Annotated in this window: 38 protein-coding genes; 13 read left to right on the forward strand and 25 right to left on the reverse strand. The window is 55.9% G+C overall.

What is annotated here, in order from left to right; genetic code table 11:
- Positions 1-126: 126 nt before the first annotated feature.
- The 6 genes from H6G62_RS15310 to H6G62_RS15340 all read right to left on the reverse strand — a co-directional run bounded on the left by H6G62_RS15310 (position 127) and on the right by H6G62_RS15340 (position 7,522).
- Complete coding sequence (locus H6G62_RS15310) at positions 127-357, reverse strand: POTRA domain-containing protein (protein ID WP_190496649.1); 231 nt, start codon at positions 355-357, stop codon at positions 127-129.
- Positions 358-793: 436 nt separating this feature from the next.
- Positions 794-1,609: a DUF928 domain-containing protein gene (locus tag H6G62_RS15315; protein ID WP_190496651.1), complete on the reverse strand. Its 816-nt coding sequence runs from the start codon at positions 1,607-1,609 to the stop codon at positions 794-796.
- A 14-nt stretch (positions 1,610-1,623) separates the two neighbouring features.
- Positions 1,624-3,255, reverse strand: a complete 1,632-nt coding sequence (locus H6G62_RS15320) for a CHASE2 domain-containing protein (protein WP_190496653.1) — start codon at positions 3,253-3,255, stop codon at positions 1,624-1,626.
- A gap of 225 nt (positions 3,256-3,480) precedes the next feature.
- Complete coding sequence (locus H6G62_RS15325) at positions 3,481-4,968, reverse strand: ammonium transporter (protein ID WP_190496721.1); 1,488 nt, start codon at positions 4,966-4,968, stop codon at positions 3,481-3,483.
- Positions 4,969-5,402: 434 nt separating this feature from the next.
- Positions 5,403-5,942: a 5-(carboxyamino)imidazole ribonucleotide mutase gene (gene purE / locus H6G62_RS15335; RefSeq protein WP_190496658.1), complete on the reverse strand. Its 540-nt coding sequence runs from the start codon at positions 5,940-5,942 to the stop codon at positions 5,403-5,405.
- A 248-nt stretch (positions 5,943-6,190) separates the two neighbouring features.
- Positions 6,191-7,522 carry an AAA family ATPase gene (locus H6G62_RS15340; protein WP_190496660.1) on the reverse strand — a complete coding sequence of 444 codons (1,332 nt, stop codon included), beginning with the start codon at positions 7,520-7,522 and terminating at the stop codon, positions 6,191-6,193.
- Between the two features lie 287 nt (positions 7,523-7,809).
- Between H6G62_RS15340 and H6G62_RS15345 the strand changes: the two genes are divergently transcribed.
- On the forward strand, positions 7,810-7,947 hold the full coding sequence (locus H6G62_RS15345) for a photosystem II reaction center protein K (RefSeq protein ID WP_190496662.1): 138 nt from the start codon (positions 7,810-7,812) through the stop codon (positions 7,945-7,947).
- Between the two features lie 212 nt (positions 7,948-8,159).
- Entirely contained in the window at positions 8,160-8,720 is a 561-nt protein-coding gene (locus H6G62_RS15350; protein WP_190496664.1) for an FKBP-type peptidyl-prolyl cis-trans isomerase, read from the forward strand.
- Between the two features lie 151 nt (positions 8,721-8,871).
- Here the strand turns inward: H6G62_RS15350 and H6G62_RS15355 are convergent, their stop codons facing one another.
- Together H6G62_RS15355 and H6G62_RS15360 are read right to left on the reverse strand one after the other, a co-directional pair.
- Positions 8,872-9,363 (reverse strand): hypothetical protein, encoded by a 492-nt coding sequence (locus tag H6G62_RS15355; RefSeq protein ID WP_199325016.1) that lies wholly within the window; start codon positions 9,361-9,363, stop codon positions 8,872-8,874.
- Between the two features lie 419 nt (positions 9,364-9,782).
- Positions 9,783-10,601, reverse strand: a complete 819-nt coding sequence (locus tag H6G62_RS15360; protein ID WP_190496666.1) for an MlaE family lipid ABC transporter permease subunit — start codon at positions 10,599-10,601, stop codon at positions 9,783-9,785.
- A 321-nt stretch (positions 10,602-10,922) separates the two neighbouring features.
- Between H6G62_RS15360 and H6G62_RS15365 the strand changes: the two genes are divergently transcribed.
- A complete protein-coding gene (locus H6G62_RS15365) occupies positions 10,923-11,249 on the forward strand; it encodes a hypothetical protein (protein WP_190496668.1) in 327 nt (108 codons plus the stop codon).
- Positions 11,250-11,295: 46 nt separating this feature from the next.
- On the opposite strand, the gene H6G62_RS15370 is transcribed toward H6G62_RS15365, so the two are convergent.
- The 5 genes from H6G62_RS15370 to rimO all read right to left on the reverse strand — a co-directional run bounded on the left by H6G62_RS15370 (position 11,296) and on the right by rimO (position 17,304).
- Positions 11,296-11,586, reverse strand: a complete 291-nt coding sequence (locus H6G62_RS15370; RefSeq protein ID WP_190496669.1) for a Precorrin-3B methylase — start codon at positions 11,584-11,586, stop codon at positions 11,296-11,298.
- A 59-nt stretch (positions 11,587-11,645) separates the two neighbouring features.
- On the reverse strand, positions 11,646-13,256 hold the full coding sequence (locus H6G62_RS15375) for a serine/threonine-protein kinase (RefSeq protein WP_190496672.1): 1,611 nt from the start codon (positions 13,254-13,256) through the stop codon (positions 11,646-11,648).
- 855 nt (positions 13,257-14,111) lie between these two features.
- Positions 14,112-14,309: a hypothetical protein gene (locus H6G62_RS15385; protein ID WP_190496674.1), complete on the reverse strand. Its 198-nt coding sequence runs from the start codon at positions 14,307-14,309 to the stop codon at positions 14,112-14,114.
- Between the two features lie 141 nt (positions 14,310-14,450).
- Positions 14,451-15,881, reverse strand: coding sequence for a DEAD/DEAH box helicase (locus H6G62_RS15390; protein WP_190496676.1), 1,431 nt, complete (start codon positions 15,879-15,881; stop codon positions 14,451-14,453).
- 100 nt (positions 15,882-15,981) lie between these two features.
- A complete protein-coding gene (gene rimO, locus H6G62_RS15395; protein WP_190496678.1) occupies positions 15,982-17,304 on the reverse strand; it encodes a 30S ribosomal protein S12 methylthiotransferase RimO in 1,323 nt (440 codons plus the stop codon).
- A 291-nt stretch (positions 17,305-17,595) separates the two neighbouring features.
- On the opposite strand from rimO, the gene H6G62_RS15400 reads away from it, so the two are divergent.
- The gene (locus H6G62_RS15400; protein WP_190496680.1) at positions 17,596-18,750 is read left to right on the forward strand and encodes a geranylgeranyl reductase family protein; all 1,155 of its coding nucleotides are present in this window, start codon (positions 17,596-17,598) and stop codon (positions 18,748-18,750) included.
- Between the two features lie 33 nt (positions 18,751-18,783).
- On the opposite strand, the gene H6G62_RS15405 is transcribed toward H6G62_RS15400, so the two are convergent.
- Positions 18,784-20,646, reverse strand: a complete 1,863-nt coding sequence (locus H6G62_RS15405) for a protein phosphatase 2C domain-containing protein (protein ID WP_190496682.1) — start codon at positions 20,644-20,646, stop codon at positions 18,784-18,786.
- 223 nt (positions 20,647-20,869) lie between these two features.
- On the opposite strand from H6G62_RS15405, the gene H6G62_RS15410 reads away from it, so the two are divergent.
- Positions 20,870-21,304, forward strand: coding sequence for an NfeD family protein (locus tag H6G62_RS15410; protein WP_190496684.1), 435 nt, complete (start codon positions 20,870-20,872; stop codon positions 21,302-21,304).
- 115 nt (positions 21,305-21,419) lie between these two features.
- Complete coding sequence (locus H6G62_RS15415) at positions 21,420-22,391, forward strand: SPFH domain-containing protein (protein WP_190496686.1); 972 nt, start codon at positions 21,420-21,422, stop codon at positions 22,389-22,391.
- Positions 22,392-22,437: 46 nt separating this feature from the next.
- On the opposite strand, the gene H6G62_RS15420 is transcribed toward H6G62_RS15415, so the two are convergent.
- Positions 22,438-22,719, reverse strand: a complete 282-nt coding sequence (locus H6G62_RS15420; protein ID WP_190496727.1) for a TMEM165/GDT1 family protein — start codon at positions 22,717-22,719, stop codon at positions 22,438-22,440.
- A 125-nt stretch (positions 22,720-22,844) separates the two neighbouring features.
- Positions 22,845-23,270 (reverse strand): TMEM165/GDT1 family protein, encoded by a 426-nt coding sequence (locus H6G62_RS15425; protein ID WP_190496688.1) that lies wholly within the window; start codon positions 23,268-23,270, stop codon positions 22,845-22,847.
- A 322-nt stretch (positions 23,271-23,592) separates the two neighbouring features.
- Here H6G62_RS15425 and H6G62_RS15430 point away from each other — a divergent pair, with 322 nt between their 5' ends.
- Positions 23,593-24,003 (forward strand): hypothetical protein, encoded by a 411-nt coding sequence (locus tag H6G62_RS15430; RefSeq protein ID WP_190496691.1) that lies wholly within the window; start codon positions 23,593-23,595, stop codon positions 24,001-24,003.
- A 180-nt stretch (positions 24,004-24,183) separates the two neighbouring features.
- Here H6G62_RS15430 and H6G62_RS15435 read toward each other — a convergent pair whose 3' ends face one another.
- Positions 24,184-26,958, reverse strand: a complete 2,775-nt coding sequence (locus H6G62_RS15435) for a bifunctional acetate--CoA ligase family protein/GNAT family N-acetyltransferase (RefSeq protein WP_190496693.1) — start codon at positions 26,956-26,958, stop codon at positions 24,184-24,186.
- 270 nt (positions 26,959-27,228) lie between these two features.
- On the opposite strand from H6G62_RS15435, the gene H6G62_RS15440 reads away from it, so the two are divergent.
- Entirely contained in the window at positions 27,229-27,780 is a 552-nt protein-coding gene (locus tag H6G62_RS15440) for a J domain-containing protein (protein WP_190496694.1), read from the forward strand.
- A 21-nt stretch (positions 27,781-27,801) separates the two neighbouring features.
- Entirely contained in the window at positions 27,802-28,854 is a 1,053-nt protein-coding gene (locus tag H6G62_RS15445; RefSeq protein ID WP_190496697.1) for a hypothetical protein, read from the forward strand.
- 778 nt (positions 28,855-29,632) lie between these two features.
- Here H6G62_RS15445 and H6G62_RS15450 read toward each other — a convergent pair.
- The 3 genes from H6G62_RS15450 to H6G62_RS15460 all read right to left on the reverse strand — a co-directional run bounded on the left by H6G62_RS15450 (position 29,633) and on the right by H6G62_RS15460 (position 34,205).
- Positions 29,633-32,896: a DUF4912 domain-containing protein gene (locus tag H6G62_RS15450; RefSeq protein WP_190496699.1), complete on the reverse strand. Its 3,264-nt coding sequence runs from the start codon at positions 32,894-32,896 to the stop codon at positions 29,633-29,635.
- Between the two features lie 96 nt (positions 32,897-32,992).
- Positions 32,993-33,673, reverse strand: coding sequence for an isochorismatase family cysteine hydrolase (locus H6G62_RS15455; protein ID WP_190496700.1), 681 nt, complete (start codon positions 33,671-33,673; stop codon positions 32,993-32,995).
- Between the two features lie 169 nt (positions 33,674-33,842).
- A complete protein-coding gene (locus tag H6G62_RS15460) occupies positions 33,843-34,205 on the reverse strand; it encodes a cupin domain-containing protein (protein WP_190496702.1) in 363 nt (120 codons plus the stop codon).
- A 343-nt stretch (positions 34,206-34,548) separates the two neighbouring features.
- Between H6G62_RS15460 and H6G62_RS15465 the strand changes: the two genes are divergently transcribed.
- Together H6G62_RS15465 and H6G62_RS15470 are read left to right on the forward strand one after the other, a co-directional pair.
- Entirely contained in the window at positions 34,549-34,893 is a 345-nt protein-coding gene (locus tag H6G62_RS15465; protein WP_199325017.1) for a hypothetical protein, read from the forward strand.
- Positions 34,894-34,971: 78 nt separating this feature from the next.
- Complete coding sequence (locus tag H6G62_RS15470) at positions 34,972-35,397, forward strand: hypothetical protein (protein WP_190496704.1); 426 nt, start codon at positions 34,972-34,974, stop codon at positions 35,395-35,397.
- Here the strand turns inward: H6G62_RS15470 and H6G62_RS15475 are convergent.
- Both H6G62_RS15475 and H6G62_RS15480 read right to left on the reverse strand, forming a co-directional pair.
- Positions 35,331-36,512, reverse strand: a complete 1,182-nt coding sequence (locus tag H6G62_RS15475) for a transposase (protein ID WP_190496706.1) — start codon at positions 36,510-36,512, stop codon at positions 35,331-35,333. The two genes, H6G62_RS15470 and H6G62_RS15475, sit on opposite strands and share 67 nt — an antisense overlap.
- Positions 36,513-36,928: 416 nt before the next feature.
- On the reverse strand, positions 36,929-37,408 hold the full coding sequence (locus tag H6G62_RS15480) for a hypothetical protein (RefSeq protein WP_190496708.1): 480 nt from the start codon (positions 37,406-37,408) through the stop codon (positions 36,929-36,931).
- Positions 37,409-37,549: 141 nt separating this feature from the next.
- On the opposite strand from H6G62_RS15480, the gene H6G62_RS15485 reads away from it, so the two are divergent.
- Together H6G62_RS15485 and H6G62_RS15490 are read left to right on the forward strand one after the other, a co-directional pair.
- Entirely contained in the window at positions 37,550-37,780 is a 231-nt protein-coding gene (locus H6G62_RS15485; RefSeq protein WP_190496710.1) for a DUF433 domain-containing protein, read from the forward strand.
- The gene (locus H6G62_RS15490; protein ID WP_190496712.1) at positions 37,777-38,109 is read left to right on the forward strand and encodes a DUF5615 family PIN-like protein; all 333 of its coding nucleotides are present in this window, start codon (positions 37,777-37,779) and stop codon (positions 38,107-38,109) included. The genes H6G62_RS15485 and H6G62_RS15490 overlap by 4 nt, the downstream gene beginning before the upstream one ends.
- A gap of 12 nt (positions 38,110-38,121) precedes the next feature.
- On the opposite strand, the gene H6G62_RS15495 is transcribed toward H6G62_RS15490, so the two are convergent.
- The 3 genes from H6G62_RS15495 to H6G62_RS15505 all read right to left on the reverse strand — a co-directional run bounded on the left by H6G62_RS15495 (position 38,122) and on the right by H6G62_RS15505 (position 40,603).
- Entirely contained in the window at positions 38,122-38,844 is a 723-nt protein-coding gene (locus tag H6G62_RS15495; RefSeq protein ID WP_190496714.1) for a hypothetical protein, read from the reverse strand.
- Positions 38,844-39,380, reverse strand: a complete 537-nt coding sequence (locus tag H6G62_RS15500) for a hypothetical protein (RefSeq protein ID WP_190496716.1) — start codon at positions 39,378-39,380, stop codon at positions 38,844-38,846. Before H6G62_RS15500 ends, H6G62_RS15495 begins: the two co-directional genes overlap by 1 nt.
- Before the next feature lie 104 nt (positions 39,381-39,484).
- Complete coding sequence (locus tag H6G62_RS15505) at positions 39,485-40,603, reverse strand: hypothetical protein (protein WP_190496719.1); 1,119 nt, start codon at positions 40,601-40,603, stop codon at positions 39,485-39,487.
- Positions 40,604-40,878 lie beyond the last annotated feature (275 nt).

Consider the following 40,878-nt stretch of genomic DNA (forward strand, 5'->3'; position numbering starts at 1 on the left):
GTTCTAAGTGAAGCCATAAGGCAACGCTGATAAATTCATTTGAGTCACAACTGACACAGTGCGATGGAAGGGAAATTCCTGTCTCACTGTGTTCTTTTTTGAGACGGCAATTCCCTGAATGCTCGATTAATCGAGGTGCCCATTGGTAGTATTGCCATTTTCATCTACAAATCGTATTTCAATAGCTTCAATCACCCCTTCGACTACTTCTAACGTAACTACTCCTTGATCTGAGACGCGTGGTGCTGAAACAACGTGGGCCAAGACATAGCCGTTATTTTGGTACCACTGATTGATAGCGTCAAGACCAGCTTGAAAGTCAGCGGGATTAAAGGGTTTATTTTTTTTGATGTGCAAAAATTCGACTTACGACAGCCAAAGGTAATACTTGGTTTCCCACAATCTGAACATCTGTGAGAGTGACTTCCGGGGCTTCAATCGTTGGGGAATTGGGGACATCTTGACTCGGCAAGGGCATATCTTGGGCCAGATTTCGCCCTTCTAAGTCCTCCAAACGTACTGGATTGAGGTGGTGGTCTGAGATAAACGCCAGGGGTTGAAGACGGGGTTGGCGAAGTCGTGTTAATCCCGTTTGTAGGTGGGGTTGCATCACCCGTCGGGGGACTGACTCGACGGCTTGGGCGCATGGGGCGAGTAGGTAGCTGCTGGCCAAGAGCGAAACCATACCAAAGGGCTTGAGCCATGGCTGAAGTTGGCGGTGTTGGGGATTTTCTGGGGGCTGGGGCATGGCTGGAGATGGACAGAGAGGACAAGGTTAGCCAGGGACAGGAAATTAGTTTGGTTCTGGCAGGCTGGAGAGGTCGGGGCAGGTTTCGGTTAGGGCGGTAAGGCGGTCGGACTGGGCATAGACCTGGCACAGTAACCCATCCCACAGGAGCGAAAATCGTTGAGGGTTCGTGGTTTTAAGGGTGTTTAGGGTAGCCAGGAGATCGAACCAGTAGAGGGAGTCGGCGAGGACGGCGTAGGGGTTGGGGGCGGCGGCAAGCTGGGTGGCGAGGGCCGCAGACTCTTCGGCGGTGGCGCGTTGGATCCAGCCGTTGACGGTGGCATCGCCAGAGCGGTTGGTGGGGTTGCAGCGAATGGAGAAGACCCAGCGGTAGGTGCTTCCTGGAGAGAGGGGTGGCTCGGTTTCTGGCCAGGAAACGGCCATTAGTCCAGACTTTGGGGGGAGGATGATTTCGGTGGTGTAGAGGATGGTTTCGGCGGTGTCGATGAGGGCAAATTCCGCCCGGAGGCGACCGTTGCCTGCGTAGGGCACATAGAACCACCAGGTGGGGTGGCCTGTGAGGACGGGTTCTAGATAAGGCAAGCCTGTTTCGGCGGCGGTAGGCACTAGGGCCAGCAGTTCTTCGGTGGTGTAGAGGCAGCGATCATGATTGGCCCCGCCCCGCCCTGTGGAACCACTTCGTTGATTAGGGATGGAACGCCCCCGCAGCCGCTGCCAGGTGCGCACCCAAAAGCCTTCGGGCTGGGCACCTTGAGCATAGATCATTGGATCGGGTATGGGGTGGGGGTTGGCTAAGCTTGGAGAATTCGCAAGGCTCAGCCCTATCGCCATGGTAAAGAGTCCTAGCCATTGGTTTGTCATTACCCATGCATCCCTCAAGGTTTGATTTTGGAGTGATTAGAGCGGGTAAGCTGTAGCGTGGCCTCAGTATAAACCACAGTGCCTTGGGCCAGCACGAAGGCCACCATGGGCGGCACCATCGGTAACCAAAGAGCTACAGTGCCCATCGCCAAGCGGCTAGAAAGGTAAATGCCCAATAGTCCAGCCGCTAGCGATCCGGCGAGCCACCCAGGGCGATGTCGTCCTAGCAGACCGAACCCTCCGCCCAACAGGCTCCACAGCAAAATCCAGGCAAATTCGCCGACCCTTGTCCATACCCAAATTTGCCGCCGCTCCCCTAGGGCCAAACTGATCAGATGGTCAACCATGTGGGCATGGAGGGTAACGCCGAGTTCGTCGCCGTAGGGAGTTAAAAATCTATCGCTAATGCGGGTGTCGTCGGTAAGCCCTAGCAGCGCTACTTTGCCCTGAAACGCGGCAGGATCGAGCCGATTCTCTAGTAAATCGTAGAGGGACTTATGGGTAAAGGCGGCGCGGAGATCGTTCCCCGCTGGCTCTCGATAGTTGAGCATCAGTTCAAAGATACCAGGCTCGAGATCTTGGTAGCCACCATAGATAAAGCTGTAGGAACTTAGGCCGTTTAGGGTGGCCCGTCCCAGAAGCCAACGGTTGCGGCGAGACTCCAACACCCTAGAGAAGTCTGGCGGGGTGAAGGGGCCAAGGTCGGGGTGGTTAGCTTCCAAGTAGCCTAGGGCCATGAGGGTGCTAAAGGCTTGGGTTGAGGGGCAGGGTGGTGCGGTAACGGTATCGCCTAAACCATTGCTGACGATCTGTCGGCGCAGGACGTTTTCCCCTTCACCTTTCCTATGGATCGCAAAATTGCTAAAGCCCACGCGCTCTGGAGGAATGGCCTGGGGGTGGGGGGCTGGCACCGAATTTTCTTCGCCTGTGCGCCCCTGGTAGGGCTGAAGGTATAGGCCGTAGATCCTGCTGTGATCGGCGAGACCGGGGGCTTGAAAAATAGGCAAAACCGATGCGGACCACTGAGTCAGATCATCGGGCAGATACCAATCCACGCCGATAACACTGACACCATAGGCCTGTAGCTTTTGAATCGCAGCGGTGAGGGTGGCGTCGGATAGGGTCTCTGCCAGGTTTTTGGGTTCTTTGAGTTGCTCAGCGTCTACCACGGCCCGGTTTGCTTCTAACACAATGATGCGATCACTGCGTGGTTCCGCTGGCCTTGCGGTTAGCACATGGTCGTAGGCCATTAGCTCCAGGGGCTCGAAGGCTCCAAAAAAACGGACGACAGACACCAAGGAGGCCATGGCCAACCCACTCGCTAGGGCCAGCCCTCCTAATCGGGCTAAGAGCAGAGGTGTTTTTTGGGGTGGCAGTCGGTCAGGCGGAGGGGTGTCATCCTGGGGCGATGACAAATCGGCAACGACCGCCCATTTTTCCAGCGAAATCCTCAACGCCTCTAAACCGGGGCCAACGGGGCTATCTACCCAGGTCAGCAGTTCTGGCACTCGCTGCCCTTGGGGAGCCGTGGGAGGAGATACATTGCCCTTGGGTGGGTTGAGATCAAACAACAGCGCCTCAAATTGAGGCGGCGGCAAAGCCAAAAGAAGCTGGTAAAGGGCTGTTCGATCTAAGGGAGGAGACATACCTGTTAATGACGCACTGGGGCGACGTTGGCCATGTTGAAGGGAAGAGCGTTCGTTCAATCAATCGTTGTTCAACCAAACATCCGTAAAGCCCAATATCCGTGAAACCAATTTAAAACACGAAAGGGTTAAAGCACGAAAGGGTTAAAGCACGAAAGGGGTCAGCCGTAGCCAACCCCTCTCACCATGGAAGGTTAGGTTATCGAGAACCAAACCTCGTCAGAATTACATCATCCCGGCCATGTCAGTGGTGTCCTTGAGGAAACCGCTGTAGGCTTCCATGCCGTGTTCTCCGATGTCCAGACCCTTCATCTCCTCTTCGGGGGAGACCCGCAGACCCATGGTGGACTTCAGGACGAGCCAGAAGATACTGGACAGTACCACGGTAAAGAGGCCGACGGACAGGACGCCCACAAACTGAATGCCCAGTTGGGCAAGGCCACCGCCAAAGAACAAGCCACTGATGCCTTCGCCGCCTTGGGTGAAGTTGTTGGGGTTGGCAAACAGACCCACAGCCAAGGTTCCCCATGCGCCGCAGACGAGGTGGACGGAGGTGGCACCCACGGGGTCGTCAATTTTGATGCTGTCGAAGAAGCCCACGGCAAAGACGACCAGCACACCGCCGATCAACCCAGCCCAAAAGGCACCGCCGTAACCAAACACATAACAACCAGCGGTCACAGAGACCAGACCCGCTAGGATGCCGTTGATGGTCATGGACAGGTCAGGCTTGCCGCTCAAGCCCCAGGAGACGAAAGTTGCGGCCACACCGCCAGCCGCCGCCCCTAGGTTGGTGGTTACGGCAATATAGGGAACCGCCAAATCTGCCGCCAACTGAGAACCAGGGTTAAACCCAAACCAGCCCAGCCACAGAATCAAACAACCCAGGGTAGCAATGCTCAGGTTGTGACCCGGTAGCGCATTGACCTGCCCTTCGGCGTTATATTTGCCCATCCGGGGGCCAAGGAAAGCCGCCCCCATCAGCGCGGCCCAACCGCCCACGGAGTGAACAATGGTGGAACCCGCAAAATCGTGGAAGCCCAATTCAAGCAGCCAACCACCACCCCAGAGCCAGTGCCCGGTGATAGGATAGGCAATGGCGGTCAGCAGAATACTGAACACCAAGAAGTCCACAAATTTAATGCGCTCGGCCACGGCCCCAGACACAATGGTTGCCGCCGTACCCGCAAAGGCCACCTGGAATAGGAAGAAGGTGTCTTTGGAGAGGTTGAGACCATCCGGCCCCAGACCATACAGTTCAGGGGCACCGCCTAGGAAGAAGCTGCCCCAGCCAACGAAGGGATTACCATTGGCCCCGAACATGAGCGAGAAGCCAATGAACCAATAGCCCAGGGTTGCCAAGGCAAACACAATCAGGTTTTTAGTAAGAACGTTGACCGCATTTTTCTGGCGGGCAAATCCGGTTTCCACCATGGCAAACCCGGCGTTCATGAAAATCACCAGGAAGGCCGCGATGGTGACCCAAATGTTGTTGAGGACAACTTGCACATCCTCCGCCGTCAGTTCTTCCTGGGCATGGGCCGCAAAGCCCCAGGTGACCAGAATCGTGATGGCGAGGGGAATACAAGCTACCCAAGCCCAACTGCCAACCCGACCAAAGATCCGCTTCGCCGCTTGGTCAAAGGGCGGCACACTGGCAGTCCAGAAGGACGGCTTTGACCGCCTCCGGAACTTAGAACGATTTTTCAACATTAAATTAGACATCTTGACAGACGTTCCTTCAACACAATCAGACAGCAAACACGGCCTATCTGCCAAACAATCCAGCCAAAGCCAGACAGCGGCGTAGCAGACTTGGTAGGGGAGCCAACCATCTACGACTTAGTCAGTCCGTAGGCCAAACATGACGTAACCCAAGCAACTCCTTTGGAGCGGCCCATGCCACCCCTGAAAAGCCCACGCCTCATGGCCCAGTTGCCACAGCAACACCAGAGAGGACTGGCTTGCATCACCGCAACGTTACCGTAGCTTTACAGAACAAGATGATTCCATCAATTCTGAGGGCGTCAATCTGTATCAGGAAATACATATCACCCCAAAAGGAGGCGAAAGCATCGAGTTATTGCGCCTAGGATTGGGATTAAGACGGAATTCAGGGAAAAATTACGCCGTATTTCCGGTTAGCCCTAACGCTGGCCCATATTTTGTAGGTATCCCTGACTACCGAGGGTCTCGAGCTGGGCTTGTTTAGCCAGCACTTCGGCCTCTAACTGGCGACGATACTCGGCCACTTGATCCAGCAAATCCGGGCGATGGCAGGCCAAAATTTGCACCGCTAGCAGCCCCGCATTCTTGGCATTGCCAATGGCCACTGTCGCCACTGGGATCCCTCCCGGCATTTGCACAATGCTGTAGAGGGAATCTAGCCCCTGCATCGTGCGGCTGACCACGGGCACCCCCACCACGGGCAAGGGCGTTAGGGCGGCGACCATCCCCGGTAGGTGAGCGGCCCCTCCGGCTCCGGCAATAATCACCTTCAGCCCGCGCTCTCGCGCTGTTTGGGCGTATTTCACCATGTGCTCTGGGGTGCGGTGGGCCGACACAATCGCCACCTCGTAGGCCACCCCAAAGGCGTCACACACCTCCACCGCCGCCTGCATGGTGGGCAAATCCGAATCGCTGCCCATGATGATGCCAATTTCCGGCGTTGTCGTTGCTGTTGTCATTCGATGTACTTCCTAATGTATACAGTGTGCAGGGCTTTGGGCAAGGGCGAGACCTCCTTGCCCAAAGCCCACCCAGCCTGGGGGCACTCCTTGGCGATCATCCCGCTAAGAGTACTCCATGAAAAAACTATCCCTGTGTCATTGCCCCGTCGTCGTCAGGGGGCGTTTCTAACCGAACCGCTAACGCCTGTCGTTGCTCTGCAATGAAATGGCCTTATTAGTGCGCCCAATTAGTGCGCCCATGCCAATTATTGATGTAAGAACAATCGTTTGGCGGCGCGGGTAAAGGCAACGTAGCAGAGTTGATTGCGCTCGATGATGTTGCGGTTGGCCCCCATGGAGGGAATATCCACAAACACGTCTTGGAAGGTGGAGCCCTGGCTTTTGTGAATCGTGAGGCTGTAGGCATAGTCCACTTCGTGGAAGCGCTGGCGCAGATCCCAAAATTCCATCCAGCGTTTTTCCTTGGCCAGAACATCCAGCTTGGATTGAAATTCGCCCTGACCGGATTCGTGCAGAACGCGCAGGGTTTTGTAGTCGCCTTCCTCAGTTTCCACTTCTAAAATCCACACGGGCCATTCCCCCTCGCGCCCCCGTGCGGTGTAGATCACTTCACATTCGGCAGACGTCGAGAGTACCAGGGTCTCTTCGTTCAGACAGGGGTTGAGGGCGATCAGGCGTTCCCCGGAGACAAAACGGGGCGCGTTGGGCGGGTGCAGGGCGCGGCGAATCATACGGTTGAGATCGGCGACGCGGCGGTTGGTGTAGGCCAAGGCGCGGACTTGGTCGGGGTTGTCTTGGTAGCTGGGGCTGGTGAAGGCTCGGATCAGCAGCTTTTCCCAGGTGGGGCGGGGCAACACAAAGCAGCCCTCGGTATGGTCGGCGTTGCTGTCGGTTTGGAAGTGGGGTAAATGGGCGCGTTCCAGGTTGCGGCGCAGGTCTTCGGCAATCACACCAATGGCCCCGCCGTAGCGCACCACTTCCGTCAGTTCGCTGCGGTGCAGAATGTGGCGAAAACAGGCGGATTCCGGCTCCTTCACCGGGGGCAACTGAGCTGGGTCGCCCACAAACAAAATTTGGGTGCCGTGGTACAGGTTCGACACCGCACTCACCAGTAGTTCCCACAGTTCTTCGTTAACCATGGAGCATTCGTCCACAATCACCAGGCGATAGCGATCAAACTGGCTGCGCTGCTTTTGATCGATCTGGAACACCTGCCTGCCGTCCTCTTCGTTCACCACCGGACGCAGTCCTAGCAGCTTGCAGCAGGTCATGGCATCCACCTCCAGCCGCCACCGCGCCGCCATGGTCGCCAGCACTTTGGTTGCCTTGTTGCTAAAGGCCGTCAGCACAATAGGGCGATGATCCCCCCGCTGCCGCAAGCCCTGGATAAACGCCTGCAACAGGGTGGTTTTGCCCGTGCCTGCGTAGCCCGTCAGCAGGTACAGCCTTTCGGTGCCCGCCACAAAGTCATCCAGCGCCGCCAGTGCCCCCGCCTGATCGGGGGTGAGGTCCACCGTCCGATCCTGGGTTGATCGGCCAGAACGCTTAGGTTGGGACGTGGGTTGAGGCGGCACCATGGGCTTTGTGACGGAATACGGGCGGCAATGGAGGTTAGAACAATAAACAACACGGTACGGGATCGGCGGCCTCCCGTAGCTTGGCTACCCTCCGATTCTGTCCCTGTGGTCAGTATGCCCAGTTTCCGGACGAAATCGACCGTGGCCCTTGCCCCAGGATAGCGATCACAGCGTGATAAAATGCGTCATAATTCTGATACATTTCGATTGAAACCAGGGGCACGGGGTGTTTCCCTTCGTCAATCGGTTAGGTTCATTTGGCTGTGTAGAGAGAGGATTAACCGTTCATGGATGCTGTAATGCTGCTGGCTAAGCTACCCGAAGCCTATTCGCTGTTCGATCCCCTGGTAGATGTGCTGCCGATTATTCCCGTCTTTTTCCTGTTGCTGGCCTTTGTGTGGCAAGCGGCAGTGGGCTTCAAATAAGCTAGACCGAGCATGAAACCGGGCTTCACCTCTAGCTTTGTCTCCCAGAGCGTCAAGGATACGAGACTGAAGCCATCGTGGCTGAAAGAAGCTGTCATGACCCATGGCGGCTTTTTTTCGTATCGCCCGCTGATCTTGGGGGCAAACCAGCCCCATGACGTGTGATCCGGATATGATGATCCGGTCAATAGGCCATCCATGGGAGATCCATTGTGCGAGAGATTTTAATTAGCTTTGGAATTTTAGCAGTGTGCTGTGTGGTGCTGTTGGTGGCTAAAATCACCCCTGGCAACCAGGAGGCCATCGCCGCCAACCTAACGCCCCCCCCAGTGGCAGCAACGGCCCCTGCCGAAGCCCCCGTTCAACTTGCCCAGGCAGCGGCTGACCTCACCCCTAACGCTCCAGAATCCCCTGTAACCATGACCGATGAAACCCTAATTACCACGGAATCTGGTCTTCAATATGTTGACCTCGTGGAAGGCACCGGAGCTATGCCCCAGTCTGGCCAGCGGGTCACCGTCCACTACACGGGCACCCTGGAAGACGGTACCAAGTTCGATAGCTCCCGCGACCGGGGCCGACCCTTCACCTTCCAAATCGGCGTGGGCCAGGTGATTAAAGGCTGGGATGAAGGCGTGGCCACCATGCGCGTGGGCGGTCAACGCAAGCTGGTAATTCCATCGGAATTGGGCTATGGCTCCCGTGGAGCAGGCGGCGTCATTCCCCCCAATGCCACCCTGGTGTTTGATGTGGAACTGATCCGTATTGGTTAGGGGCTATCCAGGGCTGGGGGACATGGCTTCGCGAAGCCACCCTACCGCTTAAAAAAGCCCCCAGAAACCAAGTTTCTGGGGGCTTTATGGATAGAGAACGACGATCCGACGGATTGAGATCCTAGGGGTTCAGCCTCCTAGGGTGATTTTCTTAGAAGGTGTAGCCCAGGCCGATGGTGCCGTTCACTTGGCTGTTGCCGTAGATCGACCAGTTCACGGTGCCATTGGCCACCACTCGGTCGGTGATGCGGTAGTCTACACCGCCCGTAACCAGCGGGCCAACCGCCCCGGCCCCTTCGGTAGACACCGACACCCCACCGCCCACAAAGGGCAGCAGCCGACCGTTGTGGGTGATGGGATTGAAGTCGTAGGTGACGGGCAGCAGGAACACGGTTTCGCCGTTGGGTTCGCTGAAGTTGAGGTTAGACATCACCCCAGGGCGCACCGAGACCTGATCGGCCACGGTAATTTTGCTGTTAATGGACAACCCGAAATCACTGTTGCCCAGATCGCCAACGGCAACCCCAGCCCCCACGTAGTTAACGTCGGTGGGGCGTTCTTGGGCTTGGGCCGTGATGGGCAGGGCGACCATGGAAGCAGCGGTCAGACCTAGGGCGATAGCGGCGATAGAACGAGTTTTCATGGTAATTCTCCGAGGGCAAACTGTGTGTGTAGAAGGCCCGCCCAACCTGGCCTGAGTTCGCATCATGCGGTTGGGGCAGGGGCAGCGGTGAGGCCGATAGCGATTCCTTGTCTCACGCTGTAACCCTGTTGTAGCGCTGGGATCTGGGACGTCTTCTCACAGCCATGACACTTTCCGTAGTGGGTGATACACCACGACATTTCCTGGCTAGCCATTCGGCCTAAACCCCTTAAAAAAGCTGCATTTATGGCCCTTTTAGGCGTCTGTCTCTAAACGATGGTCGAGTCCGTAGAGGAGACCCAGGCCCGTGGTTCTCAGTCACCCGCGACAACTGGCACAGGGCACTGGCACACCTCAAGCCAGGTTTTCCCGGCCCGTCTAGGATCTCCCCAGCCAAGGCTAGTCCAACATTCGGCTGCTTAGCCAATGCCAGCGGTGGCAGAGGCTGAACCTAAAACCGCGCTCCCCGTGCCCTGGAACATCAGCCAAGACAGGAAGAAATTGCTGATAAAAATCGCCAGGAGTGCGGTGACTACGGCGGTCGTGGTGGATTGTCCTACGCCCTTGGCTCCGCCCGTGGTTGTGAGGCCCCAATTGGTGCCAATGACGGCAATTAGGATACCGAAGCAAAAGGCTTTGATTAAGGAACTCACCAAATCCCACACCGACAGAAAGTTTTTGGCCGAATCTAAAAAGACTGAGGTGGCAATCCCGTACTGGGTGGTGGCAATGATCAGCCCGCCCGTCATTCCGGTGAGGAAGGCTAGCACATTGAGCAGGGGCAACATCAGGGCACAGGCCAGGATGCGGGGAATCACCAGGTAATCAATGGGATCGGTTTTCAGCACATGGAGGGCGTCAATCTGCTCTGTGACGCGCATGGTACCAATTTCGGCGGCAAAGGCTGAACCCACCCGTCCGGCAATAATCACCGCCGTTAGCACCGGGCCAAGTTCGCGAGCGAGGGTGAGCGCCAACACGCCCCCCACAGCCGTGCCCGCGCCAAAGGTCAAAAACTCACGGGTCACCTGAATGGTAAACACCATGCCCACAAAGGCCGCCGTAATCAGGGCAATCAGCAACGACTCTGGCCCCACCGCCGCCATCTGGTCTAGAGTGTTGCGACGGTGGATGGGGCGCGAAATCAGATGCATCACCACCTGTCCCGTTAAAAACAGGGCCGCCAAAAGCCGCTGCCCCCACTGCCCCAAACTGGAACGTTCCGTCGCCTGTGCCACGCCTTTCCTCCCGTTGTGATGGGTGCTTGTGATGGATGCCTAATCGAACTGGATACCCGTGGATACCCGTCCTGGGTCCCCTTTCCAACACCATAGCTCCTCCCAGGATATCAGGCTGCCCCCACCGCCGTGAGGTTGCGAGGATGGTTACAGTTTCCTAAGGCGAGGCTGTCCCGTAGCTCACCCCTTTGCAACAATAGGCAGCGGTTTACAACGAGACGCTAACGAGCTTGAAGTTTTCTCACTGGTCTGGTTCATCTCCGGTTTGGCTGTTTAAGGTGTTAAAAGTTTCCATCCTTTCACCAACTGGGGTCTCAATCGGTGACGGCAAACCCAAAAACCATAACCGTTAGCACCAAGGGTCTTGGGCGCTACCTCCAGTCCCTCGCCATGACGGCGGTGGTCGCTGGGCTCCTCCCCGTGGTGATCGTGGGGGTGATCCTAGTCGGTCTTGGCCTTGCCCAAGCCTGTATGCCTGGGGGCAACCTAAACGCCCCATGGAGCCACCCCCTCATCGGTGTGCTGGCGGTACTCGGCAGCGGCGACCCCCGCCAGGGCCTCATCACCATGGGGGCTACTTCCAGCTTGGTAGGGATGTTGTTTGATACCTATACCTTTTATCACGGACGGCCCAGGGATCACCGTTAAGCCCCACTTCTCAAGCCCCTGCATGGCCATGGGTCTGGGGTGTAACCTAGAGGGGTTGGCGGTTGTGGCCTTTACCGGATCGGCCCTTGGCCTTGGGCGGGGTGCGGTGGGCTCCAAAATATTTCTCGCTGCGGTAGCGTAGCCACACCCGCAGGGTTTGGGGGATTTTGTCCTTTTGTTCCTTCGTCAGTTGGTGATACAGGGCGAGGGCTTTTTCGCGTTCCCCTCGACAGGCCGCGTTATTGTGGGCATCCCAATAGCTACGGGCCACCCGAATACGGCGACACACTTCTTTAACAAGGGCGTCCCCTGCCAGGGGATCAGAGGAGTTAGCCATGGTCATTGCCCGATGAATGCAGAAAGAACCCGTCGAAGAAACCGTAAATATCAGAGGAATCAGAGGATGCCGCGACGGCCATTGGGCAACACCGTAGACCAGTTGGTGCGGGCGGTGGACAGTTGTTCGTCGGTAACAAGGGCTCCGGTGAGATCGGATCCACAAAGGTTGGCTCCCCGCAGATTGGCATTGGAGAGACAAGCCTGGGTGAGGTTGGCCCCTCGCAGGTCGGCCCCCTCTAGATTGGCATAGTGGAAGTAGGCTTTGATCAGCTTGGTGTTGCGTAGGTTGGCCTTGGTGAGGCTGGCCCGCCCAAAGTTGGCATGACTTAGATCTGCCCCCTGGAAATTGGCGTTAGGCAGTTTGGACTGGTTGAAGTTAATGTCCGACAAGGCGGTACGCTGAACATCTAGGGTACTGAAGGTCTGAAGGGAGAAATCGCGCCGCCCCTTGGCATACTTTTGCTTCACTTCCTCAGAGGTCAACTGAAGACGAGCGGGCTGACGGGCGGAGGATGGCGTACCCGATTTGGGCGTGGCCGTGTGGGGAGAGGTGTGGCCCATCCCCGCCGAGGAAGCCCCCGACTGGCTGCTGCTGGCCCGTTCACGTCTGGCTCGAATGGCGGCGGCCATCCGGGCAGCGGAGGAGGCGGGTGACCGATCCTCATTGGCGGGGGAGAAGGCGGCATGGGGGCTAGTGTGGCCGTTCTGGGCGGGATTGAGATCCTTGGGCTGGCTGGGGGTGGCCATGTTTTGGGCCAAGCTGGCTAGGTAGGGCTCCAGATCGAGATCCCGCAGTACCGCCTCCGCCGATTGGTAGCGATGGCGTACGGAGATCTCCAACATTTTTTCTAGTACCTTGGCAAAGTGGTCGCTGACGTGAACTTTATCGCGCCAGAGCAATTCCCCCGTCATCGGGTCGTAGTTGAGATCCTTGGGCGCTTTGCCGGAGAGCAGATAAATGCAGGTTACCCCCAGGGCATAGATATCGCTGGCATAGACGGGGCGCATGGCCATTTGCTCTGGGGGGGCATAGCCCGGAGTGCCAATGGCGTAGGCGGTGAGGGCAGTTTGTTCAGAACTGGCGGCTTTGGCCGGGTTCACCTTATCCTTTACGGCCCCAAAGTCAATCAGCACCAGCTTTTTGTCCTGATCGCGGCGAATGATGTTGGCGGGCTTGATGTCTCGGTGAATGACGTGGTTGGAATGGACGAACTGGATCATGCCCAAAATTTCGCTGAGGAATTGCTTCACCCCAGCCTCGGTAAAGGGGCCACCCCGTTTCACCTCTTGCTGAAGGGTGGCTCCGTTGATAAATTCTTGCACCAGGAAAAATTCCTGTTCGATCTCAAAATAGTCGAGCAGGCGGGGTAGTTGGGGGTGGCTACCCAGTTTGCCAAGAATTTTGGCTTCCCGCTGAAACAAATCCCGCGCCATTTCGATGAGCTGCGCCGATTCGCTGGAGGGCAGCAGTTGTTTAATGACGCAGGGGGGCTTACCGGGCAGCATTTCATCCCGAGCTAGGAAGGTAGCCCCAAATCCGCCACGCCCCAAGGCTCGCAGTACCCGGTAACGATCCCGCAACAATAGGGCCGACCCACAGGCTTGACAGTGCGTCACGGTGGGCGGGTTCTTAGGTTGAGGGCAATCAGGATGAATACAGTAGCTCATGCGGACCCAGTGGGTGTGTCTCTCGGGGCCAGTGCGGGGGGATAGTGCCACCTTAACCCAATTATTCCCCCTTTCGGAGGGGGGTTATAGCATTCTCCCCAAGGGAAATATACTTTTATATAAAACGAGAAAGCCACTGTAAAAACTTGGTAAACCTGAACTTGATTTTATCCAATCAGGCGGCATGGCAAAGTGCCTCGGTCGAAGTATCGAAGATAGGGCGAGGGACGTAAGCGTACTCAACGTCATCTCGTGATGCCTGAAGAAGCTGGGAAGCCCATAGGTAGCGTCAGGGTTTTTAGCGCAGTATCGCAACCGTCGCGATGGACAAGGCCTGCAACGCGACCGCAGTTGATTGGGCAGGCGAAAGCGCCCGATGCCTGCGATCTCAGCCAGTTTGAGATGGACTGAAACCAGCAACCGATCACTTGTCTAGGCGATTGGCGGCACACGGGCGGGCATCGAGGGTACCCTTTCCCAGGGCATCCAAGCTTTTGGGATCAGACGGATGCGCCACATCGGGCTGACAAAAACACACCTACAACCCCTATTGACCGCCACTGCGATGAACCTTGTGTGGGTGGTGAATGGGTTAAACGATGAGCCTCATGCCAAGCCTCGGCCCTCTCGGTTTGCAGCGCTTAATCCGGCTGTCTAAGAACGCTTTCGACTTCGCCAACAGAATCAGCATCTAAGCGTAGAACGCAGGTTACCACTGCTTTCTCAAATCCCCAAAACCAACGCGCTTCAACCTATTCAGTAGCTTGAAGACAACTTTTTCCAGTCAACCAGGGGTTGTAGTCGCTTAAGCGGTCTCGCTCTTACCAAGAACAACTATATCCTCATCATCGCCGATCACTCGACACTGGCGACGCGGAAACCCATTTGGCATTCAAACTGGGCGGGTTGGCTGTGATCCAGACCCGTGACTAAGCGACCGCAGCCAAGACTGCCGTGTCGCCAACGAGGTTCGCCGTTGTGATCCGCCAGGAGACAGGTTTGGCAGACCGTGTGGGGTGAGATGATTTGGTTATCCGTCATCATGACCAGCATGGCTCAAGACCTCCCAGAGTAGGCAGCGGCGCGATCCCGTGTGCCTTAATTCTAGGATGCCCCAGGGTTTGGGTTGTGTTCTTTCATACGTAATCTAATGAAACAACGCTGACCTTGAACCCAGGGGATCACCGTCGGGGCTTAGTTGCCGGGAGATTCTACGGGCTGGTTTTGGGCACCGCGCTGACTCCGTTTTTTGGGGGCTAGGCTGGGCTTGCTCGATCCCGATGGCTTGGCGCTGGCGGCGTCTGTCTGGACATGGTGATCACTGCGCTGCCATGCGGGAACCGTGTGGTCGTAGGCCATTTGCAGGGCGGCGGCGGCGATGGTGTGGATGTCGTACTCCTCGCTGAGTTGGGACACAATGGGCAGGAAGGAGGCCAGCCGCTCACTGGTGATGGCTTCCCGCACCTGGCTGCGTAGGCGCTCCAGATTGCGGGCGGCAATCTCGGCACGAGTGGGAATCTGCATCACGGTCATGGACTGCTTGGTATGCCGTTCAATTTGGCGCAGCTTGTACTTTTCGAGGGGGGTCACGAGGGAAATAGCTACCCCGGTTTTGCCCGCTCGTCCGGTGCGGCCAATGCGGTGGACATAGCTTTCCACGGCATCGGGCAGGTCAAAGTTAATCACGTGGGTGAGGTCATCCACATGGATGCCCCGTGCGGCGATGTCGGTGGCGACCACCCAGCGCACCTGTTGTTGGCGGAACCGCAGCAGCAGTCGCTCCCGCTGGGACTGGCTGAGGTCTCCGTGGTATTCATCGACGCTGTAGCCTGCGGCCTGCAACTGGCGGGTAAGGTCGCTGGCGGTGCGACGGGTGCGCACAAAGATGATGGCGGATTCAGGATCCTGGATTTCCAAAATCGGTTGCAAGGCCCGTACCTTTGTCCAGCCGCGAGGCACCACGTAGGAAATCTGCTGAATGTGCCGAGGGGAGGCTTTGGCGGCTTGGATCGTCACCGTGACCGGGGATTGCAGGAACTTGGTGGTCAATTCCCGAATTTCGGGGGCCATGGTGGCGGAGAAGAAGGCAGTTTGGCGATTGGCGGGGGCTTTGCTGAGGATTTTTTCCACATCCTGAATGAAGCCCATGTTCAGCATTTCGTCGGCTTCATCCAGCACCAGCCAGCCCAGGTTTTTGAGGGAGAGGGTGCCCCGATTCAGCAGGTCAAGAACGCGGCCTGGGGTGCCCACCACAATCTGCGCCCCGCGACGCAGTTGCTCCTGCTGACGGTCGATGGACTGCCCACCGTAGAGGGCCAGGATTTTGGGACGGCCTTGGATGCGATAGCTGCGCATGGCTTGGCAGACCTGGAGGGCCAGTTCCCGCGTGGGGGTCAGCACCAGGGCTTGCACCGCAGGATTATTGGGATCGACCTGCTCCATCAGCGGCAGGGAGAAGGCTGCGGTTTTGCCCGTCCCGGTCTGCGCCTGACCAATCAAATCCCGACCCGATAGCAGGTGGGGAATGGCCTCCGCTTGGATGGCGGTGGGCTCGTGGTAGCCCAGGGATTCTAGATGGCTGACACGGGCAGCCGACAAACCTAGGCTGGCAAAGGAGAAGGTCATAGCGGATCCTCGAAGAGATGACACAATCGGGGGAAACGGGCGGAAACTTGGGCCGAAGGCGGCGGGCAATCCTGGGGATCAACCGTAGGGCGTGGGGACGCTAGGGCGATTCGGTCACTTGGCCGAACAGGTCGTAGGTGTCGGCGGCGGTGATGGTAACGGGGACAAGGGCGTTCAGCGGGGCCGACCCGGTGACGTAGACGACGCCATCCACCTCCGGGGCAAAGCGGCTAGAACGACCGATGGTGATGCCCGTAGCGGGGTTTTCCTGCTCGATCAGCACCTCCACGGTTTTGCCGATTTCCGCCTGGTTGTTGGCCCAGGCGATGGGCTGTTGAGCCAGCATCAGGGTTTCGCGCCGCTGTTCCCGCACCGCTTCGGGAAGTTGGTTCGGCAAACTGTAGGCGGGGGTGCCTTCTTCAGCGGAGAAGGAGAACACGCCCACATGATCAAACTGATGGCGCTCCACAAAGGCCAGCAAATGCTCGAAATGTTCCTCGGTTTCCCCAGGGAAGCCGACGATGAAGGTGGTTCTCAGCACCGCTTCCGGCAAGGCGTCCTTGATGCGGTGAATCACGTCGTCGTTCACCTGCCCTTGCCAGGGGCGATTCATGGCCCGCAGCACCTCTGGGTGGGAATGCTGGAGGGGCAAATCCAGGTAGGGCAAGACGTTGGGGGTGTCGCGGATGGCGTCGATGACCTTTGGGGTCAGGCCCGTGGGGTAGGCGTAGTGCATCCGAATCCAGGGCACATCGACTTCACCCAAGGCCCGCAGCAGTTCCGCTAGGGCGGGTTTGCCGTAGAGATCCAGTCCGTAGTTGGTGGTGATTTGGGAAATCAGCACCAACTCCTGCACCCCTTCCTCGGCCAGTTGCTTGGCTTCGGCCACGATGGACTCGATGGAGCGGGAGCGCTGGTTGCCGCGCAGGTGGGGAATGATGCAGAAGGCACAGCGGTAATCACAGCCCTCCGCCACCCGCAGGTAGGCCACGCTGGAGGCGGTGGTGCGGTAGCGGGGCACGGTTTCGTCGGCGATGTAGGTGGGTTCTGGTGTCACCAGTTTCACCCGTTCCCCGGCTTCGGCCCGCTCGATGACTTCCACAATGCGGTTGTAGTCCCCGGTACCGACCAGGGCCACGGCCTCCGGCAATTCGTCCAGCAATTCGTCCTGAAAATGCTGGGCCAGACAGCCCGTAATCACAATTTTCTTGTTCGCTTCCGCCAGTTCCACTAGCGTCCGCACGGACTCTTTGCGGGCTTCTTCAATGAAGCTACAGGTGTTGACGACTACGTAATCGGCCAATTCTTCATTGGCATCCACGCCGTAGCCCGCCTGCACCAGCAAGCCCAGCATATGTTCGGTATCAACGCGATTTTTCTCGCATCCTAAATGGTTAAAGGCAACCGTTGGCTTCAGCCCCATGCATCGATTCCTAGCAACAACAGGTACAAACGTTATCCTTCAGCATCAGGAAGAATGAACAGTACCTCCCATTGCTGCGGGCCTAGGGCGCATATTGAGAATGGGCGATGACCGCCTGGACACGATGGCCCTTCTTCGAGTCCGTCAAAGCATGACCGTGATGCTTGACAGCGAACAATCCCTAGGTTATTCACACAACTTAACATATTTCTTGATCGATGCATGAAGGCATCCAGTTTTCCCCTAGGCTGGGAGGACATAACGTGGGTATGAAGAGGGGCGAGAAGCGCGATGTACGACTGTATTGTGGTGGGGGCAGGGCCAGCGGGATCGGCAACGGCCTATCACTTGGCCAAACAGGGGCGTTCGGTGCTGATGTTAGAAGCTGCCTCCCTGCCGCGCTACAAGCCTTGCAGTGGGGCCGTTTCCCCCAGCGTGGCCGCCTATTTTGACTTCGACTTTGCCCCCGCCATCGACAGCCAGCGGCGACAGGTGCGCTACACCTACCAGCTCGACGACCCTGTGGATGCCGCCCTGGAAACCGCCGAGCCGATCTGGATGGTGCGGCGGGAGGTGTTTGACCAGTTCCTCGTCGAGCAAGCCCAAAAACAAGGGGCCGAGGTCAAGGACGGAACGCCCGTGACGGGGATCGCCCTCACCGGGGATCAGTGGCAGGTGTCTACCCCCAACGGTATGTTTAACGCCGCCTACCTGGTGGCCGCCGATGGTGCCCAGGGGCCGATGGCGGGGTGGCTGGGCTTTCCCGCCTTGCCCCTGCGGACGGCCATGATTTGGGACGTGACCACGGCGGATCCAGTGCCGGACAGTTTTCCCATGAGCTTTGAGTTTGGCCTGGTGAAGCAGGGCTGTCTGTGGAATTTCCCGAAACGTCAGGGCTATGCCATCGGGGCGGCGTCTTTTGTGGGCAAATCAGCGGTCGGCAAGGCCACCGATAAGATTCTGGCGGACTACCAAACCGCCCTAACCCACTACTGTCAAACCATCGGCGTCGATCCCGCCCAGGCCCAGGCCCATCACCATGCTCTAAAACTATGGGACGGTCAACATCCCCTCCACACCGAGCGGGCGGTGCTAGTGGGCGAGGCGGCGGCGATTGTCGATCCCCTCAGCTCCGAGGGCATTCGTCCCGGCATGATCAGCGGTGTCAAGGCGGCGGCGGCGATCCATCGGGCGCTCTCCGGCGACACCGATGCCCTGGCCCACTACACCACCGACATGCAAACCTCTTGGGGGGAGGATATGCAGTGGGCGAAGCGGATTTCGGGTCTGTTCTTCCGGGTGCCGGGGATCGGCTACCGAGTCGGCATCAAACGCCCCACCGCTACCCAGCGCTTGGGCCAAATTTTGGCCGGAGAAGTGCAGTACGCCGACATTGCCAATCGGGTGATGAAGCGCCTGGGCAGCGGGTTGATTCCGGGACGATAACGGACGGTCAGGGGCCAGGGTGGGGCTAGGCGATTAGTTGGTGGTGCCGGGATCAGCCTCGGCATCGCTGTTTGGATCGGGGCTGTCCTCGGATTCTTGTTCTGGATTGCTTTCGCTGGGGGGCACAACGGGGAGTTCGCTGGGATCTTCGGGCGTTGTTGGCTCTGGGATGGGACGGGTGAACCACCAACTGGCCACGGCGGTCAGCAAAATGGCCCCAGAGATCAGCAACACCCACAGGGGCACAGGCTTGGGCCTGGGCGATAGGGGCGCACGGGTCTCTTCCTCTTGGGTTTCGCCATAGAGGGTGGCTTCGGTGGGGGAAATGCGAGGGGTAGCGGCGGGGGAGGTATCGGTGGGGGCTTCGGCGGGGGCGGCAATGCGGTGCTGAATTAGGACAACGGCTGTGTTGTCGTGGCCATTTTTTTGGTGGGCCAGTTCCAGCCAGGAGGCCACCGCCGATTCCAGGGTGACAATGTCTTTGACGATCAGGCCAATGTAGTTGGCCCAGGCGTCTTCAATCCGGTAGTGGTCGCTGAGACCATCGGAACAGAGCAGCAAAATCCCCGTTTCGTCTAGCAAAAAACGCCGAATGTGGGGTTGAAAATAGTCGCCGCTGCGGGTACCGAGGGCTTGGGTTAGGGCTCCGGCATCACTGCGCTCTAGGGCCAGGGAGAGGGTTTGGCGTCCGGCGATCACCTCCCGTCCGGCGATGTCATCATCCACCGTCAGCAGGTGGCAATAGTCGGGGGTGATCCAGTAGGCACGACTATCGCCGATGTGAGCCAGGTAAACCTCCGTGACCCGTTGCGCCCCGGCCTCGGTGGTCACCCGTTGGGCCACCAGCACCGCCATCACCAGGGTGGTGCCCATGCGCTGTCGTCCCACCCGATTTTGGTTGTCGTTTTGAAAGCAGATTAGGTCGTTGACGATTCGCAGTACCGCTTCGATCTGCTGGATAACCAGATCGGGCGGCAAAATCTGGGTTTCCTTCTCCACCTCCGCCAAGAGGGTTTGCAGTTGTAGCCGAAGGGACTGAATCGCTAGCTGGCTGGCAATGTCGCCGCCCTCGTGGCCACCCACTCCATCGCAGACGATCCCCACCTGTAATCCCCCGTCGCTTTGGGCATCCAGGGTGAGGCCATCGGGCCAACAGGCATCTTCGTTGCGGGGCTGGGTGGGGCCAATGGCGGTAGCTCCGGCCAGGGCAAAGCGTCCCGGCCTCAGGGCACTTTGCTCTAGCAGCAGTTGGTTCAGCCGTTGCTCCAGGGTGTCATCCGCAACCTGTTCCGCCTCCATCTCTGAGATCAATGCCGCTAGGGGCTCGGACACGGAAGGGTGCAGTGGCGGCAGCCAGGATTGCCACAGGGCCGCGAGATCCGTTAAACCAAGGGCCACCTCATCGCCATAGAGTTCCAGTAACCGAATCCGCCAGCCCTCTACCCGAATGTTCTGGGGCTGGATCAGACTACGGCGCAGACCGTAAGCCTCTAGCCGCTGCCACAGTTCCCAGGTTTGCCAAATCCATTGCATTTGGCGCAGGGGATTGGCCTCAGCCAGGGCCGTTTCAAGATCCGGGAACAGAATCCCCGCCTGGGGGTGAATCGGCGCATTTTCCAACAACAGAATTGGAGCCGACAAGCCGGGTTGAAGTGCCCCATAGAGCCCTGGTACGTGCAACCGCAGGGGATGGGTGTGGAGATAGGGGAGAGCCTGATCCGGCAGCGTATCGGGGGTGTCGGGCCGTTGGTCAGGTTGGGTATCGAGCCAAAGACGCGGAGCCACCACTCGATAGCGCTGCCCCACCAATTCATCTAGGGGCAGATGATCCACACCATCGCCCACCACCCACAGGTAGGGCTGGTAGCGGGAGGAAAAGCGCTCAGCACGGTTCATAGGCTCAGGCAGGTCGGGGGCAAGGGAAGATCAGCGGCACCAGGCATGAAAGTTGCTTGGCGGGGGACGCCAGAGAGAGACAGGCGTAGCCTAATTTAGGGACATGATCTGCCAAAATCGTTACTCTCCGTTAAAAGAATGTAATTAGCGCCCCCAAGCCTTGGCCTCTAAGGATAGATTAAACCTAGATATCTCGAACATTGTGGTAGGCAACCCGGTCACCATGAACTATGCCTTGTTCTGGCTCATTTTAGGAACGGTGCTCTGCCTAATGGAGCTCTTCATTCCCACCGCCTTTGTGGAATCTACCCTAGGGGTCAGCGCCATCATCGTGTCGCTTATAGCCCTAGTCGTGCCCCAATTCAATGTTCAAGCGGCACTGTGGATGGTGCTATCCCTCGTTTTCATCTTTTTCCTCAAGCGATTTGTGCCCCAGCGGACGCCCCCGATTCTGCTGGACGCCACGGAGGCCCGCACCCTTACCGCCATTGCCCCTGGGGAAACTGGGCGGGTGCTCTACGAGGGTAACTCCTGGCAGGCTCGCTGCGATGATGAGGCGGTGGCCATTGGGGCCAATCAAGTCGTGGTGGTGGTTCGGCGTAAGGGCAACACCCTTTACGTCATGCCCGAAAGGGCCATTCAAACCTGGGAACCCTAGGCGGACTATCCCTCTATCCAACACCTAAAACCCACAATCTGTAAATCGGCGACTTATCTATCTACCCGCAATCTATCTATCTCTTCCTGTCAACACCGTAAGGAGATCGTAAGCCATGGGCGGCTTTGTCAGTTTTATCTTCATCCTGATGATGCTAGGCGGATCCATCGCCGCTAGCGGGGTGCGCATTGTGAACCAGAGTGATGAGGCTCTGGTGGAAAGCCTTGGCAAATACACCGGGAAAAAGCTCGCCCCAGGGCTCAACTTTGTGTTTCCCTTCGTGGAGCGGGTGGTGTTTAAGCAAACCATTCGAGAACGGGTGCTGGACATTCCCCCTCAGCAGTGCATCACCCGCGATAACGTCTCCATTAGCGTGGATGCGGTGGTGTATTGGCGGATTGTGGATATGGAAAAGGCCTACTACAAGGTAGAAAACCTGCAATCGGCCATGGTGAACCTGGTTTTAACCCAGGTGCGGGCCGAGATGGGGAAATTAGAACTGGATGAAACCTTTACCGCCCGCTCGGAAATTAACGAAATTTTGCTGCGCGAACTCGATATCTCCACCGACCCCTGGGGTGTCAAAGTGACCCGCGTGGAACTGCGTGACATTGTGCCCTCCAAAGCCGTTCAGGATTCCATGGAGCTACAAATGGCTGCCGAGCGCAAAAAACGAGCCGCCATCCTGACCTCCGAAGGGGAACGGGAATCCGCCGTGAACTCCGCACGGGGAAGGGCCGAGTCGGCGGTGCTGGATGCCGAAGCCCGCAAGAAAGCGGCCATTCTCGATGCTGAGGCCCAGCAAAAGTCCATCGTCCTCCGTGCCCAAGCCCTACAGCAGGAGCAGGTACTCCACGCCCAAGCCACCGCTCAAGCGATGCAAATCATTGCCAAAACCCTGGCGACGGATCCCGATGCGCGGGAGTCCCTGCAATACCTCCTCGCCCAGCAATACCTAGACATGGGCCTGAAAATCGGCAGCAGCGACAGCAGCAAGGTGATGTTTATGGATCCTAAGAGCATCCCTGCCACCCTAGAGGGAATGCGGGCCATCGTCGGCGACGGATCCACCCCACCCATGGGCTAACCGGAAAGATTCACACCCCACCGTAGGGGCGAGATGGCCTCGCGCCTTAATCGCCCCCCTCCCCAGGCCACAGTAGGCGCACCGCCAGCAGTCCAAACCCCACCGCCGCAACGGCCTTCACCAAGCGTTCTGGCAAAACTTGAGCGGTGCCTTCCCCAACCAACACCCCTAAAAAACTGGCCAGCAGCAGCGCCGCCGCCGTCCCGAAAAAGACCGCCTTCGGAGATTTAGAACTTCCCCCTAGGGCAATGGCGGCGAGCTGGCTTTTGTCTCCCAACTCGGAAATAAACACGGCGGCAAAACTGAGGGCAAGCAGATTCCAGTCCATGGGGTTGGGGTGGTAGGGGGAATGGGCAGACAACTCGGACAGGATAGGGCCATTCGCTCACCGTTGGCCGAGGTTGGCTGGGGATGGGGAGACTCTTCGCTGGATAACGCTTTAACCGGATAACGCTACAGGTGGGTAATATCCCACAACAGCCAGACCGTGATGCCCAGCAACACGGCCCCAGAGGCGGTATCGAGGGCTTGGGGCGACACCCGACGGGCCAGCCATTGCCCCAACAAAACACCGATCAAGCTGGTGGCTATCAACGCCGACCCTGCCCCCAAAAAGACAATCCAGGGTGTTTCAGACTGAGCACTCATCAACAGGGTGGTGACCTGGGTTTTATCCCCCAATTCCGCCAGAAAAATCGTGATGAAGGTGGACACAAAAACCCGCTGAAATGCCGCTCTAGTCGGTGGAACACTGGACTGTTCCGCCGAATGGGGGGTGGTTGTCGAGGGTGGAGAAGAGGACACAGCGTTTTTGGGCCATAGGGAACAGAACCCAGCTATCGACCGCCAGGGAAGCGCCTGGGGGCGTTGGGCTTTCATTATTTTTTCATTATCTGTAACGAATGACCCGACGGCAACCCAAACATCCTAGAACTAGGGCTTACCCTCCAACCTCTCCGAGGTCAGCATCGAAGGCGAGGCCAACCCCAGGGCGAAGCCATCCCCCCAGGCTCTCAGAAAGGGCAAACCTCAGAAAATCCAATCTTTTCAGCCAATCTTCTCCGCGTTGGGGCCAACAAAAGTTAACATAGGTATTAACAAAACTTTAGTCAGGTCAGATAGGGCTGAGTCGTCCTCCCCAGGCGCGTTTTCCCTAGGCTTGACCCTCACCTCACCCTAACGACGCAGGAGCTACTGAGTTATGACTGGATTTATTCGCGGTTTGTTTGGCGGCAAGGCCAAGAACCCCGGTGAGGCGGATCGTCCCGCCAAGGCCAACCCCCAACCCAGCATCGAATCCTCTGGCAGTGCCTATTTCCTCGAACCCGATGATGCTAAGAGCTTCGGCAACATCGAATACATGCGTTCCTCCAAAACCGTGCGCCGCACCTTTGCCAAAAAGCGGGGTGAAACCGAAGAAAAGGAAAGCATCCGCAAAATCTCTGCCACGGAAGCTGTGAAATTGGACGAAAGCGGCCTGCCCAAAGCAAAGTCCATCCCCACCGAGTCCACCACGTCGTCCACGAGTTCCAGCAGCTTCACCAGCCGCAATCTCAAAACCGACACCAACCTCGATATGTTCCGCAAAATGGCCAAGGACATCAAAAAGTAATCCCTGGCCAACCTAACCTCAAAACGCTGTAACAGGATGTAGCTCTCCAGCTATGTCCTGTTTTTTCTAGATGTGTTGAGCTATGGCGAGCTTCCCCCTCCGGGAAGGCGATGCCCCTATCAAACGACCACACTTCGGCCAGGGCGTCCGGCTAGCGCTGTTCTAGTTCTGCTGCACCATCTATGCCCCCAGCCTCTGAGGAGTCGTCAAATCAATTTCCGCCTCCACAAAGTCCGGCTTGCGGCGGAGGGTGAAGCCGAGTTTTTCGCAGACCCGCTGCATGGGGCGATTTTCCCGCATAATTTCGGCGGTGACGCCCTGCAAGCCTTCGTCCTGGGCGATTTTGAGCAGTTGGCGCAGTAGATCAGTGCCGATGCCCTGGCGTTGGTAGGCATCGCTGACCAGCATGGCAAATTCGGCCTGGTTGGTGCCGTGGCTTTTGCTGAGCCGACCCACCGCCAAGACTTTGTGGTCGCCGCTTCCGGGATCTTTGTAATCCACCACCAGGGCCATTTCCCGGTCGTAGTCGATGAAGCAAATGCGGGTGAGGCGTTCGTGGGCGATGCGGTGGTTGAGGGTCATCAAGTGGAAGTAGCGGAAGTAGATGCTTTCCTCGGAGAGGGTGTGGTGGAATTGCACCAGCAGCGGCTCGTCCTCCGGGCGGATGGGGCGCAGGGTGACGCGGGAACCATCCCGCAGGCTGGAGGTGGTGACGTACTGGCTGGGGTAGGGGCGAATGGCTGGCCCCGGCGGGGTTTCCCCCGGTTCGGTTAGCACTGCACGGGCATCGAGGGCCACCAGGGGATAGCGGGCATCGCCCTCAAAGACCAGCAGCGGGTTAATGTCGAGTTCCTTAATTTGCGGCTGTTCGATGGCCAACTGGCTCACCCGTACCAGGATCATCTCTAGCTCGGCCAGGTTAGCGGCTTGGCGACCGCGCACCCCCTGGAGGGCTTCATAGATGCGGGTTTGCTCCATCAGCCGACGGGCTAGGGTGGTGTTCAAGGGCGGCAGGGCCACGGCGCTATCTCGGTAGACCTCCACCAGTTGCCCCCCGGTGCCGAAGAGAATCACCGGGCCAAATTGGTCATCGACGCTGCTGCCTAGAATCAGCTCATAGCCCTTACTGAGGTTGAGCATCGGCTGTACCGTCACCCCCTTAAAGGCGGCATCTCCAAAGCGGTGGCGGATAGTGGAGGCCATTTCGGTGTAGGCGGTGGCCACTTCCTCGGCGGTTTGCAGGTTCAGGCGAACGCCCCCCACGTCGGTTTTGTGGGTGAGGGTTCTCGATAGGAGTTTGACCACCACGGGATAGCGCACGGCTTCGGCGGCGGCGACGGCTTCCTCGGCGGAAAAGGCGGGGCGGGTATCCACCACGGGAATACCGTAGACCTGGAGGATTTGCTTGGCCTCCAGTTCCGTTAGCAGGGTACGGTTTTCGGCGCGGGCGGTTTGGATGATGGTCTCCACCTGGGCCAGATCGCGCCCCTCGCCAAACTCGGATTCTGGCAGCAGGGCCGGGGTTTCGTAGATGCCGCGCAGGTTGTAGCTGTACTGCCACATGGCGTTGAACTGGCGGGCGGCGGTGTCGGGGTAGCGGTAGGTGGCAATGCTGGCCCGGTTGAGGATAGCTTCTCCCTCGGTGACTTCCGATCCGCCCATCCAACTGGCAATCAGGGGCTTGGTGGCGGTTTTGGCCAGGTTAATCAGCCGTTCCGCCGTTTGGGTGGGGGCGGTCATGGCCTGGGGGGTCAGCACCACCAGCAGCCCGTCGCTGTTGGGGTCGTCGATGGCGGCTTGGATCGCCTGGGTATAGCGGTCGGGATCGGCGTCGCCCAGAATGTCCACCGGATTACCGTGGCTCCAGTGGCCAGGGAGGACGGTATTCAGAGCCTCTAGGGTTTCATCGGATAAACTCGCTAACTGTCCCCCGGTGCCAATTAGGGCATCGGTGGCCAACACCCCCGGCCCCCCGGCGTTGGTGATGATCGTCAACCTTGGCCCTTGGGGTCTTTGGGGCTGTTTAGCGAGGACTTCCGCCAGGTCAAACAGGTCGGAAATTTGCTCCACCCGCAGCACGCCGCAACGCCGGAAGGCCGCATCCAGCACCGCATCGCTGCCCGTTAACGTCCCCGTGTGGGAGGCCGCTGCCTGGGCCGCCTGGGTCGTTCGTCCCGCTTTGATCACAATGATGGGCTTGGTCAGGGCCACCTCCCGCGCCGCCGACAAAAACGACCGGGCATTGCCGATGGACTCCATATAAATGACGATGCTGCGGGTGTTGGGGTCGTCGCCGAGGTAGTTGATCAAATCGCCCCAGTCCACATCCAGCATGGAGCCGATGGAGACAAAGGCGCTAAAGCCTACGTTTTCCTGCAAGCTCCAGTCGAGCACGGCGGTACAAAGCGCCCCCGATTGGCTAATAAACCCCACATGGCCGCGACGGGCAAAGGTGCTGGCAAAGGTGGCGTTCAGTCCCGTGAGGGGGTTCATCAACCCCAGGCAGTTGGGGCCAATCAGCCGCATTTTTTGCCCTTGCAGTTGGGCCTGAATTTTTTCCTCCAGGGCCAGTCCGGCGGGGCCAATTTCCCGAAAGCCAGAGGCTAGGACGACCACACCCTTCACCCCGGCCTCGGCACAGTCCCGCACCAAATCTGGCACCGTGGGGGCTGGGGTGGCAATAATCGCCAGGTCAATTTTGTCGGGAATCTCCTGAATACTGGGGTAGGCGCGAATGCCCAACACACTGCGCCGCCTAGGGTTGACCGGATACACAATGCCGCCAAAGGGACTGCTAATCAGGTTCCACAGCAGGGTGCGGCCCACGCTGCCCTCCCGATCCGTCGCCCCAATCACCGCCACGGTTTCCGGGTTGAAAATCGCCCCCAAGGGCTGACGATCCACCCGCAAAATGTCGTAGGCCCGATCCGCCGCCGTCTGGATTGTATCGACCATAACCAGTCATCCTTCTATAGATCAACCCCCCTCTCTGTTGTAGATCGAGAGGCCGATTTATTCTGCGGTTGCGCCTATTTTCTTAACGCCTATCGAAGCATTAGGCGCTAGTGGCTACATATAGAAAATCGTAGATCGTAAAGCTTTGCAACAAAAATTGGGTCTACCTGACTCAGATAGCGAGACTCGGCGTGCAGGTGGGTACCTTGTGCATAGTGAGTATCTCCGTTCATGCCCAGAGGTGCTCATAGCTCCTGCCATAGGTATTTTATGAGCCAGAAAAAGTCAAAGCCTCGCCGTAAACCTGCCAATATCAATCAGGTGCGAGAACGAATTCGCAAACTAGCCAAGCAGCATAACTATGACGAGCAAGTTTTGCTAGAGTTCGCTGAATTTGTCCATGGAGGTAAGTTTAAGGAACTTGAACCCACCATCAACGACTTAAAAGCAGAAGTTCTCCAAGCCTTTAGCTGTTCGAACCTCACTGAACTCAAGAAAAACAAGACATTTCAGCTAGCCATATCTGGTCGCAAATTCAACTTTAGTCAGAAAGAACCTTGGCTTATTATCTACCGTGAATGGGTAAGAGTGCCTGAAAATGAACGCAACGAAATCGGGCCGACAGTAATTAACGGCATTGATGTGCTCAAGAACTTTCGCCCTTGGCCAGTGTTTCAACTTAATCCGAAAACAGCTACTGTCGATGACATTAATGCTGCTTTTCGTCAGCTCGCCAAAACACATCATCCTGATGTTGGTGGTAACCGAGAGGTTTTTGAAGTACTTCAAAAGATGCGCGACTCTTTACTACTCCTACGCTAAAAATTTCGGACATCAATTACTATGACAGCAGCAAAGCAGAAATATATTCTTCTGTCTGACCAGGAGACAGCAAAGATTCTAAAAATCAGAATCAATAAGCTGTATGAAATTTGCAGTTTCTTTGACGATAATCAAGATGATGAATGGGATCTTATTGAGGGAGAGCATTTTGAATGGGTTAGAAAAGACGTTGGGAAGCGGAAATTCTACGAGGCGGGTGCTGTTGCAATTGCCAAATATATGTATACGATTGCAGATCAGGGATTCTTAGCGGGCTTAGTCAATGAAGTTATCGAAGCCTTCACTCACCGACGCAAAAGAATACGCCGCCATTTATTGAGAAGGAAGGTTGCCATTGAATTTGCAAGCTTAAATAATGCAAACATAACGAAGGAACTTGTCTTTCTTGCACGACCAAAGATCATCCGAATTCTAGAAACTAATGGAAAGGGTTTAAATGCTTCAATCAGAAGAATACAAGACAACGACAGATTGGAAGGTAAGCAGCAATTAAAGCCTGATGAAGATTATAAAGTCATAGACGATCTCCAGCATTGGAGTCAGCGTGGAATTGCCAAACTGGCAGAAGATATGACCATAAACCATAAGAAGCAACGCAGGTTATCTAGGCAAGCATGGACAGAAACCGCCTTTGAAGAGATTGAGGATGCTATCGAGAAACAGAGAGAATACTTAGAGTCCGCTGAAATCCGAATCAGAAAAGCAATTGATAAAGCCAAAAGGCTTGCTGACAATAGGTGCCAAGTCTCTCTGAAGAAGCGTACGCCTTCTCATCCTTTCGATCTTCATGCCCATCACCTTTTTGACAAGGCATCTCGTCCCGACTTAGCAGATGTACTGGAAAATCTCTTGGTGATGCATTCTGAGATACATCAAGGATTTCATCAGTGGCATGGTGGTGAAAGCTGTGAACCAAGAGACTTTATTGAATATCTTCTTCATGCAGAGGGATCTATATTTGAGTCAAAGAAAAATGCTAAAAACCTTGATTTTATCATTCATAAGCTAGAAAGAGTTCAGTCATTTTTTGAGGATTGTTATCATATGCCTTGAGCCCAGAAGGTCAATTCTTCTGGAAGCTCCAGAACTCTCAGGATGGAGCTTAGTGGTGCAGAAAACTTTTTTGAGTCTCATGGTGGACAGCCCAGACGGCAAAAATGGCGACTGAAACCCATTGCCTTCGTTCAAGTTGTCGAGAAATTCCAAATCCGCTGTCTCGCTGATAATCCTTTATTTACAAGGGTTTCAGGAGTTTTCTGCACCACCAAGCAGGATGGAGTTCTGGTAGGGTGGGCAGTGCCTATCACAAAGTTAGGGTTTCCCATCAAAGAAGAGCTAGGGAAACCCTAATTCTTGATTGCCTAACACACCTGAAAAATAGATTGAGTTCTGCTATCGCGCCACCTAACCTACGAGATGTCAACGTTTTTCAGCGTTGTGTCAGTCAATTAGGTGTCAGGCCGTCAGGTTTAGAGCCCCAGTTTTTTGAAAAAGCCAGGGCTCTTAGGATGGAACGTAGCCGGACTAGGTCGCTCGTTCTTATCCTTCTCTCTAGGCTTTAGCTTTAGTTTTAGTTTTAGTGAGGTGGTGGAGGCGTTGGGTATCGGCCCAAGCGATGCCTTTGAGGAAGTAGATCAAACTGGTGACGGCAGCAAGGATGAGGTAAAACACCCGAATGCCTCAGCCAGATCCGTCAAAAACCGTCGAAATTCAATGCCGCTGAGACGGGTCTAGACAGTTCGGTATTCTCCAAAGACTGTCCTTATCCGGTGGGTTGGGGGCTGTCGGAGGATTGGCCACCGGAGAGCGAATCGCCGTCCCAGCCTAACGTCTAGGGGGAGATGGCAGGCACCTCAGTGGATCGGGCGATGGTTTGCCACAGGCCCGTACTGGAGAGGTAGCCAATTTCTGCGAGATAGATGCGATCCCAGCGGGGAATGGGGAGGTACCAGTCCTGGGCGAAGTCATCGTGGCAGCGCTGTTCCTCCACTGGGGGCGGCAGGGGCGTTTGGGTGGGGTGCCCGGTCACGTCGTAGAGGCGCACCGCCAGGATATCGCTCCCCGCCTGTTTGGCCTGGAGTCGATCCCCATCGTCAATGTGCCACAGGGCATAGAATCGTGGCCCATGGGTGCGGTCTAGGGTGAGCTGGAGCCAGCTTTGGGCGGTTGATGTGCGGTTCCCCAGAACAGGGTCGAGATTCTCTGGGATCGGCATTTCCCCAAAGGCATCGGACGACCCAGCGGGAATACTGGCCATGGCCGCAAGCACTTCGGGGGGCAAGTCCTGGGGCCAGTCTTCGTCAAATTCCGCCGGAGGGACAAAGTCGCCAGAGTGGCTGGGGACGGTGGGTGACGAATCGGGTTCGGTCAGGGCGGTGGGATCTAGGGCGGTGGCCTTGGGGGTAGGCCAGCCCTGTTCGGCGTCCCAATGAGTGGCTACCGATAGGTCAATGCGGCGAATCAGGTCGTCCTCTAGGGGGGAGGCGGCGGGATCGGGACGCTGCCAGGGGGATAGGGGTTCTCCACTCGACATCCCCCGGTTCGCCACGGAACTGGCGGATGGGTCTACGGTTGCCGTGCTGGGCTCCATCCCTTGATCGGGGACTTTCTCCACAGGGGCCGGACGAATCCAGGGGGCCGTCCCCACCTCGGCGGGAATGGTCGTCCCCTGATCCAGGTTTCCCTGATCCGAGATCCAATCCACGGCGGCGGGTGGGGTGCTGTCCTCCGCTCGGCTGGGCAGTTGGGCGGCTTCGGCGGCCAGTTCCGGGGGCACGCCATAATCGCTGGGAAAGGCGTAGGCCAAATCCGTATCGGCGGAGGGCAGGCCCATTACCATCTGCTGAAGATCTGGGGGAATATCGGGGTCGTAGCCCACCTCGGCGCTGGATTGAACTGCATCATCCCCTAGGACGGATCCCCCGGCCCCCGGCCAGGTTAGATCCACATCCGTGGCTTCTAGGGTGGCGGGGTCGAGGGTGGGATAGGGCGGAAATGGCCCCATTCCCTCAATGCCCAGGGCGAGGGCACGATTGTGGCAGGTTTGGCCCTCGGCATAGCGCCCCAAACGCAAAAGCGCCTGCCCTTTACCCGCCCACGCTGGCCCTAGGCTGCTGTCAATTTCTAGGGCGCTATCAAAACAGAAGAGGGCTTCCTCATAGCGACCCAGGGCAATCAGCAAGCGGCCCTTGCCAATCCAGGCTTCCACCCCACTGCTGTCGAGGGTCAGGGCGGTGTTGTAGCTTTCCATCGCCTCCCCCGCCTGATCCATGAGACCCAGGGCATGGCCCCGCTGGGTTTGGGCCTGGGTGGCTAGGGCGTTGATGCCCCCTAGGGGTGTGCCCAGGGATCCCGCCTTGAGGCGTTCCACTTCTGTGGCCTCGATGGCGCTGTTAAAGCACAGCAAAGCGGCGTCATACTGGGCCTCCCGCAGGTGCCTACGCCCCCCCGCCAGATCAGCCCTGGCCTGTTCTAGCTTGCTGGTGGGGGGTTGGGGCACGGTTTCTCCGGGGGCCATCAGGGCAGCTTCCGGGGGCAAATGGGCTGATCGGGGCACAGCGAATGATGGGGACGGCACGGGGTCAGATGCCGCCGCAAAGGCCGCAGTAGATTCTGCGGCAACGGTTCTGGGCAGATCGCCCCCTAGTTCGCCCCAGGGCAAATTCGCCTCTGGGGGGAGGTTGGGCGACATCGACCGAGGTGGCTGATCGTCCGGTAGGGAATTTGGGGTGGATCCAACCTGTCCAGGCTCGCTGGTGGCGGACTCTGTAGGATCTGACCCAGAGGTCTGGGCGTTTGTGGTGGTTGCTACGGCCTCTGAAGCGGCCTCTGAGGTGGTGTCTGAATCTGTCTCCAGCGGTTCATCGTCGTCCTCATTCTCCGACCGACTACTGCCCAACAGAGCCCCCACCGCCCCGGCCAAAATCAACAGGGCCGGAACAGCGGCCAAAATCCACCAGGTATTCTGGGGTAGCCGTTGTAGCGGGCTGAGGTTGTCCTCTGGGCTGGAGGTAGAGTCAGCGGCGGCAGACTGAGCACGGGTCGCGACAATCACATCACCCTGGGGGCCGCGCCGTTCCACCCGGCCATCCGCCGTGCCCACCACCAGGTCGCCAGCGGGGGTAAACCCCAAGAAACGGGGGTCGCTCTCCAGGGTCACGGGTTCCGACCATTGGCTGCTGCCGTCGGCATTCCACAGGCGCAGGGTGCCATCGGCGGCAGCGGTGGCCAGGGTGCGACCATCGGGGCTATAGGCAACGGCTTGGATCGGAGCATCATGGGCCGGGAGGGTTTCTCCGCGAGGTTGCAGCGTGACCCGATCCCAAAAGCGCAGGGTGCCATCGCCGCCCGTGGTCGCCATCACCTGACCATCGGGACTGCTCACCACCTGGGTGACTCCGCCCCCGTGGGCTGAGGCAATTTGCCCCGCCCGACTACCATCGGCATTCCACAGTGCCACACTGCCGTCCTGGCTTCCGGTAATCCAGTTTTGCCCCCCGGCCATATAGTCTAGGGTTTGAATCGCAGCAGCATGAGCCGCAATGGGATTGCCCAGCGGGGTTCCCGCCGCCACAGACCACTGTTCCACCAGCCCATCGGCTCGACCGCTGATCAGGGTTTGGCCATCGGGGCTGAGGGCGAGGGCCACCAGCGGACTATCCTGGCTCACCATCGCTTCACCCAGGACATTACCCCGCCGATCCCAACGCCGCAGGGTACCATCGGCCCCAGCGGAGATCACCGTTTGGCCATCGCGGGTAATGGCCACCGCCAGCACGGCCCCCCGGTGGGCCTGGGCCACCCCGCCATTGGTCGTCTGCCCCTGATCATCCAGCCATTCCAAATCGCCCGTTGCCGTGCCGCGCACCATATATTGCCCATCTGGCGACAGGGCTAGAACGGGCCGCGCCGTAGGGGTCGTCGCCGCCGCTGGAGGATCAGCCGGAGCCTGGGCCACCGCATCGCTCCAGCCCCCCGGTAACGTCAGGGCCACCGCCACCCCCGGATACCCCCCAACCGTCAACGTCCCAGAGCCCACAGTCAAGGCTCCCATCAACGACAGGACAAACAACGACGGCTTAGGCAGCTTATCCATAGGACATCCGCAGCAGAAGGGCAGAAAGAATTCTGCTAAAGGATACCGTAGATGGCTCGTTTGGGGTCGCCTAGGCACACAAATTGACCGAGGCGGTTAACTTAGCCCCTTCAGGAGATCGGCGGATTCTGCTACGGCCCCAAACACGCCCCCCTGCATTTGGATCATTTTTAGCGCCGCTAGATAGTTACCGTAGTCGGTGGCTCCGGTGCAATCCGACAGCAGCAGGCATTCGTAGCCCCGGTCGTTGGCGTCGCGCATGGTGGTGTGAACGCAGACATCGGTGGTAATGCCCGTCAGGATCAGGTTGCGAATGCCCCTGACCTTCAGAATGAGATCCAGATCCGTGGCGTAAAACGATCCCTTCCCTGGCTTATCGATAATCATTTCGCCCGCGATGGGGGCCAGTTCGGGGATAATCTCCCAGCCCGGTTCCCCCCGCACCAAAATGCGTCCACAGGGGCCAGGGTCGCCAATACCCGCGCCAATTTGCTGGGATCGCCACCGCTTGTTATCCGGTAAATCAGACAAATCGGGTCGATGCCCCTCGCGGGTATGCAGGATGGTAAATCCCTGTTCCCGCATCACCCCCAGCACAGTTTTAATCGGCTCAATGGGGGCACGGGTAAGGGATAGATCGTAGCCCATTTTGTCCACATAACCGCCCTCCCCACAGAAATCGGTCTGCATGTCGATGATGATCAGCGCCGTGTTATCGGGGCGCAGGTCGCCATCGTAGGGATAGGGATAGGGATCAGCGGAGATATAGCACGTCATTGAGGGCAAGTCCCACCAGCAAAGCCATAGTCAGCTTAGCGGCTTGTCCGTCGTCGATTGTAGCCTCGGATACTAGATCGCCAACCCCACCCAGGCCGTTCCCCAAAGGGGCTTGGGGGATGAGGGCCAAGGGCAATGGCAACGGGATAGTTATTTTCATGGAGTATTCTTAGCTGAAAATCGTTTCATCTTCTTTGCGCCAAGCCGGATCTACCAGACAAATAAAGACAAGGGGCTCTTCGCCTACATTGCGGATAAACTGGCGGGCCTTGGGCGGAATGTAGACCGCATCCCCCGGCTCCACCCGCTGGATTTCGTCATTGATGTGCATTTCGCCAACCCCAGAGAGGAGGTAGTAGACCTCAGACGTGGTGAGGGCATGGGGAACAGATACCTGCCCCACGGGCACAATGGCGTGGGCCAAACTATAGCCCAGGGCAATCTCTTGCTTGTCGGGGTGCAGCAATTCCCGCAGGCGGGTGCCGTCTCCGGCAATAAATTCTGGACAATCCAGCAGTTTGCGAATCAGCATAGGGGGTCTCTCTTGTACCGATCCAGTATGCCAAGCCCTAGGGCCCTTTGGCACAACCCGATACACCCCAGCCCGAACCCAAAGTGACCGATCTACTTCGTCTCTCCCAAGTTCGCTGAAAGCCTTAAAGCCTTGTATATCAAGGAAATGTGCCAGTTTACCAAGCTGAATATCGTAAGTTCGAGTCTCATCACCCGCTTAGTTTTCTCACAGATGATGATCCTCATTATTCGGAGCCGAGCTGATACTGAGCAGATGCGCCAAATGCTAGAGGCTCTGGGAATTTACATTAAACTAGCGGTGGATGTTGAGCGGCGTATTATTTCCGGTGGCGGAGAGCTTTATGCGAATCAAAACACAGTATCTTCAGTCCAATCGAACGACGCAGTTTGATAGCCTAGCGCTGAATTTGACTCGGATTCAACTGTTAGCTCGCAGTGGGTCAGACGAGTTGGTAGTGCAGCATTTGGTACGGGAAAGTCAATTTTTCATTGAGTGGGCTGTTTCCACCATTGATTTGGAAGCCGATCTAGCCCTGGCGACAGAACTTGTTGATTTACAACGGTTACTGAGTCGCTGGAAACTAGGTTGGCCAGAGTTATGGGCGAGTGAAGAACAGCGTCAGGAGATGGCCAACCTAGTTTCCAGCAATGGTGTGACCGTATTCATGGATATCGTGAACTGCTGACTGGGTAGCTTAATTTTAGCGATTATTGAGCTACTGTTGTAAGCAAGGACGAATCCCACCATTGAAGATCAATCGGCCATGACGAACTGGAACATCCTGCTGGAATCGGCTACCGATGGCCAAACGACCGCCACGGTGCTTGAATTGCCCACCTTTCAGGTCACGGCTGGAGATCGTCAAACAGCCCTTGGCCAAATTCAGCAGCTACTCAAGCAGCGCTTGGCTAAGGCGGAAGTGGTGCCTATTTCTATTCCAACAACCGCAGATGATAGCAACCCTTGGTTAAGGTTTGGTGGCATTTTCAAGGATGATGAAGATTTTGCGGCAATTGTGCAGGATATTGAGCAAGAACGGAGAGAGAAAACGCTACTAAATACAACAGAAGTCGCTACTCAAAGCTATCATTCCTTAGTGGTGCAGAAAACTCCAAGGCAGTCTCAGCATGAGAACGTAACAACCCTGGAGAACTCAATGCGGCGGTCCAAGGCGTCTCGTTTGCGCTGAGAGGCGCAGGCGGGTGGTGGATTGCCCTTGGGCAGCGCCTGGAGGATGGGCAAGGGCCGTCGCTCGTAGCAAAGGCGGGCCAGTTCCCGTAGACCCAATTGCAGAAAACTCAAGCCCCGGTCGCCATGCCAATCTAGACGAGTCCGTTGGCCCGCCTTAACCAGCATCATGCCCAGCACCAGGGCAATCAGGTAGGCGCAATCCAGCAGCATAAATAGGCGGGTCAAGCCGTCGGCATCGCGTAAACCCGAGTCAAGGATATCCAAGGCGGCTGACTTGTAATCTTTGAAGTGGTGCTCTATCCCTCCAAAGCGCTGGCCGTAGAGCGCAAAGGTTTGCAGAGACACCGTTTGGCTGGACAAGACCGCCCAGGTGTCTTGCGCACCCGGCACATTAGCCGTTGCCAGGTGGGCCTCAATATCACCTAACACCCGCACCGGCCCCACCCAATAGGCTTGTTCTGGGGGCGGGAAGAGGCCCTCTACCGATTGAGTTCGACCGTCGGTGGTGGTAACCAACAGGTCTGACTTCACCCGAATCGCCCAATCCCACTTCTGTTGGTTCAACCAGCGCATCAATCCCCCGTGTTTCTCCTCCGGAGACGCTCCGCGAACAAACCCCCGGTCAGCCAGTAAGGTCACCTGTACGTCTGGGGGCAGCACCCGTTGAGCACGCTCCAAGACAGGGCGATACTGCTCAAAACCCACCATGGCACTGCCATGCTCCAAGACCACCTGAGCCAGAGTAAAGGAACGGCCACCCCAGGCCAAGCACACCTCTATCAGACAAAATTGATCCCACAGCATGCTGGTGTCCAGCGTCAGGAGCATTGCTTCTCCGGCAAAGGTCGACAGCAGGTGCCCCAGTATCGGCTCGTAGTAGCGTTCCGCTGTGATCTGAGGATTATGGAGAAAGTAGCTCAGCCGTCCCATATGGGCTCTCGCACCGCAGTTGCGATGCGAGAGGTCAGGTATCCATCGCCCGAGACAGGCCTCGCCGGACGGCAACACGGCTGCCACAATTTCAACAAACCCTTGCAGATGACGTTGGTCTTTGGGCTGTACCCATTGACTCAGTTGGTCTTGCAGTTGACGATACAAGAGGGGTGTGTCCATGAGCCTGGCCTTGAGTTGGGGAATTCAAGCCTCTCATGAAATGCCCCGCTCCATCCATCCCGTCTCATTTGAGACTCCTTACACAGCAACCCTTTCAGGACTTTTCTGCACCACTAAGGACAGACAGCTAACGACCAAGCCCACCGGACGCAGACTACCTTTGCCAGCTAGCCAACTACCTTTCGCCGTTCCGGTGCGGCGACTTGTTAGCCCTCAGCAACAGCTTTATCTCTCAATGCGTTCAAGTTCTTCACGAACTACTTTTCGTAGAGTTGCCTCAAGTGGTTGGCGAATAGCCTGAATAGGTTGACGTAGGACTTCATTAATCAAGGTTGGATAGTTTCCCTGGCACTAGCTTGTTCAAGTAGGATAATCTCTGGAAGGCTTGCTGATTAAGGATCACAGGCAATGGAAAATCAAGGATCCAAATTTAAGAGACCATTGTCTACCCCCCAAATTCCTAACTGCGCCCGTTTGGCTGGGTGAATGTAACGCTCGATCCCAAAGCAGTCATAAAGAGCGGCATGGAGCAGCGCGAGCCGCCCACGATCAAGTGTGCTTAGCGTGTGATCGGCAAAACTCGGATGAGCATTTACACCACCACAGCGACACTGACGCTCACCGTCAGACGCAATGAAGCTCCAAGAAGAACCATCGTCCACCATTGCGCCCAAATCAGTCGGATCGTAGTCGGACCGCCAATCCCACACTTGAATCAAGTCAAGAGCAGAAAAGAACTCGTCCACTTGTGCATTTGAAGCCGGAATTCGGGGTGTTACCAGATGCTCGAAATTTCCAGTCCCGTGGAACCGGATTTTGGACTTCTTGAGGCACCAGGAATACCCCGACCAAAAGGCAAGCACCTCGGTAAATGTAAGTGTGAAGGTTCGTTGCATGGCGATGTTGTTGAGGTGAACGGTGAAGCTGAACGGCGACAGGTAGCCTCTTGCCTCTGACCGACCAACTAACTACCGTTCGTTGCAGCGAGGTGTTAGCCTGCTCTAGACTTAGGTATACCTAAGCAGCCTGTCCATATTATGAGCTATCGCGACATCATTACGATTGAGCCTGATAAGCGTGGTGGCAAGCCCTGCATCCGCCGGATGCGCATTACGGTCTATGATGTTTTAGGGTGGTTAGCGGTTGGCATGTCTACCGCTGAGATCATTGATGACTTTCCAGAATTGACAGAAACCGACATTAGGGCCTGCTTGGAGTTTGCCGCTGATCGCGAACATCGTTTAGTTGCGTCGGTGAGTGCTGCTTGAAACTGCTGTTCGACCAAAACCTGAGCCGCAAGCTGGTCAATCGGTTGGCTGATATTTTTCCTGAATCCAGCCACGTTCAGTCCCACAACTTAGCTGAGAAAACAGATACTGAGATTTGGGAATTTGCTAAGCTAAATGACTTTTGTATAGTGACACAAGATGCAGATTTCCCTGAAAGAAGTCGGCTTTATGGCTCTCCACCCAAAGTTGTTTGGCTCCGGTGTGGTAATGCACCGACTAGCCAAGTTGAAGCATTATTACGGGCTGGTGAGGAAGCTATTCAAGAACTTTTAGAAAATCCAGATATAAATTGCTTAGAGCTTCATTAGAATAAGTTAGCTTTAGTCCAAAAGCTCTCCCAAAGCAGAGACTAAACTTTCGATATCGCTCTTTACTCCTTCTTTCAAAGAAGCTGTATCATCATCTGAAGTGGAAATCAAGGATTTATATTTCAAGAAAATCTCAGTTGCTATATCTATGAGGTTATCGATCTCTTGCCAGGTTAAAGCATGAGGAAAATTTGGATAGGGTTCGGTAGAAACTGCCACAAAGGTGTTGAGTATATCATCTAAAGGATTCATACTCTGGTTAAGATTAAGTTGTTGTATTGCACCTATAATTTTCTTCTCTCTGGTAAGACCATCTTTTCCTGGGTGGGCGATTACTTTATTTCGAAACAACATTAGCCTTTTGACAAGGCTTGAATGGTTTTCATCCAGCCTCACCTTATCTTGTATCAACTGCCTACAACAAGTCTCAATTTTACTGTTTTCAAGGCTCCAAAAACGATGATTTGCCTCAAAGTAATTTACCACCTTTTTTAACCCTACAGAATCACCATCTTGCTCATAAACTTTGCATAGGAGAAGAATCCCAGAATCACCAAAAGCATTTTTCGATTCTAGTAAAAAGATATTATTTGGTATTTCAGCATTTCTTTGTTGTTGAAGTCGCTCTTCTACTTTCCTCTGTACCATCAGGTAAATAGAGGCGCGAGCTAGATTTAGCTCGACGATCTCCAAATATTTTGCAAATAACTCAATTGAGGTTCTATTGTCTGTCATCAGGCGTTCCACTCCGAAAAAGTTAAGCTTCCAGTCACTTGGGAAATTTTTGAGTTTGTGAATTCTGGAGAAGAACCTGGATTGCGATTTTGTTCGAGATATTGCAGTGATAGCATTAGGACTATTGCGACAATAGCTATCACTGCAATCGCTATTGCCACGGGCTGAAAATTTGGCTTCTTATCCTCAGCTAAGAGAGCGTTGATTTCGGCTTCTTTTTGCACAAGGTACAAAGAATCCCCTCTAACCTCAATGTTTCTCTTATCTACTTCAGTCGCTGAGAGAGGATATAAAATTGAATAGGTACTAGAAAGAGTTTTCCAGATTTCATTGACAGCAGATCGAATATCTTGAACTGCTTTAATTTCTTCACCAAGCAAAGCAATTTCATGAGGAATAATTCTGCCAGCACGATCTTTTCTCTGTTCTGGATCCGGAAAGCTTAAAGCTATATATGGGACAGTAATATTTGAAGATAATTTGATGTTCCCCTGATTAACCTGAAACTCTTCAGTTACGGTATTATCTTGAAACATCCTATGATGAGCGTCTAGCCAATCACTACAACTTAGTTGGGGTCGCAGAAGCATCCGAAAACCCCAGTCGCGCCCACGTGTTGACCATAAAATTGTAGTTAATTTCATTGTTTATTAGAGAAATACACTTTTCGAGTTTGTTCATCTTCAATCTTTCCACGGAAAGCAGCAACTACTGCTGTCACTGAATCTCCTTTCTTTCGTGCTGAGCTTTCTAGTTCTTTCAGCTTTTCTGTAATAGATTTTGCTGTATCATCCATGAGCATAAAAACATTGCCCACTAATGGCATATATTTCAGCCAATTAGTTGTTAGTAGGCGAAAAGTTTCTGTCAAACGATAAACTGCTGCCTGGCCAGTTTCACCCACCTTTGCCCAGATTAGTGCTCTCTGAACTGGGAGAATGATCGATATTGGAGGAATTAGATCAATCCCAATATTTTGTTCCGGATTGACTATTTTTCCAGTTTCAGAATCAAATTTAGCAGAAGACAGCAAGAGGAAATCTTCACCTATAGACTGATACTCATCACCGGACAGCATCATCTTGAAGACTTCGCGCAGCTCTTTTAGTTCATCTATAGCTGACCTATGAACTTCATCTCTAAACCAATAGATATCCTTATCTGGCATCAAATCCGCTTTTGAAAGGCAGATAACCCACACTCTTGGAAATATTTGTAATGTTTCACTGTCGGCAATAATTGCGCTCTTTTGCCGTTCTATCTCTCCTCGAAAACTTCCAAAAAGCCGCTTAAGATACTTACCCCCTTCCTCTTTCAGAATCTGGGCATCACATAAAAAGAAAGCAATATCAGACTTTAGAAGGGTGCGAAAAGCCTCAATTTTGTTTTGCCCCTCAATATCTACTTTTGTCTCTGTCCACCACTCTCCAGGATAGTCGTGCCAAACAATCGAACCAGCAGATTTATCTAAGCCTCGAACCGTTATGTTAAATCTAAATGCTTGATGCTGATAGCGTGTTGGTGGAGGTAGGAGGCTTTCCTTCATCTTCAAGTATTCGTTTGAGAGTCGTTGACCTTGCGAAGTATCGTCAGCAAGGAGACTATATCCAGCAGTTCTTCTAAAGAAAGGCTCTTGATGCCATCCATAGAATGTACTGAGTAGAGTTGTCTTGCCACTCCCAGACTCGCCAAAAACCGCTATGTGCTGCTCAATAACTCTTCGGGGTCTAAAAATTGTCCTTGTCAAATCTTGGATCATTCGTTACTCCCGATCTGTTACTAGATATTTTTATGGGCTTACCATCCCTGATTACACAAAGCGCATATTCTTTCCGACAGAGAGTGTTAAAAATTCATATACGCTTTATGGAAAGTTGTAACAGTATGTAGCCTATCTGTCAGTGCAGAGTTTCTAGCTGCTTGCAGGCTAACGTTTGAGTTAAGCGGCGGCGACACTCAACCGCCGGGTTAAAGCCTCGGCCCGTCAGAGCCGTCCGCTTGAACGAATTGTTGGGCCAACGCCCGATTGATGTG

The sequence above is a fragment of the Phormidium sp. FACHB-1136 genome, from assembly GCF_014697375.1.
Classification (GTDB): Bacteria; Cyanobacteriota; Cyanobacteriia; order Phormidesmidales; family Phormidesmidaceae; genus Nodosilinea.

Excerpts from the sequence above, each read along its gene's own strand:
- H6G62_RS15315 (WP_190496651.1), bottom strand. The coding sequence starts at position 1,609 with ATGACAAACCAATGGCTAGGACTCTTTACCATGGCGATAGGGCTGAGC.
- H6G62_RS15320 (WP_190496653.1), bottom strand. The coding sequence starts at position 3,255 with ATGTCTCCTCCCTTAGATCGAACAGCCCTTTACCAGCTTCTTTTGGCT.
- H6G62_RS15325 (WP_190496721.1), bottom strand. The coding sequence starts at position 4,968 with ATGTTGAAAAATCGTTCTAAGTTCCGGAGGCGGTCAAAGCCGTCCTTC.
- purE (WP_190496658.1), bottom strand. The coding sequence starts at position 5,942 with ATGACAACAGCAACGACAACGCCGGAAATTGGCATCATCATGGGCAGC.
- H6G62_RS15340 (WP_190496660.1), bottom strand. The coding sequence starts at position 7,522 with ATGGTGCCGCCTCAACCCACGTCCCAACCTAAGCGTTCTGGCCGATCA.
- H6G62_RS15345 (WP_190496662.1), top strand. The coding sequence starts at position 7,810 with ATGGATGCTGTAATGCTGCTGGCTAAGCTACCCGAAGCCTATTCGCTG.
- H6G62_RS15355 (WP_199325016.1), bottom strand. The coding sequence starts at position 9,363 with ATGAAAACTCGTTCTATCGCCGCTATCGCCCTAGGTCTGACCGCTGCT.
- H6G62_RS15370 (WP_190496669.1), bottom strand. The coding sequence starts at position 11,586 with ATGGCTAACTCCTCTGATCCCCTGGCAGGGGACGCCCTTGTTAAAGAA.
- H6G62_RS15375 (WP_190496672.1), bottom strand. The coding sequence starts at position 13,256 with ATGAGCTACTGTATTCATCCTGATTGCCCTCAACCTAAGAACCCGCCC.
- H6G62_RS15385 (WP_190496674.1), bottom strand. The coding sequence starts at position 14,309 with ATGCTGGTCATGATGACGGATAACCAAATCATCTCACCCCACACGGTC.
- H6G62_RS15390 (WP_190496676.1), bottom strand. The coding sequence starts at position 15,881 with ATGACCTTCTCCTTTGCCAGCCTAGGTTTGTCGGCTGCCCGTGTCAGC.
- rimO (WP_190496678.1), bottom strand. The coding sequence starts at position 17,304 with ATGGGGCTGAAGCCAACGGTTGCCTTTAACCATTTAGGATGCGAGAAA.
- H6G62_RS15400 (WP_190496680.1), top strand. The coding sequence starts at position 17,596 with ATGTACGACTGTATTGTGGTGGGGGCAGGGCCAGCGGGATCGGCAACG.
- H6G62_RS15405 (WP_190496682.1), bottom strand. The coding sequence starts at position 20,646 with ATGAACCGTGCTGAGCGCTTTTCCTCCCGCTACCAGCCCTACCTGTGG.
- H6G62_RS15410 (WP_190496684.1), top strand. The coding sequence starts at position 20,870 with ATGAACTATGCCTTGTTCTGGCTCATTTTAGGAACGGTGCTCTGCCTA.
- H6G62_RS15415 (WP_190496686.1), top strand. The coding sequence starts at position 21,420 with ATGGGCGGCTTTGTCAGTTTTATCTTCATCCTGATGATGCTAGGCGGA.
- H6G62_RS15420 (WP_190496727.1), bottom strand. The coding sequence starts at position 22,719 with ATGGACTGGAATCTGCTTGCCCTCAGTTTTGCCGCCGTGTTTATTTCC.
- H6G62_RS15425 (WP_190496688.1), bottom strand. The coding sequence starts at position 23,270 with ATGAAAGCCCAACGCCCCCAGGCGCTTCCCTGGCGGTCGATAGCTGGG.
- H6G62_RS15430 (WP_190496691.1), top strand. The coding sequence starts at position 23,593 with ATGACTGGATTTATTCGCGGTTTGTTTGGCGGCAAGGCCAAGAACCCC.
- H6G62_RS15435 (WP_190496693.1), bottom strand. The coding sequence starts at position 26,958 with ATGGTCGATACAATCCAGACGGCGGCGGATCGGGCCTACGACATTTTG.
- H6G62_RS15440 (WP_190496694.1), top strand. The coding sequence starts at position 27,229 with ATGAGCCAGAAAAAGTCAAAGCCTCGCCGTAAACCTGCCAATATCAAT.
- H6G62_RS15445 (WP_190496697.1), top strand. The coding sequence starts at position 27,802 with ATGACAGCAGCAAAGCAGAAATATATTCTTCTGTCTGACCAGGAGACA.
- H6G62_RS15450 (WP_190496699.1), bottom strand. The coding sequence starts at position 32,896 with ATGGATAAGCTGCCTAAGCCGTCGTTGTTTGTCCTGTCGTTGATGGGA.
- H6G62_RS15455 (WP_190496700.1), bottom strand. The coding sequence starts at position 33,673 with ATGACGTGCTATATCTCCGCTGATCCCTATCCCTATCCCTACGATGGC.
- H6G62_RS15460 (WP_190496702.1), bottom strand. The coding sequence starts at position 34,205 with ATGCTGATTCGCAAACTGCTGGATTGTCCAGAATTTATTGCCGGAGAC.
- H6G62_RS15465 (WP_199325017.1), top strand. The coding sequence starts at position 34,549 with ATGCGAATCAAAACACAGTATCTTCAGTCCAATCGAACGACGCAGTTT.
- H6G62_RS15470 (WP_190496704.1), top strand. The coding sequence starts at position 34,972 with ATGACGAACTGGAACATCCTGCTGGAATCGGCTACCGATGGCCAAACG.
- H6G62_RS15475 (WP_190496706.1), bottom strand. The coding sequence starts at position 36,512 with ATGGACACACCCCTCTTGTATCGTCAACTGCAAGACCAACTGAGTCAA.
- H6G62_RS15480 (WP_190496708.1), bottom strand. The coding sequence starts at position 37,408 with ATGCAACGAACCTTCACACTTACATTTACCGAGGTGCTTGCCTTTTGG.
- H6G62_RS15485 (WP_190496710.1), top strand. The coding sequence starts at position 37,550 with ATGAGCTATCGCGACATCATTACGATTGAGCCTGATAAGCGTGGTGGC.
- H6G62_RS15495 (WP_190496714.1), bottom strand. The coding sequence starts at position 38,844 with ATGACAGACAATAGAACCTCAATTGAGTTATTTGCAAAATATTTGGAG.
- H6G62_RS15500 (WP_190496716.1), bottom strand. The coding sequence starts at position 39,380 with ATGTTTCAAGATAATACCGTAACTGAAGAGTTTCAGGTTAATCAGGGG.
- H6G62_RS15505 (WP_190496719.1), bottom strand. The coding sequence starts at position 40,603 with ATGATCCAAGATTTGACAAGGACAATTTTTAGACCCCGAAGAGTTATT.